The 57,671-nt window shown below is 65.5% G+C and carries 49 protein-coding genes and 1 pseudogene (2 of these 50 only partly in view); 22 read left to right on the top strand and 28 right to left on the bottom strand.

The genetic code is table 11. The annotated features are described in order from the left end of the window. Positions 1-419, top strand: partial view of an HAD-IA family hydrolase gene (locus N2602_RS38245; protein WP_172788878.1) — the 3' portion only. The gene continues 217 nt to the left of window position 1, outside the view; 419 of the gene's 636 nt are visible here — the last part of the coding sequence; its start codon lies beyond the left edge, outside the window; it ends in the stop codon at positions 417-419. Between the two features lie 121 nt (positions 420-540). Here the strand turns inward: N2602_RS38245 and mtnA are convergent, their stop codons facing one another. The 3 genes from mtnA to N2602_RS38260 form a co-directional block, all read right to left on the bottom strand. Continuing rightward, complete coding sequence (gene mtnA / locus N2602_RS38250) at positions 541-1,647, bottom strand: S-methyl-5-thioribose-1-phosphate isomerase (protein ID WP_260381307.1); 1,107 nt, start codon at positions 1,645-1,647, stop codon at positions 541-543. 30 nt (positions 1,648-1,677) lie between these two features. Further along, positions 1,678-2,553 (bottom strand): S-methyl-5'-thioadenosine phosphorylase, encoded by an 876-nt coding sequence (locus tag N2602_RS38255; protein WP_260381308.1) that lies wholly within the window; start codon positions 2,551-2,553, stop codon positions 1,678-1,680. A gap of 256 nt (positions 2,554-2,809) precedes the next feature. Then, positions 2,810-3,082, bottom strand: a complete 273-nt coding sequence (locus N2602_RS38260) for a phosphopantetheine-binding protein (RefSeq protein WP_260381309.1) — start codon at positions 3,080-3,082, stop codon at positions 2,810-2,812. Between the two features lie 360 nt (positions 3,083-3,442). Here N2602_RS38260 and N2602_RS38265 point away from each other — a divergent pair, with 360 nt between their 5' ends. The 7 genes from N2602_RS38265 (at position 3,443) to N2602_RS38295 (ending at position 13,060) form a co-directional block, all read left to right on the top strand. Then, entirely contained in the window at positions 3,443-4,654 is a 1,212-nt protein-coding gene (locus N2602_RS38265; RefSeq protein ID WP_260381310.1) for an acyl-CoA dehydrogenase family protein, read from the top strand. Positions 4,655-4,710: 56 nt separating this feature from the next. Further along, positions 4,711-5,691: an amino acid--[acyl-carrier-protein] ligase gene (locus tag N2602_RS38270; RefSeq protein WP_260381311.1), complete on the top strand. Its 981-nt coding sequence runs from the start codon at positions 4,711-4,713 to the stop codon at positions 5,689-5,691. Positions 5,692-5,732: 41 nt separating this feature from the next. Then, the gene (locus N2602_RS38275; RefSeq protein ID WP_260381312.1) at positions 5,733-6,608 is read left to right on the top strand and encodes an acyl-CoA acyltransferase; all 876 of its coding nucleotides are present in this window, start codon (positions 5,733-5,735) and stop codon (positions 6,606-6,608) included. A gap of 231 nt (positions 6,609-6,839) precedes the next feature. Then, positions 6,840-9,704 (top strand): PAS-domain containing protein, encoded by a 2,865-nt coding sequence (locus N2602_RS38280; RefSeq protein ID WP_260381313.1) that lies wholly within the window; start codon positions 6,840-6,842, stop codon positions 9,702-9,704. Between the two features lie 206 nt (positions 9,705-9,910). After that, a complete protein-coding gene (locus N2602_RS38285) occupies positions 9,911-10,888 on the top strand; it encodes a tripartite tricarboxylate transporter substrate binding protein (protein WP_260381314.1) in 978 nt (325 codons plus the stop codon). A 173-nt stretch (positions 10,889-11,061) separates the two neighbouring features. After that, on the top strand, positions 11,062-11,547 hold the full coding sequence (locus N2602_RS38290; protein WP_260381315.1) for a tripartite tricarboxylate transporter TctB family protein: 486 nt from the start codon (positions 11,062-11,064) through the stop codon (positions 11,545-11,547). A 4-nt stretch (positions 11,548-11,551) separates the two neighbouring features. Beyond that, the gene (locus tag N2602_RS38295) at positions 11,552-13,060 is read left to right on the top strand and encodes a tripartite tricarboxylate transporter permease (RefSeq protein WP_260381316.1); all 1,509 of its coding nucleotides are present in this window, start codon (positions 11,552-11,554) and stop codon (positions 13,058-13,060) included. A 105-nt stretch (positions 13,061-13,165) separates the two neighbouring features. Here N2602_RS38295 and N2602_RS38300 read toward each other — a convergent pair whose 3' ends face one another. Further along, positions 13,166-14,860 (bottom strand): bifunctional diguanylate cyclase/phosphodiesterase, encoded by a 1,695-nt coding sequence (locus N2602_RS38300; RefSeq protein ID WP_172788889.1) that lies wholly within the window; start codon positions 14,858-14,860, stop codon positions 13,166-13,168. A 221-nt stretch (positions 14,861-15,081) separates the two neighbouring features. Here N2602_RS38300 and N2602_RS38305 point away from each other — a divergent pair, with 221 nt between their 5' ends. Beyond that, positions 15,082-15,342, top strand: coding sequence for a hypothetical protein (locus N2602_RS38305; RefSeq protein WP_172788890.1), 261 nt, complete (start codon positions 15,082-15,084; stop codon positions 15,340-15,342). Positions 15,343-15,348: 6 nt separating this feature from the next. Here N2602_RS38305 and N2602_RS38310 read toward each other — a convergent pair whose 3' ends face one another. From N2602_RS38310 to mtgA, 3 genes are all read right to left on the bottom strand, one after another. Then, on the bottom strand, positions 15,349-15,999 hold the full coding sequence (locus tag N2602_RS38310; RefSeq protein ID WP_260381317.1) for a hypothetical protein: 651 nt from the start codon (positions 15,997-15,999) through the stop codon (positions 15,349-15,351). 140 nt (positions 16,000-16,139) lie between these two features. After that, on the bottom strand, positions 16,140-16,322 hold the full coding sequence (gene rpmF / locus N2602_RS38315; protein WP_007598106.1) for a 50S ribosomal protein L32: 183 nt from the start codon (positions 16,320-16,322) through the stop codon (positions 16,140-16,142). Between the two features lie 169 nt (positions 16,323-16,491). Beyond that, positions 16,492-17,166, bottom strand: a complete 675-nt coding sequence (mtgA, locus tag N2602_RS38320; RefSeq protein ID WP_260381318.1) for a monofunctional biosynthetic peptidoglycan transglycosylase — start codon at positions 17,164-17,166, stop codon at positions 16,492-16,494. 161 nt (positions 17,167-17,327) lie between these two features. Here mtgA and N2602_RS38325 point away from each other — a divergent pair, with 161 nt between their 5' ends. Both N2602_RS38325 and N2602_RS38330 read left to right on the top strand, forming a co-directional pair. Beyond that, the gene (locus N2602_RS38325; protein WP_260381319.1) at positions 17,328-18,251 is read left to right on the top strand and encodes a polyprenyl synthetase family protein; all 924 of its coding nucleotides are present in this window, start codon (positions 17,328-17,330) and stop codon (positions 18,249-18,251) included. Between the two features lie 9 nt (positions 18,252-18,260). Then, positions 18,261-18,953 (top strand): DUF1345 domain-containing protein, encoded by a 693-nt coding sequence (locus N2602_RS38330; protein ID WP_172788894.1) that lies wholly within the window; start codon positions 18,261-18,263, stop codon positions 18,951-18,953. Between the two features lie 39 nt (positions 18,954-18,992). Here the strand turns inward: N2602_RS38330 and N2602_RS38335 are convergent, their stop codons facing one another. Next, positions 18,993-20,786, bottom strand: a complete 1,794-nt coding sequence (locus tag N2602_RS38335; RefSeq protein WP_260381320.1) for a caspase family protein — start codon at positions 20,784-20,786, stop codon at positions 18,993-18,995. Positions 20,787-20,968: 182 nt separating this feature from the next. Then, complete coding sequence (locus N2602_RS38340) at positions 20,969-21,397, bottom strand: GFA family protein (protein WP_172788917.1); 429 nt, start codon at positions 21,395-21,397, stop codon at positions 20,969-20,971. A gap of 94 nt (positions 21,398-21,491) precedes the next feature. Between N2602_RS38340 and N2602_RS38345 the strand changes: the two genes are divergently transcribed. The 3 genes from N2602_RS38345 (at position 21,492) to N2602_RS38355 (ending at position 24,564) form a co-directional block, all read left to right on the top strand. Then, complete coding sequence (locus tag N2602_RS38345) at positions 21,492-21,866, top strand: nuclear transport factor 2 family protein (RefSeq protein ID WP_036038516.1); 375 nt, start codon at positions 21,492-21,494, stop codon at positions 21,864-21,866. Positions 21,867-22,051: 185 nt separating this feature from the next. Further along, positions 22,052-22,909 (top strand): class A beta-lactamase, encoded by an 858-nt coding sequence (gene bla, locus N2602_RS38350; protein WP_260383810.1) that lies wholly within the window; start codon positions 22,052-22,054, stop codon positions 22,907-22,909. A 47-nt stretch (positions 22,910-22,956) separates the two neighbouring features. Next, positions 22,957-24,564, top strand: coding sequence for a Na+/H+ antiporter (locus tag N2602_RS38355; RefSeq protein WP_172788897.1), 1,608 nt, complete (start codon positions 22,957-22,959; stop codon positions 24,562-24,564). 145 nt (positions 24,565-24,709) lie between these two features. On the opposite strand, the gene N2602_RS38360 is transcribed toward N2602_RS38355, so the two are convergent. From N2602_RS38360 to N2602_RS38380, 5 genes are all read right to left on the bottom strand, one after another. Continuing rightward, positions 24,710-25,522, bottom strand: a complete 813-nt coding sequence (locus tag N2602_RS38360; RefSeq protein ID WP_260381321.1) for an N-acetylmuramoyl-L-alanine amidase — start codon at positions 25,520-25,522, stop codon at positions 24,710-24,712. Positions 25,523-25,762: 240 nt separating this feature from the next. Beyond that, entirely contained in the window at positions 25,763-26,659 is an 897-nt protein-coding gene (locus tag N2602_RS38365) for a TauD/TfdA family dioxygenase (protein ID WP_260381322.1), read from the bottom strand. A 261-nt stretch (positions 26,660-26,920) separates the two neighbouring features. Beyond that, complete coding sequence (gene ispG, locus N2602_RS38370; RefSeq protein ID WP_212255829.1) at positions 26,921-28,204, bottom strand: flavodoxin-dependent (E)-4-hydroxy-3-methylbut-2-enyl-diphosphate synthase; 1,284 nt, start codon at positions 28,202-28,204, stop codon at positions 26,921-26,923. Between the two features lie 13 nt (positions 28,205-28,217). Then, on the bottom strand, positions 28,218-29,171 hold the full coding sequence (locus N2602_RS38375) for a DMT family transporter (protein ID WP_260381323.1): 954 nt from the start codon (positions 29,169-29,171) through the stop codon (positions 28,218-28,220). Between the two features lie 35 nt (positions 29,172-29,206). After that, on the bottom strand, positions 29,207-29,701 hold the full coding sequence (locus tag N2602_RS38380; RefSeq protein WP_172788902.1) for a Fur family transcriptional regulator: 495 nt from the start codon (positions 29,699-29,701) through the stop codon (positions 29,207-29,209). Between the two features lie 155 nt (positions 29,702-29,856). Between N2602_RS38380 and N2602_RS38385 the strand changes: the two genes are divergently transcribed. Genes N2602_RS38385 through N2602_RS38395 form a run of 3 tightly spaced genes read left to right on the top strand, consistent with a single transcriptional unit; the run spans position 29,857 to position 33,080 of the window. Beyond that, the gene (locus tag N2602_RS38385) at positions 29,857-30,339 is read left to right on the top strand and encodes a MarR family winged helix-turn-helix transcriptional regulator (RefSeq protein ID WP_172788903.1); all 483 of its coding nucleotides are present in this window, start codon (positions 29,857-29,859) and stop codon (positions 30,337-30,339) included. Further along, entirely contained in the window at positions 30,332-31,507 is a 1,176-nt protein-coding gene (locus N2602_RS38390) for an HlyD family secretion protein (RefSeq protein WP_260381324.1), read from the top strand. The genes N2602_RS38385 and N2602_RS38390 overlap by 8 nt, the downstream gene beginning before the upstream one ends. Before the next feature lie 16 nt (positions 31,508-31,523). Further along, a complete protein-coding gene (locus tag N2602_RS38395) occupies positions 31,524-33,080 on the top strand; it encodes an MDR family MFS transporter (RefSeq protein ID WP_172788905.1) in 1,557 nt (518 codons plus the stop codon). Positions 33,081-33,148: 68 nt separating this feature from the next. On the opposite strand, the gene N2602_RS38400 is transcribed toward N2602_RS38395, so the two are convergent. From N2602_RS38400 to pcaF, 6 genes are all read right to left on the bottom strand, one after another. Continuing rightward, positions 33,149-34,210, bottom strand: a complete 1,062-nt coding sequence (locus N2602_RS38400) for a phosphotransferase (protein WP_212255824.1) — start codon at positions 34,208-34,210, stop codon at positions 33,149-33,151. Positions 34,211-34,280: 70 nt separating this feature from the next. Next, the gene (locus tag N2602_RS38405) at positions 34,281-35,969 is read right to left on the bottom strand and encodes a methyl-accepting chemotaxis protein (protein ID WP_172788907.1); all 1,689 of its coding nucleotides are present in this window, start codon (positions 35,967-35,969) and stop codon (positions 34,281-34,283) included. A 243-nt stretch (positions 35,970-36,212) separates the two neighbouring features. Continuing rightward, positions 36,213-36,815, bottom strand: a complete 603-nt coding sequence (gene pcaG, locus N2602_RS38410) for a protocatechuate 3,4-dioxygenase subunit alpha (protein ID WP_260381325.1) — start codon at positions 36,813-36,815, stop codon at positions 36,213-36,215. 1 nt (position 36,816) lies between these two features. Continuing rightward, positions 36,817-37,518 carry a protocatechuate 3,4-dioxygenase subunit beta gene (pcaH, locus tag N2602_RS38415; RefSeq protein WP_260381326.1) on the bottom strand — a complete coding sequence of 234 codons (702 nt, stop codon included), beginning with the start codon at positions 37,516-37,518 and terminating at the stop codon, positions 36,817-36,819. Positions 37,519-37,642: 124 nt separating this feature from the next. After that, entirely contained in the window at positions 37,643-38,536 is an 894-nt protein-coding gene (locus N2602_RS38420; RefSeq protein ID WP_260381327.1) for a dioxygenase, read from the bottom strand. Between the two features lie 208 nt (positions 38,537-38,744). Further along, a complete protein-coding gene (gene pcaF, locus N2602_RS38425) occupies positions 38,745-39,953 on the bottom strand; it encodes a 3-oxoadipyl-CoA thiolase (protein WP_212255815.1) in 1,209 nt (402 codons plus the stop codon). Between the two features lie 340 nt (positions 39,954-40,293). Here pcaF and mutS point away from each other — a divergent pair. Further along, positions 40,294-43,063, top strand: a pseudogene (gene mutS, locus N2602_RS38430) (DNA mismatch repair protein MutS). A gap of 103 nt (positions 43,064-43,166) precedes the next feature. On the opposite strand, the gene N2602_RS38435 reads toward mutS, so the two are convergent. The 6 genes from N2602_RS38435 to N2602_RS38460 all read right to left on the bottom strand — a co-directional run bounded on the left by N2602_RS38435 (position 43,167) and on the right by N2602_RS38460 (position 49,329). Then, the gene (locus N2602_RS38435) at positions 43,167-44,843 is read right to left on the bottom strand and encodes a PAS domain-containing methyl-accepting chemotaxis protein (RefSeq protein ID WP_260381328.1); all 1,677 of its coding nucleotides are present in this window, start codon (positions 44,841-44,843) and stop codon (positions 43,167-43,169) included. A 252-nt stretch (positions 44,844-45,095) separates the two neighbouring features. Then, positions 45,096-45,896 carry a hypothetical protein gene (locus tag N2602_RS38440; protein ID WP_260381329.1) on the bottom strand — a complete coding sequence of 267 codons (801 nt, stop codon included), beginning with the start codon at positions 45,894-45,896 and terminating at the stop codon, positions 45,096-45,098. A gap of 127 nt (positions 45,897-46,023) precedes the next feature. Continuing rightward, on the bottom strand, positions 46,024-46,533 hold the full coding sequence (locus tag N2602_RS38445) for an OsmC family protein (RefSeq protein WP_260381330.1): 510 nt from the start codon (positions 46,531-46,533) through the stop codon (positions 46,024-46,026). A gap of 55 nt (positions 46,534-46,588) precedes the next feature. Then, entirely contained in the window at positions 46,589-47,374 is a 786-nt protein-coding gene (locus tag N2602_RS38450; RefSeq protein WP_260381331.1) for an ABC transporter ATP-binding protein, read from the bottom strand. A 4-nt stretch (positions 47,375-47,378) separates the two neighbouring features. After that, entirely contained in the window at positions 47,379-48,224 is an 846-nt protein-coding gene (locus tag N2602_RS38455) for an ABC transporter permease (RefSeq protein ID WP_260381332.1), read from the bottom strand. A gap of 133 nt (positions 48,225-48,357) precedes the next feature. Next, positions 48,358-49,329 carry an aliphatic sulfonate ABC transporter substrate-binding protein gene (locus tag N2602_RS38460; RefSeq protein WP_172787908.1) on the bottom strand — a complete coding sequence of 324 codons (972 nt, stop codon included), beginning with the start codon at positions 49,327-49,329 and terminating at the stop codon, positions 48,358-48,360. A gap of 187 nt (positions 49,330-49,516) precedes the next feature. Between N2602_RS38460 and N2602_RS38465 the strand changes: the two genes are divergently transcribed. Continuing rightward, complete coding sequence (locus N2602_RS38465; protein ID WP_260381333.1) at positions 49,517-52,303, top strand: [protein-PII] uridylyltransferase; 2,787 nt, start codon at positions 49,517-49,519, stop codon at positions 52,301-52,303. Between the two features lie 159 nt (positions 52,304-52,462). Here N2602_RS38465 and N2602_RS38470 read toward each other — a convergent pair whose 3' ends face one another. After that, a complete protein-coding gene (locus N2602_RS38470) occupies positions 52,463-52,993 on the bottom strand; it encodes a methylated-DNA--[protein]-cysteine S-methyltransferase (protein ID WP_212255793.1) in 531 nt (176 codons plus the stop codon). 98 nt (positions 52,994-53,091) lie between these two features. On the opposite strand from N2602_RS38470, the gene N2602_RS38475 reads away from it, so the two are divergent. Next, positions 53,092-53,448 (top strand): DUF1304 domain-containing protein, encoded by a 357-nt coding sequence (locus N2602_RS38475; protein ID WP_260383811.1) that lies wholly within the window; start codon positions 53,092-53,094, stop codon positions 53,446-53,448. A gap of 134 nt (positions 53,449-53,582) precedes the next feature. Further along, on the top strand, positions 53,583-54,809 hold the full coding sequence (locus N2602_RS38480) for an ABC transporter substrate-binding protein (protein WP_172787912.1): 1,227 nt from the start codon (positions 53,583-53,585) through the stop codon (positions 54,807-54,809). A gap of 139 nt (positions 54,810-54,948) precedes the next feature. Here N2602_RS38480 and N2602_RS38485 read toward each other — a convergent pair whose 3' ends face one another. Further along, entirely contained in the window at positions 54,949-55,374 is a 426-nt protein-coding gene (locus tag N2602_RS38485; RefSeq protein WP_025033272.1) for a DUF1330 domain-containing protein, read from the bottom strand. Positions 55,375-55,544: 170 nt separating this feature from the next. On the opposite strand from N2602_RS38485, the gene N2602_RS38490 reads away from it, so the two are divergent. Next, positions 55,545-57,671 carry the 5' portion of a transglycosylase domain-containing protein gene (locus N2602_RS38490; RefSeq protein ID WP_260381334.1) on the top strand. The gene runs 84 nt beyond the window's last position, so the window shows 2,127 of its 2,211 coding nt (coding positions 1-2,127); its start codon is at positions 55,545-55,547; its stop codon lies off the right edge, out of view.

Genomic DNA, 57,671 nt, shown 5'->3' on the forward strand with positions numbered 1-57,671 from the left:
TCGGCGCGGAGGTGCGCGGCCGCGACGTGCTGCCGCTGCTGCAGGGCGATCTGCGCCCGGAGATGGTCGAGGCCCTGAAGCGCATCAAGGCGCAGTTCAAGACCGGTTGCATCACCAACAATCTGCCGGCCAACGCGATCGGCAGCATGACCGGGCGCTCGCTTTACATTGCCGAAGTCATGGTGCTGTTCGACCATGTCATCGAGTCCGCCAAGATCGGCCTGCGCAAGCCGGATCCGCGCATCTACCAGATGATGGTCGAGACGCTGAAGGTCGATCCGAACAATTGCGTCTATCTCGACGATCTCGGCGTCAATCTGAAGCCGGCGCGCGAGATGGGCATGACCACGATCAAGGTGACGAGCGGGGCGCAGGCGATTGCGGAGCTGGAGAAGGCGACGGGATTGAAGCTGGGGTAGCGCATCATACTCCGTCATTGCGAGCGTAGCGAAGCAATCCAGACTGCCTCCGCGGAAAGACTCTGGATTGCTTCGCTGCGCTCGCAATGACGGCGTGGAGCCATCTCGCCTGGTGAACCGACTACTTCGCCGCGGTGGCGATGCGCTCCGGGAACGCAGTTGCCAGCGCGGCACGATCCGGCTTGAGCACGCCGCGCTCGGTGATGAGACCGGTGACGAGCCGCGCCGGCGTCACGTCGAAGGCGTAGTTCGCGACCGGCGATCCCTCCGGCACGATCCGCACCGTCTCAAGCCGGCCGTCGGCGGTACGGCCGGTCATGTCGGTGACCTCCACGCCGCTGCGCTGCTCGATCGGGATGTCGCGGATGCCGTCATGAACGGCGAAGTCGATCGTGGGGGACGGCAGCGCGACGTAGAACGGCACGCCGTTATCGTGTGCGGCAAGCGCCTTCAGGTAAGTGCCGATCTTGTTGCAGACGTCGCCATTAGCGGCGACGCGGTCGGTGCCGACGATGGCGAGATCGACCATGCCGTGCTGCATCAGGTGCCCGCCGGTATTGTCCGGGATCACCGTGTGCGGCACGCCGTGATGGCCGAGCTCCCAGGCGGTGAGCGAAGCGCCCTGATTCCGTGGCCGGGTCTCGTCGACCCAGACATGGACCTTGATGCCGCGCTCATGCGCGAGATAGATCGGCGCCGTCGCCGTGCCCCAGTCGACGGTGGCAAGCCAGCCGGCGTTGCAATGGGTGAGAACGTTGACCACTTCGCCCGGCTTCTTCGCCGCGATCGCCTCGATCAGCTCAAGGCCGTTGCTGGCAATGCCGCGGTTGATCTCGACGTCCTGCTCGACGATCTCGTCAGCGCGCGCATAGGCCGCTTCCGCCCGTTCCACCGGGTCGATCGGCGCGAGCGCCGCGCGCATCTCGTCCAGCGCCCATTTCAGGTTGATCGCGGTCGGGCGCGCCACGACCAGCGTGTCATAGGCGCGCTTCAGCCCGGCGTCGGAGGCGTCCTCGCGCATCGCGAGCGCCATGCCGTAGGCGGCGGTGGCGCCGATCAGCGGCGCGCCGCGCACCAGCATGTCGCTGATGGCAACGGCCGCATCTTCACACGAGGTTAGCCGCGCAATGACGAATTCGTGCGGCAACCGGCGCTGATCGATCGCGCCGACCGACCAGCCGTCGCGCTCGCGCCAGATGCTGCGGAAATGCTTGCCGTCGACCTTCATGGCATTCTGCCTTTTCGTTCGTCTTGCGTCTCACGGGCGCAGGATGCGCCCGGCCACAGCATCGAGCTTCTTCAGGAGCTCGGGATCGCGCGCCTCGGGCGCCGTGATCAGCGCGGTGTCGAGCGCGCGGTCCGAACCGATCGGGCACGGCTCGTGCTCGCGCGGAAAATCCTTGGCCAGCCGCGCCACCAGTGCTTTCGCCTTGTCGGCATTCGAATTCAGCACGCGGATGATGTCCTGCACGGTGACCGCATCGTGGTCGGGATGCCAGCAATCGAAATCCGTCACCATCGCGACGGTGGCGTAGCAGATCTCCGCCTCACGCGCGAGCTTGGCCTCGGGCATGTTGGTCATGCCGATCACGGAATAGCCTGATGTCTTGTAGGTCATGCTTTCCGCATAGGTGGAGAATTGCGGCCCTTCCATGCAGACATAGGTGCCGCCGCGCGCGATCGCGATGCCCTCCGCTTCGGCGGCTGCCGCCAGATGGATGCGCAGCCGCGGCGAAACCGGGTGCGCCATCGACACGTGTGCGACACAGCCGCGGCCGAAGAACGAGCTCTCGCGCTTGTGGGTGCGGTCGACGAACTGGTCGACGAGAACGAAGGTGCCGGGCGGCAGTTCCTCTTTGAAGGAGCCGCAGGCCGAGAGCGAGATCAGGTCGGTGACGCCGGCGCGCTTTAGCACGTCGATGTTGGCGCGATAGTTGATGTCGGACGGGGACAGCCGGTGCCCCTTGTCATGCCGCGGCAGGAACACGATCGGCAGGCCGGCGATGGAGCCGCGCCGCAAGGGCGCAGACGGCTCGCCCCAGGGGCTCTTGATCACCTCTTCGCGCGCACCCTCGAGGCCGGGCAGGTCATAGATGCCCGAGCCGCCGATGATGCCCAATACCGCCTGCGTCATGCCTGCTCCACCCTGTCCGACAAATGTGACATGGTTAAGCTATGCCAGTTTTCAGGCAATTTTGGAACGGGAGATGGTCTCGATTTACGTCGTTGCGAGGAGCGCAGCGACAAAATTGCGAAGCTATTTTGCGCCGAAGCGACGAAGCAATCCAGACCGCCACCTCAGAGGCAGTCTGGATTGCTTCGCGGAGCCTGTCATCGGGCCGCGCTTCGCGCGGACCCGTTGGCTCGCAATGACGGGTGAGAGGGTCGGCTTAAGCCGCGGTCGCCAGCTGCAGCTGGGTCGCCACCATCCGCTCCAGCGTCTCGACGGACTGGAAATTCTCCGGCGTGATCTCGGACTGCGGGATGGTGAAGTCGAATTCGGCCTCGACCCCGAGCATGAGATTGACCATGTCCATCGAGGTCAGGCCGATATCGACGAGCTTGGCCGAAGGCGTAACGTCTGCGGCGAGCGAATTCTGTTCGAGGATGCCCTTCACCAGGTTGATGATGCGATTGCGCAACTCGGTATCGAAGGCCTGCATCGGTAAAATTCCCATCTGTTGATCGGGGTCGGACCGGACTACCGGCTACGATGGGCGCGGCCTGCCGGTCCTGCAATGGGCGGCACCAATACTTCGCGTTTCTTAGTAAACGATGACTCAGATTGTCCGAAATCCAGGCTTCTTCCAGAGTCCTAACGTGATGCCGGAAAATCCGGTGATGCGAACAACCGGACCTTAACTGTTCGTTCGGAATTGGGTTTTGTTTACCCTCTATTTCATCGACGAATTTGAATTAAATCCGTAGCCTCGTCTCACAAGCAAAGATGGCTGGAGGATCGCTTCAAGCGGCATCGTGAATGGTGCCGGCGATCTCGAACGGCAAACCGGAGGCGGACGAGCATGAACGTGCGTGAAGCAGTCCTCACTGTCGACGAAACGAGCTATCTCGAGCAGGGTCCCTCCCTGATCGAGCGCGCCGTCCGGACCGCCGCCGCGGCCGCGGCCGACGCAGACGGGGTCGATCGCGACGCCCGCTTCCCGCACAAGGCCTTCGACGTCGCGCGTGAGCAGAAGCTGCTCGGCGTGATGATTCCGGTCGAGTTCGGCGGCTTCGGCGCCTCGATTCACGACGTCACCGACATCTGCTACACGCTCGGACGCGCCTGCGCGTCCACGGCGATGATCTACGCGATGCACCAGACCAAGGTCGCCTGCGTCATCAGGCACGGCCATGGCATTCCCTGGATGGAGACCATGATGCGCCGGGTCGCCCGCGACCAGTGGCTGCTCGCCTCCTCCACCACCGAAGGCCAGAACGGCGGCAACATCCGCGCCAGCGCCGCCGCGGTCGACCATGCCGGCGACACCGTCTCGCTGATGCGCGACGCCACCGTGATCTCCTACGGCGCCGAAGCCGATGGCCTCGTCACCATCGCCCGCCGGGCCACCGACGCCGCCGCCTCCGACCAGGTGCTGCTGGCGCTCGCCAAGGACGATTATTCGCTGAAGCGGACGCTGGGTTGGGAAACGCTCGGCATGCGCGGCACCTGCTCGACCGGGTTCGAGCTGAAGGTCGACTGCCCCGCCGACCGCGTCTTCCCGGAATCCTATGACAAGATCCACGCCCAGACCATGACGCCGTTCGCGCATCTGTGCTGGTCGTCGGCCTGGGCCGGCATCGCCGCTGCGGCGGTAACGCGCGCGCAGGCCTTCATCCGCAAGGCGGCGCGCTCGTCCGGCGGACAGATGCCGCCGGCCGCGGCGCACTTCACCGCCGCCAAGATGTCGCTGGCCAAGCTGCGCGCGCTGATCGCCGCCAATATCGACGCTTTCGCCCGCGTCGAGCATGACGAGCGTGCGCTGGCCTCGCTCGACTTCCAGTCCTCGATCACGCTTCTGAAGGTGCAGGCCTCCGAGCTCGCGGTCGAGACCGTGATGCATGCGATGCGTACCGCGGGTCTTGCCGGCTACCGCAACGACGGCGAATTCACCATGGGCCGCCACCTCCGCGACGTGCTGTCATCGCCGATCATGATCAACAACGACCGGATCCTGGCCAACGCCGCGACGTCGACATTGATGAGCGGGGTACCGACGAGCCTTCGCGACTGACGTGCCTCCGCAATCGCTTCAACAAGAACAATTTTGAGATAGCAGGACATCGAACCATGAATATTGCCGTCCTCCCCGACTCGCCCGCCACCGCACCGCAGATGATCGATCCGCTCGATCATCTCGCCGACAAGCTGTTCCACCGCATGGGCGCCGATGGCGTCTATGCCCGCACCGCCCTCTATGAGGGCATCGTCGAGAAGCTCGCCGCGCTGATCACGGGCCATCGCGAGGCCGGCACCGAGGTGATGCGCTTCCCGCCGGTGATGAGCCGGGCGCAGCTGGAGAAGTCCGGCTATCTCAAGAGCTTTCCGAACCTGCTCGGCTGCGTCTGCGGCCTGCACGGCACCGAACGCGAGGTCAACGCCGCGGTGAGCCGCTTCGATGCCGGCGGCGACTGGACCTCTTCGCTGTCGCCGGCCGATCTCGTGCTGTCACCGGCCGCCTGCTATCCGGTCTACCCGATCGCGGCGAGCCGTGGCCAATTGCCGAAGGGCGGCCTGCGCTTCGATGTTGCCGCGGATTGCTTCCGCCGCGAACCGTCGAAGCATCTCGACCGGCTGCAATCGTTCCGCATGCGCGAATATGTCTGCATCGGCAGCCCCGATGACGTCGCCGATTTCCGCGAGCGCTGGATGGTGCGCGCGCAGAAGATCGCGACCGATCTCGGCCTCAGCTTCCGTGTCGACTATGCCAGCGATCCGTTCTTCGGCCGGGTCGGCCAGATGAAGGCGGTGAGCCAGAAGCAGCAGCAGCTCAAGTTCGAGCTGCTCATCCCGCTGCGCTCGGAAGAGCAGCCGACGGCGTGCATGAGCTTCAACTATCACCGCGAGCATTTCGGCACGACCTGGGCAATCCAGGACGCCGACGGCGAGCCGGCCCATACCGGCTGCGTTGCCTTCGGCATGGACCGTCTGGCCGTCGCCATGTTCCACACCCACGGCACCGATCTTTCCGCCTGGCCCGCCAAGGTGCGGGACGTCCTGGGCCTGCAGCCGCCTGTCGCGGCCGAGGCCCATGGCGAAGGCTGGCGCTGACCCAACTCACGAGGCCGGCCATTTCCACGGGCAAGACGAGCGTGATCCATACCAAGGTCCGATGCCGCGAGATCACCGAGTCCGACGTCGATAAGATCGCGGACTTGCTGACGCGCGGCTTCGTCGGCCGTTCACGCGACTACTGGATTCAGGGCCTGCGCCGGCAGGCCTTCCGGACCGTACCGGAGGGCTATCCGCGCTTCGGCTACATGCTCGACGACGACGGCACGCCGGTCGGCGTGCTGCTCTTGATCTACAGCGCACGCAAGGAGGGCGAAGAGACCGCCATCCGGTGCAATTTGTCGAGCTGGTATGTCGATCCGGCCTACCGCAACTACGCTCCGCTGCTGACCAAGATCGCCCAGCGGCACAAGCACGTCACTTATTTCAACATCAGTCCGGCGCCGTGGACCTGGCCGATCATCGAGACGCAGGGCTTTCGCGCCTATTGCCGCGGCATATTCTTCTCCGTCCCTGCGTTGGCGCGCGTCCCGCGCTGGAACAAGATCGAGGTCATTCCGCAGCACGCCAAGGAGATCAAGGGGCTCTCCGAGGCGGAGACCGAGCTTCTGACGCGACATGCGCGCTACAATTGCCTCAGCCTGGTGTGCCGCACGCCGAAGGGAACGTTCCCCTTCGTCCTGCAACCGGTGCGCATCCGCCGCGGTTTCATCGCACCTCCCGCCATGAAGCTGATCTATTGCCGGAGCGCCGCGGAATATGCCGAATGCGCCGGCCGCATCGGACGGCTGCTGCTGCGGCTCGGCAAGATCGCGGTGGCGATCGACGCCAACGGGCCGGTACCCGGCCTCGTCGGCATCTACACCGAGCGGCGCGGCCGGAAATACTTCAGGGGCCCGCATCAGCCACAGCTCGGCGACCTCACCGATACGGAGCTCGTGCTATACGGGCCGTAGAGCAACGCCCGGCTCTGTCGTCTGTGCGAGCGGAGCGGGAATATCGCCGCGCTCATCCGGAGCTAGGGCCTATCGCCTTGGCGGCGGGCCGTTTACGCGTGCGCTCACCATCGCAGGTCACCCTCCGTAAACTACGGCGCTTAAGGGAATTTTCCGGCCTCTTCGTTACCCTCGGCGGCTGAATTAGGTTGCATTAAGTCTATTGCTGGCCGAGGCCCCGCCGACCCCATGATGTCGACCCGCGACACCGAGCTTGGTACAGGCCGTGAGCAGGGCCCAGGCGCCCTGGTCGCGCTGAGCCAGCTTGCGCTCGACCACATGGAGCAAGGCGTCTGCGTTTACGACGCCGACAACCGGATCGTGCTGGCGAACCAGCGCTACCTCACGCTGTTCGACATGTCGGCCGAAATCGTGCGGGTCGGCACCAGCTACCGGGAGGTGCTCGCGCACAGCGCAAGCCGCGGCAACTTTCCGCAGGACCAGCTCGACGCGTTGTATTCGACGCGAATGGCGCAGATCGCCGCGGGCAAGCCGTTCCGCACCGAGCAGTTGCTGGCGAGCGGCCTCGTGATGTCGCTCCAGCTGAAGCCTCTCCCCGGCGGCGGCTGGATGACGATCTGCGATGACGTCACCCGCCTCGCCCGACTCGAAGCGGAACTGCGCGTGCAGACCGAGCGCAGCCAGCACGCGCTCGCCAACATGTCGCACGGACTGATCATGTACGACGTCGACAGCCGCGTCGTCGTCTGCAACGAACGGTTCCTGAAGCTTTACAACCTCGATCCCGAGATCGTGCAGCCGGGCATCGCGCATTCCACCGTGATCGAGCACTGGATGTCGCGCGGCAATCTGCCGGGCATGTCGGGCGACGAATTCTACCAGAGCCGGCTGGACGATGTGCGCAGCAGAAAGCCGAAGACGCTGCTGGTGATGCGCTACGACGGACGGATGGTGCAGGCAGTCTCCCGCTTCCTGCCTGACGGCGGCTGGGTGACGGTGCACGAGGACGTCACGGAGCGGCTGCAATACGAGGAAACGCTGCGGCAGCAGAATTTCATTCTCGATGCGGCGCTGGAGAACATGGCGCACGGGCTCGCCTTCTACGACAGCGAGATGCGGCTTCGGGTCTGTAACACCACGTACCGCAAGATCTACCTGTTGTCACCGGAGGAGACCCGGCCCGGCACCCATCTGGCCGAGCTGATCGAGCGATCGATGGCGAACGGCGCGTTCACCTCGGAATACAGCCCGCAGCAGATCCTCGAAGCCGCCCGCGCCCGGATCGCGAATCGCGATTCCTCGCCGATGCGCCGGCGCATGTCGAACGACACCGTGATCTCGGTGCGCTATTGCGCGCTGGCCGAAGGCGGCTTCGTCGCCACCTACGAGGACATCACCGAGCGCGAGCGCGCGGTCGAGGAGCTGAGCGAGCAGTACCGCCGGTTCGACGCCGCCCTGAACAACATGAGCCAGGGCCTGTGCATGCTCGACGCCAGCCTGCGCGTCATCGTTTGCAACCGCCGCTATATCGAGATGTACGGATTGTCGCCGGAGATCGTGAAGCCAGGCGTCTCGATGCGGGACATCATGGACCACAGCTGCGAGCTCGGCATCCATCCGAACATGACCGGCGCCAAGCTCTATGCCGACTACGTCGAGAGGCTGCGCGAAGGCGAGCACACGCTGCACCGCCATTTGAGCGACGGCCGCATCATCAAACTCAATCACAAGCGGATGGAGCACGGCGGCTGGGTCGTGACCTATGAGGACGTCACCGAGCGCCACAAGGCCCAGGCCCGGGTGGCGCACATGGCGCGGCACGATTCGCTCACCGACCTGCCCAACCGCACGCTGTTCCGCGAGAAAATGGGCGAGGGACTGAACCAGGTCGCAATCGCCGGCGGCGCCATGGCGGTGCTGTGCTTCGACCTCGACAATTTCAAGACCGTCAACGACCGCCTCGGCCACGCCGCGGGCGACCGCCTGCTGCGCTGGGTCGCGGCGCGTCTGAAGGAGAATGTCGGCGAGCATGACACCGTCGCGCGGCTTGGCGGCGACGAGTTCGCCGTGCTCCAGCGCGGGCAGCAGCCGCAATCGGCTGAGGCGCTCGCCCGCCGCCTCGTCGAGATCATCGGTCATCCGCCGCCGCTGGAAAGCCAGTCGATCCACGTCGGCGTCTCCGTCGGCATCGCGATCGCACCCGACCACGGGCTCGATGCCGATGAGCTGATGAAATGCGCCGACCTTGCGCTGTACCAGGCCAAGGCCAAGGGACGCGGCGCCTATCAGCTGTTCGAGCCCGAGATGGAGGAACAGGCGCGCAGCCGGCACGCGCTGGAGCAGGACCTGGTCGGCGCGCTGGAAGGGCGTGAATTCCACCTGGTGTTCCAACCGCAAATGCGGCTCGATTCCTCCGAGCTCACCGGCTTCGAGGCATTGCTGCGCTGGAAGCATCCCTCGCGCGGCTTCGTCTCTCCGGCCGAATTCATCCCGATTGCGGAGGAGAACGGGCTGATCGTTCCGATCGGCGAATGGGTGCTGCGCACGGCCTCCGCGACGGCTGCGTCCTGGCCCGGCGTCACCGTCGCGGTGAACCTGTCTCCGGTGCAGTTCCGCTCCCGCGGGCTGGTGGCGATGGTCACGAGCGCACTTGCGGAAGCCGGCCTGCCGCCGCAACGGCTCGAGCTCGAGGTCACCGAGACGGCGCTGCTCGACGACAGCAAGGCGACCATCGACATCCTGCACCAGCTCCGTGCGCTCGGGGTCCGCGTCAGCCTCGACGATTTCGGCGTCGGCTATTCCTCGCTGAGCTATCTGCGCAAGTTTCCGTTCGACCGAATCAAGATCGACCGCTCCTTCGTCGGTACGCTCGGCGAAAGCCCGGAGAGCGTTGCAATCGTAAGAACGATCGCGAGCCTCGGCTCCGTGCTCGGCGTCGAGACCACGGCGGAGGGCGTGGAAACCGAGGAACAGCTCGACTTCGTCCGCGAATGCGGGTGCACCGCGGTCCAGGGCTATTATTTCGGCAAGCCGTGCCTCGCCTCGGAGGTCAGCCGCACCATCGAGACGCTGAACACGGTCCGGCGCGTGGCCTGACCGCTTCGGCCGCTCAAATTCCGCCGCTCGGCACGCGGCCAAACGACCAATTGTCGCATCTGTCGGCTCTGTCGGCGCTAGCTGACCGACGGCCGCGCAGCGATGCGCGCAATGCGCTTTTCTTCTCCGTCAAATTCAGAAACAATCGCCCTCACAAGAACGAGAGACGGCGGTCCCAAAGAGGCCGCCGCGAGGGAGGCGTTTCGATGTCGAGTTACGGGCTGAAGACGATTGCGTTTGCCGCGGCGCACGCCGTCATGGGCGTATTGCTGTCCACTGCGGTCAATGCGCAGGACTATCCGACGAAGCCGATCACGTTGATCGTGCCGTGGCCGGCCGGCGGATCGACCGATATTTCGATGCGCGCGATTGCCGACAGCGCCTCGAAGGTGCTGGGGCAGCCGATCGTGATCGACAACAAGGCGGGCGGCGGCGGCACGGTCGGACCGGCGACGATGGCGGCCGCGGCGAAGCCGGACGGCTATACCATCTCGCAGATCCCGATCACCGTGTTCCGCCTGCCCTTGATGCAGGAGGTGTCGTGGGATCCGGCAAAGGATTTCACCTATATCGTCCATCTCACCGGCTACACTTTCGGCGTGACCACCAGCGCGGAGTCGCAGTTCAAGAGCTGGAAGGACGTGGTGGAGTTCGCAAAGGCCAATCCGGGCAAGGTGACCTATGCCACGCCCGGCGCCGGCACCTCGCTGCATGTCGGCATGGAGCAGATCGCCGGGATGTCCGGCATCAAGCTGACGCAGGTTCCCTTTAAGGGCGGCGCGGAGACCAACGCCGCCGTGCTGGGGCAGCACACCATGCTGCAAGCGGACTCCACGGGATGGCGGCCGCTGGTCGACGCCGGCAAGCTGCGGCTCTTGATGGTGTGGACCGGCGCACGCTCGCCGAACTATCCCGACGTGCCGACGCTGAAGGAGCTCGGCTATCCCATGGTCTATGATTCCCCGTTCGGCATTGCGGGGCCGAAAGGGATGGATCCCAAGATCGTCGCCAAGCTGCACGATGCCTTCAAGAAGGCGGTCGAGGATCCCGCGGTGATCGCCACGCTCGCCAAATACGACATGGTGCCGAACTACAAGAACACCGAGGACTACAAGAAATTCGTCGTCGAGGTCACGGAGTCCGAACGCAAGGTGATCGAGACGCTCGGGCTTGCGAAGAAGTAGCTGGTCTCCCCACAATGCTGGCGTCATCCTGACGTGCGAGCCGCACTTGCGGCTCGCCTCGAAGGATGGATCGGGGCACCGTCGCCCTTCGAGGGCTACGCTGCGCTCCGCCACCTCAGCGACAACGGCTTCGCCGTTGCGCAGAGGACGATGATGATCTCAAGGCGCTTCACATGAACATCGACACCAACGTCAAGCTCCGCCTCAGCAACTCCGAACTCTGGGGCGGGCTGGTCGGGCTCGCGCTCGGCGGCTTCGTGATCTGGTCGGGCTTGAAGCTCAAGCTCGGCACCATCAACGATCCCGGCTCCGGCTATGTGCTGTTCTACACGGGCATCCTGATGTGCGTGTTCGCAGGCGCCATCATCGTCTCGGCGATCACCGAGGGCGGGCCGACGCTGGCCTCGCGCTGGGAGAACGCGCGCTGGAGCAAGCCGCTTGTCCTCATCGCCTGCCTCACCGCATTCGCCTTCGCACTGGAGCCGCTGGGATTCCTGCTGTCGTCGATCCCGCTGATGCTGCTGCTGTTGCGGCTGATCGATCCGGTGCGCTGGACGCTGGCGATCCCGATCGCCGTGCTGGTGCCATCAGGCATGTGGTGGGTGCTCAAGCGGCTGCTGTTGATCCAGTTGCCGTCCGGCCTGCTCGGAATCGGTTGACCCCATGGATACGCTCGTCAACGTGGCACATGGATTCGGCGTCGCGCTGCTGCCGATCAACCTGCTCTACTGCTTCATCGGCGTCTTCATCGGCACGCTGGTCGGCGTGCTGCCCGGCATCGGCCCGATCTCGGCGATGTCGCTGCTGTTGCCGGTGACGCTGTCGGGCACGCCGGAATCCGGCATCATCATGATGGCCGGCATCTATTACGGCTCGATGTATGGCGGCTCGACCACCTCGATCCTGGTCAACATCCCCGGCGAGGCGGCTTCCGTCGTCACCTGCATCGACGGCCACCAGATGGCGAAGCAGGGCCGCGCCGGCCCCGCGCTCGGCATCGCCGCGTTCGGCTCCTTCGTCGCCGGCACGTTTGCGCTGGTCGCTCTGATGCTGGTGGCGCCGAAGCTTGCCAGCCTCGCCATCGCGTTCGGCCCGGCCGAATATTTCAGCCTGATGGTGCTCGGCCTCGTCGTGCTCACCTTCCTCACCCAGGGCTCGATGCCGAAGGCGCTGCTGATGGCGTGCATCGGCGTCGTACTCGGGCTGATCGGGCTCGACAGCATCACCGCGCAGCCGCGGCTGACCTTCGGCCGCATGGAGCTGATCGACGGCATCGGCCTCGTGCCCGTGGTGATGGGCCTGTTCGGCGTCGCCGAGGTGCTGCTCAATACCGAGCAGGCGATCAAGCGCGACGTCATCAACACCAGGATCACCCATCTCCTGCCCAGCAAAGAGGACTGGAAGGCGAGCGCAGGCCCGGTCGGCCGCGGCACGATCCTCGGCTTCTTTCTCGGCATCCTGCCGGGCGGCGGCGCGGTGGTGGCGTCATTCGCGTCCTACGCGCTGGAGAAGCGGCTGTCGAAGAGGCCTGAAAGGTTCGGCCACGGCGCGATCGAGGGCGTCGCAGGGCCGGAATCGGCGAACAACGCCGCGGCGGGCGGCGCCTTCATTCCGCTGATGACGCTCGGCATTCCCCCGAACGTGGTGATGGCGCTGCTGCTCGGGGCCTTCGTCATTCACGGCCTGCAGCCGGGACCGCTGCTGATCACGCAAAACCCCGGCCTGTTCTGGGGTATCGTCGCCAGCATGTATATCGGCAACGTCATGCTGCTGAGCCTGAACCTGCCGATGATCGGCATGTGGGTGCAGCTGCTCAAGCTGCCCTACAACATCCTGTTCCCCTTGATCATCCTGTTCACGATCCTCGGCGTCTATTGCTCCAGCAACAACGTGTTCGACGTCTATGTGATGATCGCGTTCGGGATCATCGGCTATTTCATGCGCAAGCTCGGCTACGAGCCGGCGCCGCTGGTGCTGGCCTTCGTGCTGGGGCCGATGATGGAGAACAATTTGCGCAAGTCGCTGATCCTGTCGCAGGGCGATCTCTGGACCTTCGTGCAGCGGCCGATCTCGGGCGCGTGTCTCGCGCTTGCCCTGGTGCTGCTGATCGCGCCGCTGCTGCCGTCGCTGCGCAAGAAGCGCGAGCTGGTGGCGCTGGACGAGGGGGCGTGAAGAGATCTCGTAGGGTGGGCAAAGGCGCGCTTGCGCCGTGCCCACCATCTTCCAACGATTCAGCAGGATGGTGGGCACGCTTCGCTTTGCCCACCCTACAGCATCTCAGCTCGCCGCAGGCAGCGCGCTGTCCGACGGCAGGCCCCACGGGCGCTCCACTGCCGCCAGCCCGATCAGGCGGCCCTGGATGTAGTCGCAGCCCCAGTCGCGCAGCATGTTTGCGGCCTCTTCATCCTGCACCCATTCGGCGACGGTCTTGATGTCGAGACGGCGGGCGAGGTCGATCAGGGTCTGCACGAAGGCGCGGTCGTCGGCGGAACGGGTGATGTTCTGCACGAAGGCGCCGTCGATCTTGACGATATCCACGCCGAGCTTGCGCAGATTGCGGAACGAAGTGTATCCGGCGCCGAAATCGTCGATGGCGATGCGGCTGCCGAAATGCTTCAGGCGGCTGACGAAGGCGCGAACCTCGTCGATGTCCTGGATCGCGACCGTCTCGGTAATCTCGATGATCAGCCGCTCGGCGACACCGGGATGAGCCAGCATCAGCGATTCGATTCCCGCCCACCAATCCGGATCCATCGTCGTATCCGGCGAGATGTTGAGGCTGAGACAGATGTCGGGCGCCGCCGCGAGCTCGGCGACGACGAGCTCGAGCACCCGGTGATCGACCAGGCGGATCAGGCCGAGCCGTTCGGCGACCGGCACGATGTCGGGCGCGAGCAGCACCTGGCCGTCGCCCTGGTCCATCCGCACCAGGCATTCATGGAATGCGCGCTCGCGCGAGACGGCCGAGACGACGGGCTCATAGGCGAGCCTGATGCGGCGCTCGTTGAGCGCGGTGACGATCTCGTCGGTGACGCGAATGTTGACGCGGCGCTGCGCGTCGCGCGCGGCATCCGGACGCCAGGCTGCGAAGGAGCCGACGCGGCGGCGCTTGGCGGCATCCAGCGTCTCATGGGCGCGGTTGACGGCCTCGTCGGTGTTGCGCGCATAGCGCGGCAGGCTGACGGCGCCGATCGAGGCGGTGACCGAGACCGGACCGGACCTGGTCGGCACCACCTCGTCGCGGATACCGGCGAGGAAGCGCTCGGCAGCCACGTTCATGTCGTCGACGGTGCAGTTCTTCAGGATCAGGCCGAACTTGTTGCCGGAGAAGCGCCCGAGCACGTCGCCGCCGCGCAGGCGCGCGCGAATGCGCTTGGCGATGTCGAGGATCACGGCATCGGCAACGTCGAAGCCGAAGGCATCGTTGACGCGGGCGAGATGATCGATGCCGACCAGCATGAAGGCGGCGGTCGAGCGAAAGCGGGCCGTCTCCTCGATCGCCTCGGCCAGCGCCGCGATCAGATGCGAGCGGTTGAGCTCGCCGGTCAGCGGATCGAGCCGGGCCAGCCTGCTCAGTTCCTCGTCGCGGGCGTGGCGCTCATTGTTGATGCGGACGGAGCCGATCGCACGCGTGGGACGGCCGTCGGGGCCCGCGAACCAGCGGCCGGTCTCCTCGATCCAGATCACGGGATCGGAGGCGCTCATGCGCACGCCGTACTCGACCCGATAGGGCGTGCCGTCGGCGCCGTGCACCGGGGACGTCAGCGCCAGCGCGGCCGTGCGCAGCGTTTGCGCGGGCTCGATCAGCTTGGCGAACTCGGCGCCGGTCGCGAGCCGCTCGGCGGGAATGCCGGGGAAGACGGTGCTGACCTGCTCACCCCAGACGATGGCATCGCTGGCGATGTCCCAGGCGAACACGGCCTGGCCGAGCGCGGCGAGGATGTCGGAGGCTTGCGGCAATGCAGGGGTCAAAGTCGCCTCGATTCGGGACAGTGGAGAAGTCCTCTGTCGGCACAGAATAGAGCCAGATTCGCCCCCGACCCTAGGCAAAGTTGATAAACAATTTGGAAACCACGTTTCCGAAGGCGTGGGAACCAAACCGGTGCGGGCGGCATAGGCCTTGCGAGTACATGACTCGCACCGGCGCCAGCGTCCCGAAACGCGACAATTTCGCCGGATCAACGGTGATTGCGATGTTGAGTACTGATCGATTGGACGCGGCGGACAACGGCACAGGCACGGCCCTGGTGCCGCTGATGCCGACGTTGCGGTGGGTCCGCAAGGCGTCGCTGCCGCGCCCCGATCCCAGCTTCATCACACAATTGATCGCAAATGCCGAGCAGCTGCCGCAAACGAGCCGGCTCCGCCGCGCCTCCTCCGAGGATGCGCTGATGGCCTATGGCAGCAAGCAACCGCTGCAAAGCGTCAGTGCGCGCACACGGCAGGTGGCTTGAGACCGATCAGCGCGGCGGCGTGTCGGGCGAGCTCGGCGTGCCGTTACCCGGCTGAAGATGCGGCGAGGGAATCTCCGGCGAAGGCGGGCTCTGCGCCGGCTTTGGCGCCGGGTGATCCATCAGCACGGATTCAGCGACGGATTGCGCCGACGGGGCGGGCGGCGCCGCCGGTGCCGGCTGCGGCGCGATCACCGGCTCGAACGTGCGCTCGGACTCCCCATCTTCCGCCGCTTCGGCCCTGCGCTTGGCCTTGCGCGGCGCCGGCACCGTGGTCTCGGCGACATAGGTGACGCGGCGGCGCGTGCGCTGGGCAATGCCGCCGAGGAAATCGGCCATCGCCAGCAGCACCAGGAGGAAATAGGTGGAGTTGCCGAATTTGGGCCACATCACGAATTCGGCGGCGGCCGCGCCGAAGATGAGCAGCGACAGCAAATGGTCCATCAGGAATTTCGAGCCCGGCCGCGCGCCCTTGACCACCTCGAGCAGCAGCAGCACGACACCGAGCGCGAGGAGGAGATCGGCGAGCGTGACCGGCCAGGCCTCGCCCGTGATCATCGGCACCTTGAACAGCACGTCCGAGAAGGACACGCTGGGCATCAGGAAGGCGATGATGTTGTAGACCGCGAGCGGAATCAGGAGCAGCGGGAAACCGACCATCGGCGAGATGCCTTCTCGATCAAGATATCCGGACAGAACAATGCAGCGGCGAAGCATTGGCTCCGCCGCCGTCACCGTCTATCTCATGGGTTGGCCGAAATCGGGCGGGTCCGATCTCCCGCCCGAGAAAGATCCTGGCTTCAGGACTCTTTCTTCTTCAGGACCTGGCGGCCCTTGTACATGCCGGTCTTGAGGTCGAGATGGTGCGGACGACGGAGCTCGCCGGAGTCCTTGTCTTCCACATAGGTCGGCTTCTTGATAGCGTCCGCCGAGCGGCGCATGCCACGGCGCGACGGCGAGGTTTTTCTTCTCGGAACGGCCATTTCATTATCCTCTAGGGATTGGTGTCATCAGGGCATCGTCCGCGAAGGGACGGCTCAGCACCCGCAATACGAGGCGAGCTGAATGCCGATCAAGGCCGCGCTTATAGAGGAAGGCTGGCCGTAAAGCTAGGCTCTTGGGCCGGAAAATGCGCCCGGAACGGGCCAAAAATCAGCGATTTTCGCGCCAGCAGGTCGCAAGCGAGCTCGCCTGCCCCCGCGCCATATAGGTGGCTGCCAGCCGCCGGACGCCCGGGCCTGGGGTCCGGGCGCTGCGTTTTACCGGATTCGGCAGGATCGAGGCCAGAAGTGCCGCCTCGCGGGGCGAGAGGCTTTCGGCCGACTTGCCGAAGGCATAGGCGCTGGCCGCCTCGACCCCGAACTGCCCCTGCGGGCCGAGCTCGGCGATGTTGAGGTAGATTTCGAGAATCCGCTGCTTGGGCAGGACGAGGTCAATCCAAAGCGCCAGCGGGAATTCGAGCGCCTTGCGGACGAAATCGCGCCCCTGCCACAGGAACAGGTTCTTCGCGACCTGCTGGGTGATGGTGGAGGCGCCCCGGAAGGCGGTGCCGTCCTCCCTGGCGTCGTCGATCGCCTCGCGCAGCGCGCCCCAATCGATGCCGTGATGCTTGCAGAAATGGGCATCCTCGGCCGCCACCACCGCGCGCGGCAGAGGGGGCGACATATCGGCGAGATCGATCCACTCCCGCTGCATCGGCGCGCCCCGCAAGCTGCGCCAGGCCATCAGCGTCGAAACAGGGTGGCCGGTGCGGTAGAACGGCGCGATCGCATAAGGCGCGAGGACTACGACCGCGAGCACCACCAGCAGGATTTTGACGATGCGCAAATCGACCTTTCCGGTGCAAACTGAAGAGCGGCCACGGGCTGGAGCATTAAGTCTGTGATAATTCGGGCCTTTTCCAGCACTTTTTAGGCCTTCCAAACGATTGACTGGGGCGGGCGCATAAAGGATTGTCCCGCCGAATTTTAGTTCTGGAGCCCCTCTTGATGACCGGCACGTCCCCGTCCGATTTCGCCAAACGTCTGGACAAGACCGCTGATGACACCGAAGCCCTGCTCGGGCGCCTGCTGTCGGATGACATCCTGCACGACGAAATCGCCCGGCCCAAGCGACTGATGGACGCAATGCGCTATTCGAGCCTGAACGGCGGCAAGCGCCTGCGCCCGTTCCTGGTGGTGGAGAGCGCCGCCGTGTTCGGCGTGCCGCGCGAGGCGGCCCTGCTCGTGGGCGCCGCGCTGGAATGCATCCACTGCTATTCGCTGATCCATGACGACCTGCCGGCAATGGACAATTCGGACCTGCGCCGCGGCCGCCCCACCCTGCACAAGCAGACCGACGACGCCACTGCGATCCTCGCCGGCGACGGCCTTCTGACCCTCGCGTTCGACATCATCACACGCGACGAGGTCCATCGCGACGCCAATGTGAGGCTGCTCTTGACGCGTGCGCTGGCGCGCTGCGCCGGCATCGGCGGCATGGTCGGCGGCCAGATCCTCGATCTCGCCGGCGAAGGCCGGTTTGGCGGCAACGAGCCGATCGACGTCGCCCGTATCCAGCAGATGAAGACCGGCGCACTGCTGCGCTACGGCTGCGTAGCCGGCGCAATTCTCGGCCAGGCCTCGAAGGCGGAATATCAGGCGCTCGACGATTACGGGCGCGCGCTCGGCGAAGCCTTCCAGATCGCCGACGATCTGCTCGACGTCGAGGGCGATGCGGCCGCGCTCGGCAAGCCGGCCGGCGCCGATGCCGCGCTCGGCAAGACCACCTTCGTGACCCAGCTCGGGATCGAAGGCGCCAAGCAGCGCGTGCGTGACCTGCTCGCGCGCGCCGATAGTGCCGTCTCGATCTTCGGCGACCGCGCCGCCGTGCTGCAGGCCGCCGCGCGCTTCGTGGCCGAGCGGAAGAACTGACGCATACCGATGGCGGTCGAGGGCAAAGAAGATCCCGTCCTCGTCCGCTTCCGCCAGATGTCGCGGCCGATGCGGCTGATCTATGCGCGGCCACGGACCTTCATTGCGCTCGCGATCGGCATCCTGGTCTGCCTGCTGCTGCCGGGGACTTATCGGCTGGTGACGCGGCTCGTGCTCGGCTGGGACGCGCTGATCGCCGTCTATCTCGTGCTGGTCTACACGATGATGCTGTGCAACGACCATCAGCACATTCGCCGCGCCGCCGCGATGCAGGACGACGGCCGCTTCGTGATCCTGCTGGTGACGGCGACCGGCGCGTTCGCCAGCATCGCGGCGATCGTAGCCGAACTCGGCACGCCGCATCGCGGCGCGCTGGAGCTGAGCATCGCAGTCACCACGATCACGCTGTCATGGGCTGCCGTGCACACGACCTTCGCGCTGCATTACGCGCATGACTATTATCGACACGGGACCGCAGGCGGCCTGCAATTCCCGAGCGGCGAGAAGGAAGACCACGCCGATTATTGGGATTTCGTCTACTTCTCGTTCGTGATCGGCATGACCGCGCAGGTCTCCGACGTCGGCATCACCGACAAGACCATCCGCCGCACGGCCACCGCACACGGCATCGTCTCGTTCATCTACAACACGGCCTTGCTTGCACTGACGGTCAACATCGCAGCGAGCGCGATCGCGACATGATCCCGGCTTCGCCGGGACGATGTCGCGGAAACAACGCCTTCAGTTGCAGACCTCGTAATTCGCATCATTGTGAGGGCCGCCGCCGCCACGAAAGGCGAGGTGGCAGCCGGGCCTGACCGGCCGGCAGAGCAGATCGTTGCAAAAAATCTGACCGCTGCCGCCCGAGCCACGACCCGTGCGAGCCGCCGCAGCAGCGCCGTAGCCGCCCGCTGCAGCACCGGCCTGCGGCCGCTGCCGTGCAGGACGGTCCTCGCCTTCGTCGCGCCGCGAGGTCGCGGGCTTTGACGCGGGCTTGGCGGCGCGCTTCTTCTCGCATTCATTGTCGTCATTCAGCACATAGCCGTCGCCGCAAACGATCCTGGTGCACTTGTCGCCTTCGGCCTTGAAACCGTGCTCGCAGACCAGCGGGCAGACCCGCGACGGCTTGGCCTTGACTGCATCGAGCGCGTCGGTGCTCGCCACCTTCACGTCGAGCTTGGTGCCGGCATAGCGGTTGAACTGCGACAGCGAGCGCTGCGAGGACGTATTCCAATTGCCGTCGGCCTGCCCGGAGAAGCAGCCGACGCGGCCGAGCTCGGTCTGCACCGAGCGGTTGAGGTCGGCCGGCGCGGTCGCCGGGGTCAGCGCGGCAACGTTGGTGCCGGCGGCGCTCGCGGCCGGCGCAGCGCTCGGCGCCGTCGCCGCGAGATTGACGCGCTGCTGCTCGGCGGCGGCCGCCTGCTGCTGCGCCTGTTCCTTGGCCTTCTGTGCAGCAAGCTGCGCCTGCTCGGCGGCCTTGGCATCGGCCGCGGCCTTGGCTTGCGCATCCTTCTGCGCGCCGAGCGCAGCAAGCCGGTCGCGCTCGGCCTCGGCCTGCTTCGCCTTCTCGATCGCCGCCGCATGCGCCCGCTCGGCGCCGATCTTCTCGAGCTGGAGCTTGGCGAGACTCGCATAGAAACCGTCGGGATGCTGGGCGAGGAAGGCTTCCCACGCCGGCCGGTTGCCGACCTGGAGCGCAAGCTCGTAGTCTCGGCGGATGTCGGCCTGGGGATTGACCACGGGCGCCGCCGGCGCCAGCTTGACCGGCACCAGCGGAACATCCTCGCCGCCGAGCGAACCGTAGACGAACGGCTCCTGCTTGTTGCCGGTCGACTTCAGCACGTCGTCGCGCACGAAGCCGAAGGCGCGGCGCACATCGAGGCCCGGCGTCGTCAGATGCTTCGACAGCGCGATGGTGAACGGGCTGTTCGCACCGTCGCCGTCCTGCGCGGTGAAACCGGCCTTGGCCGAATAGGCGATCAGCGTGTTGGGGCTGGTCGGCTCGACCTGGGCGAGGCCGCGGCCGATGCCGCGCGAGGCAACCGTGCGCTTCATCCTCTTGCTGAACGGATTGTCGCGGCAGGCATCGAGGATCACCAGACGCAACTGCTTGGCAGGCTCGACCGCGACCAGGACACGGTCGAGCGAGAGCGCCTCGTCATAGACGTCGGTGTCGCGCTCGAGCTTGGCATCCACCGGAATCAGATAGTTCGAGCCGTCGACCTCGATGCCGTGGCCGGCGTAGTAGACCACGGCGATATCGGCATCGCGGGTCGCGTCGGCGAAGTCGCGCAGCACGCGCCGCGTGTCCAGCGCCGACAGATCGTGCCGGGAATCGACGACGTCGAAGCCGGCCTCCTTCAGCGTCTTGGCCATCACCGACCCGTCATTGACGGGATTGGAGAGCGAGGCCGCGTGTTGATAGGCCGAATTGGCGAGCACCAGCGCCACGCGCTTTCCGGCAAAAGCAGGCCCGGCGCCGAACATCAGGCCGAGGGCGACGAGAAGCGGACAAAGTCTGAGCAAGCTGCGCATGACACGACTTCCGATAGTTCCGGGCCATCAGGCCCTTTGGGACCGCTTTAGCAACATCCACCGCCGGCGCTTGTGATGGAGGTCACGAACGGGACCCCGACGACAGGCCCGACGCCCTCTTTTGTTTGTCGCGCCAGCGCTGTCGCGGTTCGCCGACGAACGGCGGTGCGGGCCGGGTTCCGTCAGACAACCCCGATGTGCTCCCGATATTGCGGCAGATCGTCCGTAATTTCATGCCAGGGCGCCTTCGAGCCGACGAAAATATGGGCGCTCGGCCGGATCGAGGGGGCATCGACCAGGGTTCCCATGGCGACATGGACCCACTGTCCCTCTCGGACCCGGGAATAGAGCAGCGAGCCGCAGCGGCCACAATGCGCGTCGTGGGTGGTGTCGTCGCCGACAATCAGCCGCAGGTCGCCACCCCTGACAATGCGAAGCCTGTCCTGCCGGATGCCGGCGAACGGCTTGAAGGCGGCACCGGTGGTGCGTCGGCAGTTCGAGCAGTGGCAGTTCATCGCATAGGAAAATGCATCGGCCACCTCGAAGCGCACAGCGCGGCAATAGCATTCGCCGACAAGGATGCGAGCGTTCGAATTTTCTGATTCTGTCATCGTGACGCCTTCGCGCAAATCGCTGACACACCCATAGCGCATTTTGACATGTATGACTAAGTTGGCCCGAAGCCATCATGCAAAGGAACGATCCATGAGCCAGGACCGGTCGAGCGTCGAAGCCGTCGTGCAATCCTATTTTGACGGACTTTACGAGGGCAACGCCGACAAGCTCGGCGCCATCTTCCATCCCTCCGCCGATCTGCGCTGGGTCGAGAAGGGCGAGCTCCAGGTTCTGACCGTGCCGGACTGGCTCGACCGCGTGCGCAAGCGCGCCTCGGCGAAGGCCGAAGGCAAGCCGCGCGAGGACTTCATCGTCACCATCGACCGTTCGGACGACAAGACCGCCTTCATCAAGGTGCGCTGCCAGCTGCCGCCGCGCTACTTCACCGATTATCTGGTGGCGATGAAGCTCGCCGACGGCTGGCAGATCGTGTCGAAGTCGTACAGGTATGACCTGCGGGAGTGAGGGGCAAAGCCTTCCGCTGCCCGAAATCGGACGCACTCGCTATCCAATTCTCCGTCATTGCGAGCGCAACGAAGCAATCCAGAGTCCATCCGCGGAGACAGTCTGGATTGCTTCGCTGCGCTCGCAATGACGACGGGATGCAGCGCCCGCTGCATCTCCCATCCCCGCTCGCCTGGAATATCCTCATGCTGCTCGATCGCCGTTCCCTGCTCGCCTCGCTCTGCTGGATGGCCGCCTCTCCCGTGCTGGCCGCGGAGGCAGTGCCGGAATTCGAAGCCTATGAACGCGAGAGCGGCGGGCGGATCGGCGTCTATGCCGAAAATCTCGCGACCGGCGCAAAGCTCGCCTGGCGCGCCGACGAACGGTTCGTAATGTGCTCGACGTTCAAGGCGTCGCTCGCAGCTAACGTTCTGGCGCGGGTCGATCGCGGCGAGGAGCAGCTCGCAGCCATGATCCCTTATGGCCAGGCGGATCTGCTGGAATACGCACCGGTGGCGCGGGAAAATCTCGCGGCCGGCAAGATGTCGGTCGGTGAGATGTGCAAGGCCATCGTCGAGCTCAGCGACAACACCTGCGCCAATCTGCTGCTGGCGCGGATCGGCGGCCCCGCCGCGCTGACCGCATTCTGGCGGTCGCTCGGCGATGCCACCTCGCGGCTCGACCACAACGAGCCCGAGCTCAACCGCTCGCAGCCCGGCGATCCCCGGGACACCACGACGCCGGCGGCGATGGCGGGAAATTTGCGGCGGCTGGTCACGGGCGAGGCGCTGTCGCCGGCCTCGCGTGCCCTGCTCATCGAATGGATGGTGAACTGCAAGACCGGTGCAAACCGGCTGCGTGGCGGACTCCCCGCAGGCTGGAAGATCGGCGACAAGACCGGCAACAACGGCAAGGATGCCTCGGGCGATATCGCGGTCGCCTGGCCGAAGCAGGACACGCCAATCCTGATCGCGGCCTATACCCAGGGCGGTGCGCCGAGCGCGGCGCAGATCGCGACGGCGTTCGCGCGGATCGGACGGATGGTGACCGAGCGGCTGGCGTGAGCCGCGCATTGACGTAGCCGTCGCTTCCGGGTCAAGACAGACCCATCATGGAAGCGAAGTTTCAAATCTTTCTCATCCTGCTGGCCGTGCTGGCAGGCGTGGCACTGGCCGCACGACGCTTCAACGTCGCCCCTGCCATCCTCCTGATGCTGGCAGGCGTGGGTCTCGCTTTCGTGCCGGGCATGCCGTCGGTGGAGCTGCCGCCGGAGCTGGTGCTGCTGGTGGTGCTGCCACCACTGATCTACTCGGCAAGCGTCGCGATGAGCTGGCGCGAATTCAAGAAGAACCTGCGTCCGATCGTGCTGCTCGCGGTCGGCGCGGTGATCTTCACCACGGCGATGGTGGCGGCCGCCACGCACTACATGATCGGCCTGCCCTGGACCGTCGGCTTCCTGCTCGGGGCCATCGTCGCGCCGCCCGACGTGGTGGCGCCGCTCGCGATCGCGCGCCGGCTGAACATGCCGCGCCGTATCCTGGTCGTGCTCGAAGGCGAAGGTCTCGCCAACGACGCCACCGCGCTGATCCTCTACCGCTTCGCGCTTGCGGCCATCATGGTCGGACATTTCTCGCTGCCGCTCGCGGCCGGCGAGTTCCTCCTCATCGTCGCCGGCGAGATCGCCTTCGGCATCGGCGTCGGCTGGCTGTCCTTGCGCTTCCGCAAATGGTCCGGGGATCCGCAGGTCGAGCTGACGCTGTCGCTGATTACGCCCTATGTCTCGTACTGGCTGCCCGAGCACGTCGGCGGCTCCGGCGTGATCGCAACCGTCGCCTGCGGGCTCTATGTCAGCTGGAACGGCCCGTTGCTGATCTCCTCGGCGACGCGCCTGCAAGGCATCTTCTTCTGGGATCTCGTGATCTACCTGATCGAGGGCATGCTGTTCCTGCTCACCGGCTTCCAGATGCGCGCCCTCTACGAGAAATCGAAGACTTTTCCGCTCGACGACATTCTCATCGCAACCGCCGTGGTCCTTGTGATCGTCGTGATCGCGCGTTTTGCCTGGCTCTATCCCGCGACCTATCTGCCGCGGATGCTGTCCAGGTCGCTCCGCGAGCGCGATCCGTCGCCGCCATGGCAATGGCCGTTCGTGCTCGCTTTCACCGGCGTACGCGGCGCAGTGTCGCTGGCCGCCGCGCTGGCGCTGCCGTTCGCGCTGCCGGATGGCGAAGCGTTTCCGTATCGCGACCTGATCCTGTTCGTCGCCTTCGGTGTCATCTTCGTGACGCTGATCGGCGTCGGCCTGACGCTGCCGCCGATCGTGCGTTGGCTCGGCGTCGCCGAGGCCGGTCGTCACGAGCATGCCGCCGAGCACGAAGCCGAGATCGCCGCGCGCCGTCAGGCGCTGGAGTCCGCGCTGAAATCACTCGACGCGCTCACCGCGGAAAAGGACATTTCCGACGAGGTGATGCGGCTGCTGCGCGCCCGTCACGACATCCGCGTCAACCAGCTCCCGGATTCGCTCGATCCCAACCACCACGACATCTCCGCCGCCGGCACCGCTCTGACCCGCGACCTGATCGCCGCCGAGCGCAAATTCATCCACAATCTGCTGCGCGACGGCCAGATCACCGACGAGACGCGGCGGCGGATCGAGCGCGATCTGGACCTGGAGGAGGCGAGCCTAGCGAACAGGGAATATCGGGGCGGGCCGCTGTAGCCTTTGTCATTGCGAGCGCAGCGAAGCAATCCAGACTGCCTCCGCGGAAAAAGAGTCTGTATTGCTTCGCGGAGCCTGTCATCGGGCCGCGCTCCGCGCGGACCCGGTGGCTCGCAATGACGGGGCGTTGAAGCACCTGAGCCAACTACCGTCTCTCGCAAAACTCCCTCATCGCAGCGGCAACGGCGCCCGCGACGGCCTCCTGCCGCTCCGGCGAGTTCATCTCCATTTCCTCGTCGCGATTGATGATCGAGCCGGCCTCGAGCAGCACGGCGGCGCTGTGCGTGCGCGACAGCACGACGAGCCCGTCATAGCGGTAGACGCCGACATCCTTGTCGAGCAGCTGGCGCCGGTACCGGCCCATCACCGGCAGGGTGTACTGGCTGGCATAGTGCAGGCCCTGCTCCTTCAATTGCCGGCCGATCATCCGGGCCAGCATCAGGCTGGTGGCAAAGTGCGGATTCTGCTGCGACACGAACAGCGAGTGGCCGGAAAACCGATCGCTGAAATAGCTCCTTGCGCCGTCGAATTCCCAGGTCTCGAGCAGCCTGTCCGGCACCGAATCATGATGGACCGACAGGAACAGATCGGCGCGGCCTTCGTTCGCGGCACCGACGCGCTTGAACAAGCTCGGCCGTGCCTTGCCATCCGTGACGAGCAGGCGGGTTGCGGCAAAGCCCTCGGATTTGAGCTTGGCCGTGATCAGCCGTGCGAGGCGGAAGTTGAAGCCGAACTCCGGATCATTGCGGGCACTCAACGCGCCGTAGGAGTCCGGCGTGTGGCCGACGTCCACGACGATCCGGAATTTGGGCGTCTCGCATTTGGCCGGCGGCGACGGCTTCGGCCTGGGTCTTGCAATCTTTCGCGCGGCCGCGGCGTCGCCGGCATCGACAAGGGCGAGCGACGACAGCAGGATCGACGCGACCAGCCCGGCGATGATGCTCCGCAATTGCCCCAAGCGCTGCTCCGCTGCCGTGATCCGCGGGCGATCAACGAGCCCACGATTGTTTTCGGGAAGATTGGCGCGGGAGTGGAAAGACGTCAACGCAAGAACGGCTTCGTAGGGTGGGCAAAGGCGCGCTCTTCGGGCGCCGTGCCCACCATCGTGTTGCGTGCGGCCGAGATGGTGGGCACGCTTCCGCCTTCGCTCTTCGAACTACGGCGGACAGGTCGCTTTGCCCACCCTACGGCACCGTTCCTACACCGGCCGCTCCCCCTTCACCGTCACGCGCGTGCCGGAGCGTGTGTGCGGCCAGTAGTCCCACATCGCGCGGTGCTGGGTGCAGCGGTTGTCCCAGAAGGCGATGGCGTTCTCGGTCCAGCGGAAGCGGCACTGGAACAGCGGGTTTTCGGCGTGCTGGTAGAGATAGGCCAGCATCGCGTCGCTCTCGTCGCGCGGGATGCCGTTGATGTGGCGGGTGAAGCCGCGGTTGACGTAAAGCGCTTTCCTGCCGGTGACCGGATGCGTGCGCACGACGGGATGCTCGGCGTGCGGATAGGAGGGACGGTCGGCGACGCCATAATTGGCATAGAGCCCGCGATAGATCGGCTCGCCATCGTGCAGCGCCGTCAAGCCGTCGAGATAGGTCTTCATGCGCTCCGACAGCGCCTCATAGGCCGCGTACATGTTGGCGAACAGCGTGTCGCCGCCGCGCGGCGGGCATTGCTTGATGTAGAGGATCGAGCCCATCGGCGGCTCGAGATCGCAGGAGACGTCGGAGTGCCAGCCCTCGCCGTTCGCCCGCGGCGAGTTCTTGTCCGCATAGATCTTCATCAAGGCGGGGTCTTCGTCCTCGTGCGGAGCTGCGGGATGAAAATGCAGCTCGCCGAACTTGCGGCCGAACGCGAGATGCTGCTGCGGCGTGATGTGCTGGTCGCGGAAGAAGATGACGAGGTTTTCGGCGAGCGCGCGGTGGATCTCGTCCATCTGTTGATTGGAACGGGCATCGTCCGAGACGAGCTTGCCGATATCGACGCCCGAGATTTCCGCGCCGATGATGGGTGTGAGCTTTTCGACGGCGATGGTCTCGTAGGGCGCGCCGTCTTCGGCCATGTGGCGATAGCGCGGGCCCTGCTTGCCGGCGAGTGAGCTCATGGCGTGTCTCCCGATCATTGTTGATTGAAGACATCGTAACGCGCGGTGACAGATTCGCAATCTGCACCGCAAATGCAGCCGTCGTCCCGGGGGGCGCGGAGCGCGAGCCCGGGACCCATAACCACAGGATTTGGTTTGGCGAAAATTCGTACCAACTAGCTCGCGCCATAACCACTCCCTGTGGTTATGGGTCCCCGCCCCCGTGCGCAATTGCGCACTAGGCGGGGACGACAGCGAGTATGCGGCGCGAGCGGAGTAAAGCTACTCCGCCGCGGGAGCCGGCACCTTGGCGCCCTGGCCGTAGCGCTGGTCGATGTAGTCGATCACCAGCGCCTTGAAGTCGGCGGAGATGGTCGGGCCGCGCAGCGTGCGGAACTTCTTGCCGTCGACGAAGACGGGCGCGGCCGGCGCTTCGCCGGTGCCGGGCAGCGAGATGCCGATATTGGCGTGCTTGGATTCGCCGGGGCCGTTGACGATGCAGCCCATCACCGCGACGTTGAGCTCCTCGACACCAGGGTATTTCGTCTTCCAGGTCGGCATCTCGTCGCGGATGAAATCCTGGATCGAACGGGCCAGCTCCTGGAACGTGGTCGAGGTGGTGCGGCCGCAGCCGGGGCAGGCTGCAACCAGCGGCACGAAGGTGCGGAAGCCCATGGTCTGCAAGAGCTCCTGGCCAACCTGCACCTCGCGGGTACGGTCGCCGCCGGGCTCGGGCGTCAGCGAGATGCGGATGGTGTCGCCGATGCCCTGCTGCAACAGGATGCCGAGCGCGGCCGAGGACGCCACGATGCCCTTCGAGCCCATGCCGGCTTCGGTGAGACCGAGATGGATGGCGTAGTCCGAACGCGCCGCAAGATCCTGGTAAACCGCGATCAGATCCTGCACCGCCGAGACCTTCGCGGAGAGGATGATGCGGTCCTTGGGCATGCCGAGCTCTTCGGCGCGCGCGGCCGAGAGCAGCGCCGACTGCACCATGGCCTCGCGCGTCACCGCGCGCACGTCGCGCGGGTTGGGCGAGGCCGCATTCTCGTCCATCAGCTTGGTCAAAAGCTCCTGGTCGAGCGAGCCCCAATTGGCGCCGATGCGCACCGGCTTGTTGTTCTTGTTCGCGATCTCGATGATGTCGGCGAACTGGGTGTCGCGCTTGTCCTTGAAGCCGACATTGCCGGGATTGATGCGGTATTTAGCCAGCGCCTCGGCACAGGCCGGATAGGCCGCGAGCAGCTTGTGGCCGATATAATGGAAGTCACCGATCAGGGGCGTCGTGATGCCGCGCTTGGCGAGGCCGTCGCGGATGTGCGGAACGGCGGCCGCGGCCTCCTCGCGGTCCACGGTGATGCGGACCATTTCGGAGCCGGCGCGCGCCAGCGCGGCGACCTGGGCGATGGTGCCGTCGATATCGGCGGTGTCGGTGTTGGTCATCGACTGCACGACGATCGGCGCACCGCCGCCGACGGCGACGTTGCCGACCTTGACCTGGGTGGTCCGATGCCGGGGCGCCGGGCCCGCAATGTCTGAATCGAGAGGGTTTTCGAGCTTGTTCATGGCGGTCCAAATATCAGGTTTTGGTGACGTTCAGCAATGCATCGCGCGGCGCCGCAGCTGATGAGCTGGGACGGTTAACCAGAAAAAGCCCAGCAATTACAAGGACCGCTGCGGCCCCGAATGTCAGGCTGAGGGTGTCGTGCATGATGAAATAGCTACCCACCACGCCAAACAAAGGGGTGATGAAGGTAAAAGCGGACAATTTGCTGGCCGAATAGGCCTTCACCAGCGCGAACCAAAGCGTGAACGTGGTTCCCACCACCCAGATCGCCTGGAACGCCATCAGGCCGAGCGAGAGCGGCGACGGAGTGTGCGTGATGGATTCGCCGAACAGCCAGGCCGCCAGCCCCAGGATCGGGATCGAGGTCGCGACCTGATAGCCCAGCGCCTTCTCGGGCGCGGCGAAGCGCAGCCGCGTGCCCTTGGCAACCAGCGTCGTCGCGGCCCACAGCGCGGCGCCCCCGACGATCATGAGGTCGCCGAGCAGAACATGCGAATCGACATTGGGCTGGGGCACGCCGATGGCAAACGCCACGCCGGCAAAGCTGATGGCAAGGCCCAGCCATTGCGAGCCGCCGAGACGCTCGCCGAGCACCTGGTAGGAGCCGAGCGCAACGAAGAACGGCGCCGTGTAGAGGAACACCACCGCGCGCGAGGCGTAGGTGAGACGCAGCCCCTGGAAGATCAGCACGAATTCGATACCGAACATCAGCCCGGCGATCAGGCCCGGCTTCCAGGTGCCATCACGTTCGAAGAAATTGACGCCGCGAAGGGTGCCGATCAGGAACAGCACCGGCAGCGCGCCCATCGAGCGGATGGTGGCCTGGAGCATGGGCGGAATGTCCGGCAGCACCAGCTTCACCGCGATCTGGTTGAATCCCCAGGTCAGGCACAGCATGAGCATCAGGGCGATGGCGCCGGCACTGAGGGGACGGCCGGCGGACGGTATGGCTTGAGGTGCGGACATTTCTTCCCAAAATCCGGCTTTGCGCCGTTGTTGCTTCAAGACATTTTCTGACAATGCGTGCAGACGCCCGTGATCTCCACCACAGACAGCTTTGGTGCGAAGCCTGAGCTGCGCGCGGCGGCGTTGAGGTCCTTGGCGAAGGACGCCGAGGAGATCTCACCGACCAGGCCGCAGCGCTCGCAGATCAGGAACGCCACCGCCGAGGTCGAATCGTGGTCGTGGGCGGCGCAGGCAAGATAGGCGTTGCGGCTCTCGATGCGGTGCACGAGGCCGTTGGCCATCAGGAAATCGAGCGCGCGATAGACCGTGATCGGCGCCGGCCGCGCCATGGACTTGGCGAGCTCGTCGATGATCTCGTAGGCCCCGAGCGGGCGGTGACTGGCGAGCAAAGCACCCAGTACCTGACGGCGGATCGGCGTGAATTTCTGCGCGCGCTGCTCGCAGACCACCTCGGCATGCGCGAGCGCGTCCGCAGTGCAGCGGCCGTGATCATGGTCGGGCGCGGGGAATGCCGGCTTTGCGAGGCTCATGTACCCGTCTTCTAGCATTTTGACGGGGGAACCCAAAGCACGACGAGCCGCCCGGCTGTCAGCCATGCTTCTCCCGCGGGACAGCATCGCGCCACCCTGCCCTGAAATAATCATAAGCTTGCTTATTATATTCAAGCTTATTGGAGACGAAGCTCATGTCCCGCGGGTCGGTCGACCAGAATTTCCTGTTCACGCTCGGTGAGCTCTACCGCCTCTTGCGCGTATATGCCGACAAGGAGGCCTCGCGCTTCGGCATCACCCGGGCGCAATGGGCGGTGCTGGCCAAGGTGGAGCGCAGCGAGGGCATGAAGCAGTCGGAGCTCGCCGAGCTCATGGAGATGCAGCCGATCACGCTGACGCGGCTGATCGACAAGCTCTGCGACAACGACTGGATCGAGCGCCGCAGCGACGCTTCGGACCGCCGGGTCAAGCGCCTGTACCTCAAGAAGGCCGGGCGGCAGTTGCTCGGCCGCATGAGCGGCCTGAAGTCGGAGCTGACGGCAAACGCGCTCGACGGCATCAATCCGGCGGATGCCCACCGCCTCCTCACCCAGCTCGAAACCATCAAGGAAAACGTGCGAACCGCGATCCAGACATCCGGCGCGGAGCAAGCACGCAAGGAGCAGCGCTATGGCTGATCAGGTCATCAAGTTCCAGCCCGAGCAGAAGAGCGACAGCGGCAAGCCGACCAAGAAGGCCGGCACCGATCCGCGCCGCCGCGTGCTGGCGGGCCTGCGCCGCCATCGCCGTTTCCTGCTCCTGGTCGTGCTGCCGGTCATCATCGCCATCGGCGGCGTTACCTTCTATCTGCAAGGGGGCCGCTATGTCGGCACCGACGATGCCTATGTCGGCGCGCAGAAGGTGCTGGTGACGCCCGACATCTCCGGCAAGATCCTGAAGGTCGTCGTGAGAGAAGGTCAGGTCGTCAAGCAGGGCGACGAGCTGTTCGAGATCGACCCGGTTCCGTTCCGCCTCGCGGTGGATGAAGCCAAGGCACAACTCGCCCAGGCACGCACGACGTACGACAACCTCGCTGCCAACATCAAGATCTACGGCGATATGCTCAACCTCGCCCAGCAGGGCGTCGAGCTGAAGCAGCGCGACGTCGAGCGCAAGCAGGCGCTGGTGAAGAACAATTTCGGCTCGCAGCTCGATCTCGACAACGCCGCCAACGCGCTGGTGACGGCCGGCGCACAGACGCAGTTCGTCAAGCAGCAGCTGTCCAACGCCAAGACGCAATTGCTCGGCAACCCCGATCTGCCGCTCGAGCAGTTTCCTCCCTATGTGCAGGCCAAGGCCAAGCTCGACGACGCTCAGCGCAATCTCGACCATACCGTGCTGCGCGCGCCGATGGGCGGCGTGGCGACGCAGGTCGAGCAGATTCAGCTCGGCCGTTACGTCGCCGCGGGCACGCCGGTGTTTTCCATCATCGACGTCGCCCATCCCTGGGTCGACGCCAATCCGAAGGAGAGCGACCTCACCTATGTCACCGAAGGCCAGGCGGTCACGCTCGAGGTCGACGCGTTCCCGAACCATGTCTTCAAGGGCAAGATCGGCTCGCTCTCGCCCGGCACCGGCGCGCAATTCGCAATTCTGCCGCCGCAAAATGCCACCGGCAATTTCGTCAAGGTGGTGCAGCGCGTGCCGATTCGCATCTATTTCGACGAGACCGACAAATACGTGCGGAAGCTGAAAGCCGGCATGAGCGTCTACGCCACCATCGACACCGGCCATCAGCGCTCGCTCGCCGGCCTGCTCGGGCTGTCGGCGACAGCGGGCCAAGACAAAGAACAAGACAAAGAATAAGACAAGGACTGGCGCGATGTCCGGCCCCAATGCCAGCCTGATGGTCCCCGGCCTGCGCCGGAACATGGTGACGATCTGCGCCATGACCGCGACCATCATGCAGGCGCTGGACACCACCATCGCCAACGTCGCTTTGCCCTACATGCAGGGCACGCTGTCGGCCTCGCAGGATCAGATCAACTGGGTGCTGACCTCCTACATCGTCGCCGCCGCGATCATGACGGCGCCGGTGGGGTGGATCGCCAACCGCTTCGGCCGCAAGCGCATCTTCATCATCTGCTCGGCCGGGTTCACGATGGCATCGGTGCTGTGCGGCCTCGCGCAGGACATCAACCAGATGGTGCTGTTCCGCCTGCTGCAAGGCGTGTTCGGCGCCGCGCTGGTGCCGCTGTCGCAATCGGTCATGCTCGACTATTACACGCTCCAGGAGCGCGCCAAGGCGATGTCGATCTGGGGCATGGGCGTGATGATGGGCCCGATCATGGGACCCTCGCTCGGGGCCTGGCTGACCGAGACCTATTCCTGGCACTGGGTCTTCTTCGTCAATCTGCCGTTCGGCGCCATCACCGTGCTCGGGCTGATCGTCTTCATGGACGAGACCGAGAAGAATCTCAGCCTCAAATTCGACTGGTTCGGTTTCGCCGCGCTGGCGGTAGCGATCGGCGCGCTGCAGCTCGCACTCGACCGCGGCGAGCAATTGGGCTGGCTGGAATCGAATGAGATCGTCGCGGAGTTCATCGTGGCGGCCGTCGCGTTCTACTTCTTCCTCGCGCATTCCTTCACGACCTCGACCCCGTTCATCCGCTTCGCCCTGTTCCGGGACCGCAACTTCGTCACCGGCTGCCTGTTCATGATCGTGATGGGACTCGTGCTGTTCTCGACCATGGCGCTGGCCTCGCCCTACATGCAGAACGTGATCGGCTATCCCATCATCACCGCCGGCCTCTTGCTGGCGAGCCGCGGCATCGGCACCTTCTTCGCCATGATGCTGGTCGGCCGCATGATGCGCTACTTCGAGGCGCGCACGCTGATCATCTCCGGCCTGACGCTGACGGCGGGCTCGCTGTTCCAGATGACAGGCTGGACCGATCTGACCCAGGTGCCGGAGATCGTCACCGTCAGCGTGATCCAGGGTTTTGGCTTCGGTCTCGTCTTCGTGCCGCTCTCGACCGTGGCGTTCCTGACGTTGTCGAACGAGCTGCGCACCGACGGCACCGCGATGTTGACCCTGATGCGCAACGTCGCGAGCTCGGTCGGCATTTCCGTCGTCATTGCCGAGCTGACGCAGGGCACGCGGCGGACCTATGCGATCCTCTCCGAGCACGTCAACCCGTTCAACCACGCACTGCAGATGCCCAGCGTCAGCGGCCTGATCAATCTCTCCACCGACGCCGGCCGCGCCATGGCCGACCGGATGGTCAGCGTGCAGGCGCAGATCATCGCCTTCGCACACGACTACCAGCTGGTGATGCTCTTCGTCCTCTGCACCATCCCGCTCGCTCTGCTGATCGGCTCGACCAAGGCCACGCTGCGCAAGCAGGCGGCGGGGCCGGAACATGCGGTGATGGAGTAGCGGGAGATCTCATGCCCCGGCTCAGCAACGCAGCGTTACACGCTGCACCGCGCCCGGACACAACAGCGCTACAACAGCTCCTCACAGCCCAGATCATCCACCGCCGCAAACACCCGCTCCAGATTGTTCCACCAGATCAGCGGCGGGATGTTGATGCTCCATTGCCAGACCGGCCGCGTGATCTGCCAGAGCACCGCCCAGCGGTAGTCGCGATCGAGCGCGCCGCGGGTATAGCCGGTGATGCCGCTCTCGATCAGCGCGTCGTGGTAGAGGTTGAGCAGCAGCCGTTCGAGCGCCTGCCGGCGTTCCGGATACCAATGCATCGCCATCATGTAGGCGAGGTCGTCGGCCGGAACGTCGATGCTCCACAGATCGAAATCGAAGATGCGCACGGTGTCAGCAACGCCCGCGCGCGGCAGCAGGAAATTCCAGACATGGGCATCGCCATGCGTGATGCTGAGGTGGCGGCGTGAATGGTAACGCTGGGACAGCCGCTCCGACTGATCGATGAGCCGACGGTAGATAATCCGCCGCTCCTCGCTGAGGCGATCGCCGAGAAGATCGGCAAAGCGGTCATAATGGCCCGCAAACGTCTCCATGCGTTGCGCGCTGTCCTCCACACTCGGCCAGGTGCCGACGGTGTCGCCGAGGCTCGGATGGTCCCACCAGGCTGCATGCCAGCGGGCCAGCGTGGTGACGATGGCGAACGTCTGCTCGCGCGACGGCGGCACCGGCCAGGTTGTCGCGATCTCGTGGCTGTCGGTGAGATCTTCCAGCAGCAAATGCCAGGCGAGGCTGTCCTCGTCGAAATGCCCGTCAAAGCAGCGCGGCACGAGTCCCGCCGGCATCTGCGGGACCAGCTGCGTGTAATACTCCACCTCGCGCCGGCCGCCATTGGCGAGGCGCTTGGCGAACGCGGCATTGGGAGTCTTGAGGATCAGCGACTGCGGAGCACCGGCGGATTCGCCGACATAGCGCAGGCCGAGCCTGACGATATGTGACACCACGGTGTCGCGCTGATGCAGCACCTTCACTTCGCGCACAGCGCCGGCGTCGAGCACGCCGCCCCTGCGCAGCGCGGCCGTCAGTAGGGCGGGCTCAACGACCGCCGGCAATTGTGGAGATGTCATGAACCACGATGCCCCTGTCCCGCGCCATACTGCACGATCACCCGCCCGGGCACCAGCGGCTCGCGCCGGCTCAGGCTGCCGCGGTCGAGTCGCGCACGGTCCGCACGACGACCGAACGCAGCTGCTCGAGATTGGCCGCCATCCCGGCGATCGCCTGCCTCACATCCGCGGCGCGCGCGTTGACGGAGGCGGCATCGCGGCTGACGTCGCCGATCTTGGCCGAGACCTCCTTCGCCGCCGAGGCCGATTCGGAAATCGACCGCGTGATCTCCCGGGTCGCGGCATCCTGCTCTTCCATCGCGGCGGCGACCGAGGTCGCCACGCCGTCGATCTCGATGATGTGGCCTCCCATGGCCTCGACGGCGTCGACCGCGGCCTGGGTCGAGGCCTGGATCTCGGCAATCAGCCGCCCGATCTCCTCGGTCGACTTGGCAGTCTGGTCTGACAGGGACTTCACCTCGGCGGCAACCACCGCGAAGCCGCGGCCGGCCTCGCCAGCGCGCGCCGCCTCGATCGTCGCGTTGAGCGCGAGCAGGTTGGTCTGGCCCGCAATGCCGCCGATGAGATCGGAGACCTCGGCGATCTTCTTCACCGATCCGGCCAGCGCCTGAATGGTCGAACGCGCCTGCTCGCGGCCGGCGACCGCCGATTTGGTGACGCTGCTGGTCCGCGCCACCTGGCCCGCGATCTCGCGGATCGAGGCGCTCAATTCTTCGGCCGCAGCCGAGACGGCTTGCGAGCTGCCGAGCGCCTGCGTCGAGGCCGCCGCGACCGCCTGCGACTGCGCCGAGAGCGACTTTGCGATCTCCGACAGCCCGGAGGCGGCCTGCTCCACGCCCTGCGTCGCCGCCGTCGCGGTATCGACCGAGCGGCCGGTCTCGCGCTCGACCGTCTCCGCCATCTGGTGCAGGGCGGAGCGCTTGGCGAGCGCCGCCGCCTGCTCCTGCCGCAATTGCTCCTCGCGCAGACGGGAATTCTCGACCGCCGCCTGCTTGAACACCACAAGTGCGCCCGCCATCGAGCCGACCTCGTCCTGGCGCTGCGCGAACGGAATGTCGGCGTCGAGATCGCCGGTCGCGAGCTTCTGCATCGTGTCCGTCATGCGCACGATCGGGCGCACCACGCCGAGGGCAACACCCAGCAGGCCGGCGGTAACGAAGGCGAGGACGGCAACGGAGACGCCGAGTAGGATATAGAGCATCGCGCTGTCGCGGTCCGCGGCCAGCTTCTCCATGGCTGCATTCTGCTTGTTCGCACTGTCGACAATGCTGTCGATGACCGCGCGGTGCGCGGTATAGGCGTCCTTGAGCTGCGCATAGGCGCGCTCGGAGGCTGCAATGTCCTTGGCCTTGAGCGCCGGCAGGAGCTGATCCGACGCCTTCCAGAATTTCTGCACCTCCGCATCGGATTTCGACACCAGCGCGGTCTTGAGGTCGGCCGAGAGGCTGGAGGAGACCCAGAACGCCTTGCGCTCGTCGTATTCCTTGCGGAGCTGGACCAGGCGCTCGCCATGGGCGGCCAGCTGATCCGGCTCGCGCATGGCCAGCGTCGCCTCGAGATAGGCTTCGATGACATATTCGGGCGGCGGCAGGATGTCGGCGATGAGGTCGTTGCCGAGCTTAATGTCGGAATAGAGCGGACCGCCGACCTTGAGCTCTTTCAGGGCGTACAGGCTGGTCGAAACAATGGCGGCAAAACCAACGGCGAGAACGACGCCAAACGCGACGATCGCAGAGGACAAGGACAGACGAAATTTCATGAAACAATCCAGGTCAGCGTCGAAACTGCCGCCACCCTAGACGACTACGGTAAATGCGGGATTGATTCGCGCGAGAATTGTATTTCGCGAGCCCCGCATAAATACGGGAATTGACAGTCAACTCTTCGGTATTGAGTCAGCGAGGCTGACGCACAAACGCGCAAAACAAACGTTTGAGTTCGATCGATGCGCTGAATGAGATGTGCATGCCGGGAGAGCAATCTTCCCCGGCACGCCCTGCCTTCACACGTCGAAGAACACCGTCTCGTTGTCGCCCTGCAGCTGCAGGTCGAGCCGGTAGACAGGCTTGCCGGCCTCGCGGACCGCAGTGAGCGTGGCCCGGCGGTCAGCTGGTACCAGCGCCAGCACGGGATCGGCGGCGTTGCCGGCCTCGTCGCTGAAATAGATGCGGGTGTAGAGATGCCTGAGCATGCCGCGGCCAAACACCGCAAGCAGGATGTGCGGCGCCTGCGGCTTGCCAGCGGGATCGGGCACGACACCCGGCTTGATGGTCTCGAAGGAATAGTTGCCGTCCTTGTCGGTGCCGCAGCGGGCAAAGCCGCGGAAACTCGCATTCGGCAGCGCGCGCTTGTCCTGGGGATCGGCGAAGCGGCCCTGCGCATCCGCCTGCCAGATCTCCAGCATGCAATCCGGCACGGCAACGCCATCACCATCGAAGACACGGCCCTCGATACGAACGCGATCGCCGGTGACATCGGGTGTCAGCGTCGAGTTGGTGAATGCGTCGTTCCACGCGTACTCGCCGGTCGGTGTCAGTCCGTATTTGAAGAACGGACCGACGGTCTGGGATGGGGTGATCCCGTCGGGCTTCACAGAATCCTGCACGTTAGTGGTTCTCCATGGGCGTGGCGTTCTTGCCGCGCAGCGCGATGTCAAAGCGGTAGCACAGCGCCCATTCGGGCTGGGTATTCTCCAGGTCGAACGAGGAAACCATCCGCGCCCGCGCCCTCTCGTCCGGCACCGAGTTGAAGATCGGATCGAACGGAAACAGCGGATCGGCCGGGAAGTACATCTGCGTCACCAGCCGCGTGACGAAGGAATGGCCGAACACCGAGAGATGGATATGCGCGGGACGCCAGGCATTGTGGTGATTGCCCCAGGGATAGGCGCCGGGCTTGATGGTGACGAAGCGATAATAGCCGGACGCATCGCTCACGGTGCGACCCGCGCCGGTGAAATTCGGATCCAGCGGCGCCGGATGCTGATCGCGGACATGGACATAGCGGCCGCAGGAATTGGCCTGCCAGATCTCGACGAGCGAGTTCGGCACGCCGCGGCCGTCCTCGTCGCGCACATGGCCGTGCACGATGATGCGCTCGCCGAGCGGCTCGCCCGCGTGCTGACGGGTGAGATCGTTGTCGCCCTCGCGCACGGTCTCGTGGCCGTAGACCGGCCCGGTCAGCTCCGACAGCGTATGGGGCATCGGGATCAAGGGCTTGTTCGGCGCACGCTTGATCGAGCTTTTGTAGTCGGGCGACAGCGGCAGCGGATGCGCCGCGTTGCTGCCGGTGGGATAGATGAATGTCATTGGCGAACTCCTCCCCGGCCATTTTAGGTCCGGCCGGTCAACGCTTCTGCCAATCATTATAGGATATAACTAATTTGGGAAAGCCGGTTTAGCGGCGTTCCCGCGCATGGCAGCCGGCCGCTCCCTACCTGATCGGCGCACGCGGAAGCACGGCCTCTCCGGCCTCGAGCCGGTAGGTATGGTCGAGCGAATACCAGGGCACGGAGGCGTCCTTCGCGGTCGGATGCGGCGTATCGTGGCGCACGAACTTGCCGATCAGAGCCTGTGTCACACCGAACTGCACGTCGCTGTCGATATGAGGGTCGCTCGGATCATACACCTGCGAGATCAGCACCTTGAATCCTGGCTTGAAGATCAGGGCGTGCAGATGTGCGGGACGATAGGGGTGGCGGCCCTGCGCCTCGAGCAGGCGGCCCACGACACCATCGGTCGGAATGGGATAGCCGACCATCATCACCGAGCGGAAGGAAAAGCGCCCGTCGGAATCGGACATGAACTTGCCGCGCAGGTTCATGTCGGCCTGCTCGGGGTCCTGGTTCTCGTAGAGGCCGACCGGCGAGGCGTGCCAGACATCGATCTCGGCACCCGCGACGGGCCGGCCGTCCCTGTCGACGACGCGGCCGCTGACGAACAGCGTGGCCCCCGGCGTTTCCGAGCGCACGATCGATCCGCCATTCTCGACCCGGGGCGAATTCAACCGCCAGAACGGCCCGAGCAATGATTGATCGGTCTCCGTATTGCCCTGATCGCCGTTGTTGAGCAGGCACACCAGCGAGGAGACGCCGAGCGACCCCGCCATCAGCACGACTTCGTTGTGCGTGTCGGTGGTCAGCTTGCCGAGCTCGGCCACGATCGCCGTGGCATCGCGGAACTCCTTCTCGGTCAGGCGAACGTCGCGCACGAAGGCGTGCAAATGCTTGACCAGGGAGACCATGATCTCGCGCAGCCGCGGATCGGATGTCCGCTCCATCACCGCCAGTGCCGCGGCCGTGACGTCCTTCTCGCGCTCGATGATCATAGCCACCTCCCAACCATCCGGTCGTTCCGGGCGCGAGTGAAAGGAGCGGCCCCGGAATCTTCACCTCTCCCCGCCTGCGGGGAGAGGTCGGATCGCCCTTGCGATCCGGGTGAGGGGGTACAGGTCCCACGGTCATCTCATCCGCGGAGAGAGGCCCCTCACCCCAACCCTCTCCCCGTAAGAACGGGGAGAGGGGGAGGATGGAGTCTTAATTCAGCTTTTCGATCGCCACCGCGACACCCTGGCCGACGCCGACGCACATGGTGGCGAGCGCCAGCTTGCCGCCGCGCTTCTCCATGCCGTGCACGGCGGTGAGTGCGAGACGGGCACCGCTCATGCCGAGCGGATGGCCGAGCGCGATGGCGCCGCCATGCGGATTGACGAAATCGGCGTCATCGGCGACGCCGAGCTGGCGCATGCAGGCGATGCCCTGCGAGGCGAAAGCTTCGTTCAGCTCGATCAGGTCGAAATCGCTGATCTTCTTGCCGAGGCGTTCCATCAGCTTGCGGGTCGCCGGCACCGGGCCGATGCCCATGATCCGCGGCGGCACGCCGGCCGAGGCGAGCCCGAGGATGCGCGCTCGCGGCGTCAGGCCGTGCTTCTTCACCGCGGCTTCCGAGGCCAGGATCATGGCGGCGGCGCCGTCATTGACGCCGGAGGCATTGCCGGCCGTGACGGTGCCCGGATTGCGCACGATCGGCTTCAGCTTGGCCAGACCTTCCAGCGTGGTCTCGGGACGCGGATGCTCGTCCTTGTCGACCGTAACAGGACCGGCCTTGCCGCCAGGAATCGTGATGGGCGTGATTTCTTCCGCGAAATAACCCGCCGCGATCGCTGCGCCCGCACGCTGCTGCGAGCGAATGGCGAAGGCGTCCTGGTCGGCGCGCGAGACCTGGAACTCCTCGGCGACGTTCTCGCCGGTCTCGGGCATCGCATCGACGCCGTACTGTGCCTTCAGCAGTGGATTGATGAAGCGCCAGCCGATGGTGGTGTCGAAGATCTCGGCCGAGCGCGAGAAGGCCTCCTGCGCCTTGCCCATTACGAAGGGCGCGCGGGTCATCGACTCGACGCCGCCGGCAATCGCAAGCTCGATCTCGCCGGAACGGATGGCGCGGCCCGCGGCACCGACCGCATCGAGGCCCGAGGCGCAAAGCCGGTTCAAGGTCTGGCCGGGAACCGAATCCGGTAGGCCTGCGAGCAACAGCGCCATGCGCGCGACGTTGCGATTGTCCTCGCCGGCCTGGTTGGCGCAACCGAAGAAGACCTCGTCCACCTGTGCCCAGTCGAGCTTGGGGTGTTTTGCCATCAGCGCCTTGATCGGGGCGGCGGCGAGATCGTCGGCGCGCACCTTGGCGAGCGAGCCGCCGAAACGGCCGATCGGGGTCCGCACGGCATCACAGATAAAGACGTCACGCATCGTTGTTCTCCCTGAATGCCGCGATCCGGCCAAATTCTTCAATGTCGGCGGAGTTTTAGGAGCGCGCCTGCGGCAGGTCAATTGACGGTTTCGCGGGTGGCATATTCGAGCGATGTCATGAAACTCAGCCGTCATTCCGGGGCGCGACGAAGTCGCGAGCCCGGAATCCATAACCACGAGCCGGGGGTTATGGATTCCGGGCCTGCGCCTATCGGCGCATCCCGGAATGACGACCGAGAGTGTGGCGCACACATCCCGCCATGCGGACAGCGTGGAAAACCCGCCCTCCCCAGCCAAACCGATAGGACGCTCAGGCGAAATTTTGTAGGTTGCGCCGCCCATGACCATGCAACAACCGATACCCGTTCCGCCGCCCGACGACACGCCCACGCCGCAGGCCGAGGCTGCCGCGCGCGTCACGCCGATGATGGAGCAGTATCTGGAGATCAAAGCAGCGCATCAGGGCTTGCTGCTGTTCTACCGGATGGGCGACTTCTACGAATTGTTCTTCGAGGACGCCGAGATCGCTTCAAAGACGCTCGGCATCGTCTTGACCAAGCGCGGCAAGCACCAGGGCGCGGATATCCCGATGTGCGGCGTGCCGGTCGAGCGCGCCGAGGATTACCTGCATCGTCTCATCAGCGCCGGGCATCGGGTTGCGGTGTGCGAGCAGACCGAGGATCCCGCGGCGGCGAAAGCGCGCGGCAACAAGAGCGTGGTGCGCCGCGGCGTGGTGCGGCTGGTCACGCCGGGCACACTGACCGAAGACACGCTGCTGGATGCGCGTGCCAACAATTACCTGCTGGCGATCGCGCGCGCCCGCTCCAGCGCCGGCGGCGACCGCTTCGGCCTCGCCTGGATCGACATCTCGACGGCCGAATTCACGGTCACCGAGGTCTCGGGCGGCGAGCTCGCCGCGACCCTGGCGCGCATCAACCCGAACGAGGCGATCGTCACCGACGCGCTCTATAGCGACAACGAGCTCGGGCAGACCTTGCGCGAGCTGCCGGCGGTGACGCCGCTGACCCGCGACGTGTTCGACGGCGCCACCGCCGAGAAGCGGCTGTGCGACTACTTTGCGGTCGCGACCATGGACGGGCTCGCGCAGCTGACGCGCCTGGAAGCCACCGCCGCGGCCGCCGCCGTCACCTATGTCGACCGCACCCAGGTCGGCAAGCATCCGCCGCTGTCGCCGCCCGCGCGCGAGGCCTCGGGCGCGACCATGGCGATCGACCCGGCCACGCGCGCCAATCTCGAGCTGACGCGGACGCTCGCCGGCGAACGCCGCGGCTCGCTGCTCGACGCCATCGACTGCACCGTGACCTCGGCAGGCTCCCGCCTGCTGGCGCAGCGCCTGGCCGCGCCGCTGACCGATGCGCCGGCGATCGCGCGGCGGTTAGATGCGGTCAGCGCCTTCGTGGCCGATTCCGCCGCGCGCGAGGACATCCGCAGCATTTTGCGCGGCGCGCCCGATATGTCGCGCGCTCTGGCTCGGCTCTCGGTCGGCCGCGGCGGGCCGCGCGACCTCGCCGGCATCCGCGACGGCATCATCGCCGCCGACCAGGTGTTGACGAGGCTCTCCGAGCTGGATCAACCGCCGCAGGAAATCGCTGCAGTGATGGCGGCGCTGCAGCGGCCGTCGCGCGAGCTTGCTGCCGAGTTCGCCAGCGCGCTCGACGAGCAGCTGCCGCTGATCAAGCGCGACGGCGGCTTCGTGCGCCAGGGCTACGAGCCCACGCTGGACGAAGCGCGAAACCTGCGCGACGCCTCGCGCCTCGTGGTCGCCTCGATGCAGGCGCGCTACGCCGACGCGACCTCCGTGAAGGGCCTCAAGATCCGGCACAACAACGTGCTCGGCTATTTCGTCGAGGTCACCGCCCAGCACGGCGACAAGCTGATGTCGCCGCCGCTGAACGCGACCTTCATCCATCGCCAGACGCTGGCGGGACAGGTGCGCTTCACCACCGCCGAGCTCGGCGAGATCGAGGCCAAGATCGCCAATGCCGGCGACCGTGCGCTCGGCCTCGAGCTCGAGATCTTCGAGCGGCTCTGTGGCAAGACGCTCGCGATCAGCGACGATCTGCGCGCCGCGGCGCAAGGCTTCGCGCTGCTCGACGTCGCGACGTCGCTGGCCAAGCTCGCAGTCGACGAGAACTATGTGCGGCCCGAGGTCGACGGCTCGCTCAGCTTTGCGATCGAGGCCGGCCGCCATCCCGTGGTCGAGCAGGCGCTCAAGCGCAACGGCGAGCCGTTCATCGCCAATGCCTGCGACCTGTCGCCGGTACCCCCACCCTACCCTCCCCGCAAGCGGGGAGGGTAGGGTGGGGGCAGGCCAGCTCTGGCTGCTCACCGGTCCCAACATGGCGGGTAAATCGACCTTCCTGCGCCAGAACGCGCTGATTGCCTTGATGGCGCAGATCGGCAGCTTCGTGCCGGCCACGCGTGCGCGGATCGGCATCGTCGACCGCCTGTTCTCGCGCGTCGGCGCCGCCGACGATCTCGCCCGCGGCCGCTCCACCTTCATGGTGGAGATGGTCGAGACCGCGGCGATCCTGAACCAGGCCGGCGAGCGCTCGCTCGTCATCCTCGACGAGATCGGCCGCGGCACCGCGACCTTCGACGGCCTCTCCATCGCCTGGGCCGCGATCGAGCATCTGCACGAGAGCAACCGCTGCCGCACATTGTTCGCGACGCACTATCACGAGCTGACTGCGCTCGCGGCCAAGCTGCCGCGCATGTTCAACGCCACGGTGCGGGTGAAGGAATGGCAGGGCAACGTCGTGTTCCTGCACGAGGTGCTGCCGGGCTCGGCCGACCGCTCCTACGGCATCCAGGTGGCGAAGCTCGCCGGCCTGCCGCCGGCGGTGATCACGCGCGCCAAATCGGTGCTGTCCAAGCTGGAGGCGCAGGACCGCGGCCAGACCGCGCGAGCCTTGGTGGACGATCTGCCGCTGTTCGCGGTGCCCTCACGCGCCGCCACTGAAGCCGCGCCGCCGAGCGACGCGGAGCTGCTGATGGAGGCGGTGAAGGCGCTGCACCCGGACGAGATGTCGCCGCGCGAGGCGCTGGATGCGCTGTATGCGTTGAAGGCCAAGCTGCCGAAGCAGTGATGGCCTGTAGGGTGGGTTAGCGAAGCGTAACCCACCATCTTCATTTCCGAGGAGATAGAAGAGGTGGGTTACGCCTTCGGCTAACCCACCCTACGATGCCCGCCTACCCCCGCGCCGCGATCGCCGCGGCTTCCGCGGCCGCGCGCTGCATGCTGGTCGACATCTCGTTGGTCACCGTGCTCTGCTCCTCGACGGCCGCGGCGGTCGAGGTGACGTATTCGCTGACGTTGTTGATCGCCTGCTTGATCGAGCCGAGTGCGCTAACGACGTCACCCGAGATGCCGTTGAGGCTGCCGATTTCCTGGCCGATCTTGTCAGTGGCCTGCTTGGCCTGGTTGGCAAGGCTCTTCACTTCGGACGCCACCACGGCAAAGCCGCGGCCGGCTTCACCGGCGCGGGCGGATTCGATCGTGGCATTCAGCGCGAGCAGATTGATCTGGCCGGTGATGCTGTTGATCATCTCGACGATGCCGCTCATCGCTTGCGCGGCTTCGGTGAGGCGCTGGGCCTGGGCATCGGCCGCGGCGACCTGGTCGACGGCGCTCATCGCGGTCTCGCGCGACTTGGTCATGGCCTCGGAGATCTCCCGCACCGAAGCGTTGAGCTCCTCCGAGCCGGCGGCGACCGATTCCATCATGCCGCGAACGCGCTCGTTGCCCATGCGGACCAGCACCTGCTTGGTGGTGTCGGTGGCATATTTCACGACTTTGACCGGCTTGCCGTTGAGATCGAAGATAGGGTTGTAGGAGGCTTGGATGTAGACTTCCTTGCCGCCCTTGCCGATGCGCTTGTATTCCCCCGCTTGGTATTGACCGCGACCAAGCGCAGCCCAGAATTCCCGATAGGCGGCGCCGTCGCGCTCACTGGGCTCGACGAACATGCTGTGATGCTTGCCCTTGATCTCGGCCAGCGAATAGCCGAGTGCGCTCAGGAAGTTGGCATTGGCCGTGATGACCGTGCCGTCCATGTTGAACTCGATCACGGCCTGCGCCTTGTCAATTGCCGCGATCTGACCTGCGATATCGGCGGTCTTCAGCTTCTCGGCAGTGACGTCAGTTGCGAACTTGACGACTCCATACGGCTTGCCGCTCTCGTCGAGCAGCGGATTGTAGGAAGCGAGGATCCAGACCTCGCGGCCGCCCTTGCCGATACGCTTGAACTCGCCGGCCTGGTATTCGCCGCGGTTGAGCTTGGCCCAGAATTCGCGATAGGCAGCGCCGTTGCGGTCAGCCTCGGCCACGAACAAGCTGTGATGCTTGCCCTGGATCTCGGCGAGCGAATAGCCGAGCGCCTTGCAGAAATTCTCGTTGGCGGTGACGATGGTACCGTCGAGCTTGAACTCGATGACGGCCTGGGCACGGCTGCTGGCGGCGATCTTCGAGGCGTCCGTCATGCTCCGGATCTTCTTCTCGGTGATGTCGGTCGCGATCTTGGCGACCATCACCGCCTTGCCGTCGCCGTCGAGCACCGGATTGTAGGATGCTTCGATCCAGACCTCGTGGCCGTCCTTCGCGATTCGCTTGAACTCGCGCGCCTGATACTCGCCGCGGTTCAGTGCGGCCCAGAACGCCTTGTACTCGGCGCGGTCGCGCTGGTCGGCCGGCACGAACATCGAATGATGCTTGCCCTGGATCTCCTCGAGCCGATAGCCGAGCGCGTCGAGAAAATTCTTGTTGGCCGTGATGATCGTCCCATCAAGTTTGAATTCGATCATCGCCTGCGAACGGCCGATGGCATCGAGCCGCGCCTGTGCATCAATGTGGGACTTACGGCCGAACATTCAGGTGTCTCCTCGTTGAGAAATCATTATGCGTGGCGCGCGCAGCGTCGCGCTAGCGCTCGACGTTTCGGCTCGTCGTTTACGACTTTGGTACTGATGGAACTTCTGCCCCGTTATCCAACGGGGCCGCCTCGACAGCTGACGAGTAAGCGTAGGGTCAAGACACAAAGATTAAATTAACGACATTATCGGAAACGCGCAGTCAAACACCGCAGAACTACCGGCTGAGCACCGCAAAGGTCCCGTACCAACTTACGTTTCGATGCGCAGCCTTCTGCGTCCACGCCACCACAGCGTCAGATTCCAGGCCACGCAGGTCCCGAGTGCGACGCACAAGCCGACTGCGGAACCGAACCACACGACCGCAACGTGCAGGACGGCGACGGCCATGCCAAATCCGAGCAGGCCCCAGGCGGAGTTGGCGAGCACGGCGGCGGTCGGCGGTCCGCCGATGCGCGGATGCAGGATCACCATCATGCTGGAGAACACCACGGGGAAGAGTGCGATGATGCCGCTGATGCGCGGGCCGACCCAGCTCGAAGTCGACACCACGATGGCGACGAGGGTCGCAACCAGCGCAGCGCGCATCGGCACGTCGTACCAGCGGCGCATCACCAGCGGCATCTTCACATGGCGATAGCGCGCGAGCAGTGGAATGCAGATGCCGAATGCGATCAGATTGGCGGCAAGCCCGGCCGTGAGCGTCCAGTCGAACTGGCGGATGATCGAGGCCATCCCGATCCACACCGCGAAAGCGCTTCCGCAACTCACCACGAGAGTGTGCCGCTGCGACAGCACAACGTAAGTGAGGCACATGAAGATCGTCGCCACATTGACCGGCAGGCTCGCCAGCGCGCCCTGCGCGATGAAAGCGGCGTCGTGGTCGATCGCAAGAAAGACGTAGGACGGCCCCGCCGACACCGGCAGGGTCGCGATCAGCGCGCCGATCACCGGCCCCGAGCGTTCGGTGATGATCGACGCCGTCACCACGAACGCCGCCGCGATCGCCATGCGCAGGAAGAGAAAGAGGAGGACGTGGAGGTCGAGGGACATTTTTTTGTGCCGGGCAAGCGGCGCGCTGATCCGGACAGAAAGCGAAGTTATTCAGTCCGTCATTCCGGGGCGGGCGAAGCGGCGCGCCCCGGGACGACGCCAATTGGTGGGATGACGACCTGCGTCCTCACATCCGCTGCATCGACACCGAAACCTTCGGGCCGTTCTTGATGGTCTGGTAGACCACGCAATAGCGCTCGGTGAGCTTGAGCAAGAGATCGAGCTTGTCCTGCGGCGCTGACGTGTCGACCTCGAAGCGCAGGCGGATCTCGGCGAAGCCGACCGGCGTCTCCTTGTCGACGCCGAGCGTGCCGCGGAAGTCGAGGTCGCCCTCGGCGTAGACGTTGCCGGTCTTCAAGGGCACCTCGATTGCGGTCGCGACCGATTTCAGCGTGACGCCGGCACAGGCAACGAGCGCTTCGAGCAGCATGTCGCCGGAGCAGAGCTCGAGGCCGGAGCCGCCGGTTGCGGGGTGGAGGCCAGCCGTTGCGATGGCGCGGCCGGTCTCGACCTTGCAGGCGATGCCTTCGCTATCGGTGGAGCCCTTGGCTTTCAGCGTGATCAGCGCAGCCTTGGGATCGGTCTTGTAGCGCTCCTTGATCGGGGCCTGCATCTGGCGCAGCTCTGCGGCGTCCATCTTGTTCTCTCCCGGAGTTTGATGCCTGCCGATGTACCGGCTCGCGGCGAGATTGTCACCACCACATGGCCTGACCGGGACCCTGGGTTGCGTCGCGGCCGGGAACGTTGCGGTCGAGCGACCGGTCGAGTGACGTCAGCACACTGCGCTTGAAATTCTCGAACAGCGGGGAATTGCGGTCGCGCGGCCGACCGAGATTGATCTCGATCTGATCGAACAGCCGCCCCGGCCGCGGCCGCATCACCAGCACGCGATCGGCCAGCCCCACGGCCTCGTCGACGTCATGCGTGACGAGGATCAAGGTCGGCCGCGTATCGGCCCAGAGGTCGAGCAGATGGTCCTGCAAATCCCTGCGGGTGAAGGCATCGAGCGCGGAAAACGGCTCGTCGAGCAGCAGCACCTCCGGCTGCGGCACCAGCGCGCGGGCGATCGCGACGCGCTGCGCCTGTCCGCCCGACAGCTCGCGCGGCCAGGCCTGCGCCTTATCAGCGAGGCCGACGCGGGCGAGCACACGCGCGACCATCTCGTGCCGCTCGGCCGCGGGCAGGCCGGCAAGGCCGAAGCCGATATTGTCGGCGACGCTGAGCCAGGGCAGCAGCCGCGGCTCCTGGAAGATGATGCCGATCTTGGCATGCGGCGAGCCGATCGCCTCGTCGTCGAGCGTCACCGTGCCAGAGCTGGCGCGATCGAGGCCGGCGATGGCGCGCAGCAATGTCGATTTGCCGCAGCCGGAGCCGCCGATAATGGCGAGGATCTCGCCTTGCCTGATCTCGGCCGAGAAGCGCGCCAGCGCCTCGACGCCGTTGGGATAGGTCTTGCTGACCCGGTCGAGCGCCAGCATCGCCTCAAGCTCCCTTTGCCCGCCCGAAGGCGTCCTGCCAGCGCAGGAACGGTGCGGCGGCCAGCTCGATCAGCCAGTCGGTGAGCTTGCCGAGGATGGCGAAGATGACGATAGCGGCCAGGATCTGCGCGGGCTTGCCGAGCTGCTGGCCGTCGAGCAGGAGATAGCCGAGGCCTTCGGAGGCGCCGATCAATTCGGCTGCGACCACGAACATCCAGCCGAGGCCAAGACCGACGCGCAAGGACACGACATAGGCCGGCAGCACCGCCGGCAGCAGGATGCGGCGGATCATTGCGGGTCCCGACAGGCGAAAGGTGCGGCCGACCTCGACGATCTTGCGATCGACCGAGAGGATGGCGCCCATGACGCCGAGATAGACCGGGAAGAACACGCCGACCGCGATCAGCGCGATCTTCGAGGTCTCGAAGATGCCGAGCCAAAGGATGAACAGCGGTACCCAGGCGAGCGAGGGAATCGCGCGCAACGCCTGCACCGTCGGATCGAGCAGCCGGCGCGCCAGCGACCAGTAACCGGAGATGGCACCTAACAGCGTGCCCACGACCACGCCGAAGGCGAAGCCGAGCGAGACGCGCCACAGCGTCGCCGTGATGTGGCGGACCAGCTCGCCGGAACGGGCGAGCTCGCTAATGGTAGCAAACACGCGCGAAGGCGGCGGCACCAGGCGCCCGTTGGACCAGCCGAGCCACACCACGAGCTCCCAGCCCAACGCGAGCGTCAGCGGCAGCACCACGCCCAGCAGCGGCCGCGCGTAACGCGACAGCCGTGAGGGCACAGGCGCGCTCTCGGCTGTATCAGGGGTTTGCTGCAGGACTGGCGCGTCGGAGATCATAGCCGGTAGGAAGCGCGTCTGGTTGTGGAATGCAACAGGACTATCGCCGCGCCCTCGCCTGTCGTCCCGGGCTCGCTTCGCGCCCCGGGACGGCGGCGGTCTCTATTGCGCGCGCTTGCCTCTTCCCTGCGAGCTAATTCGTTGGCAGCGGAACCTGGTCGTCGATCAATGCATCCAGCGTCGCCTTGACGTCGACCTTGGCATCGACGACGCCGGCCTGCTGAAGCGCAAGGCCTGCGGCGAGGATCGACTCGCGCTGCGGCGCGCCGATGCGGCTGTGGGTGAGCTCGGTGCGCTCCTTGAGCTGCTTGTCGACGACGGCCTCGGGCAGCTTCGTCACCGCGATGAAGGTCTTCTTCAGCTCGTCGTAATTCGCCAGCGAATATTTGCGCGCCTCCTCGTAAACCGCGAGGACGCGGCGCGCGATGTCGGGTTGATCCTTCAGGAACTGCTCGCGCACATTGAGGATGCCCCAGGTGTTGGCGTCGGCCTTGCGATAGAACAGCTTGGCGCCCTCCTCGACCTCGGCCTGCGCCATCATCGGATCGAGGCCGGCCCAGGCATCGACGTCGCCGCGGATCAGCGCGGTCTTGCCGTCGGCGTGCTGGAGCAGCACCGGCGTGATGTCCTTCTCGGTGAGGCCCGCACCGAGCAGTGCGCGCACCAGGAAGATGTGCGGGTCGGTGCCGCGCGTGACCGCAACGCGCTTGCCCTTGAGGTCGGCAACGCCGGCGATCTTGGACTCCTTGCCGGTCACCAGCGCGGTCCATTCCGGGCGCGAATAGACGTAGATCGACTTGATCGGGTTGCCGTTGATGCGGGCGACCAGCGCCGCCGAGCCCGCGGTCGAGCCGAAATCGATCGAGCCGGCGTTGAGGAATTCGAGCGCCTTGTTGGAGCCGGCCGACTGCACCCAGGTGACGGTGATACCGTCCTTGGCGAACTCCTTCTCCAGGAGCCCCTTCTGCTTCAGCACCAGCGACACCGGATTGTAGGTCGCCCAGTCGATGCGGATCTCCTTGAGCGGGTCCGCCGCCTTCGCCGCTTGGGTCAATGCGAGCGCCAAAGCTCCCGCCAGAACAATAATTCGTGCAATCCCAGCCATGCTCAGCCTCCTGAAAACTTCATTGTTTTTCAATGAGTTATATCTAGAGGTCAACGAGAAAATCCTCACTCCGAAAGCGCGCCGGCCGAGAACAGATTTGCCCGAAGCAGGACCTTTCCAGCATGGAACGGCTATTGGCAGAGAATGGCGGGTGACAGCGCCTGTCACCTCTTATATCCGGTGAGACATGGACAGCGTCGCGACTGAGAAGGCCGAGGTGGACGATCGCTTCGATACCGCGCGGATCACCGCCGCGGTCGATGCGCTCGCCGAGAAGCACGAGGGGCGCGAGGACGCGTTCCGCACGGCGATGGCGCAATTGCTCAAGGCCGAGCTGATCGCGGCGCGCGCCGCCGCGCAGGCGATCCTGCTGAAGGACCGCCACGGCCGCCGCTGCGCCGAGCGGCTGTGCCACGTGCAGGACGAGATCATCCGCATCCTGTATTCGGCCGCGACGCGCCATCTCTACCGCTCGCCGATCCCGAGCGGTGCCGAGCGCATGGCGGTGGTGGCGACCGGCGGCTACGGCCGCGGCCTGATGGCCCCGGAATCGGACATCGATCTGCTCTTCATCCTGCCCTACAAGCAGACCGCCTGGGGCGAGCAGGTCGCCGAAGCCATCCTCTATTGCCTCTGGGACATGGGACTGAAGGTCGGTCACGCCACGCGCTCGGTCGACGAATCGATCCGGCAGGCGCGCGGCGACATGACGATCCGCACCGCGATCCTGGAGACGCGCTTCCTCACCGGCGACAAGCCGCTCTACGACGAGCTGGTCGAGCGCTTCGACAAGGAGGTGGTGCAGGGCACCGCGTCCGAATTCGTCACCGCAAAGCTCGCCGAGCGCGAGGAGCGCCACCGCCGCGGCGGCCAGTCGCGCTATCTGGTCGAGCCCAACGTCAAGGACGGCAAGGGGGCCTTGCGCGACCTGCACACGCTGTTCTGGATCGCCAAATACGTCTACCGCGTGCGCGATACCCACGAGCTGGTCGGGCGCGGCGTGTTCGACGCGCAGGAATATCGCAGCTTCCGCCGCTGCGCCGACTTCCTCTGGTCGGTGCGCTGCAATCTGCACTTCTACTCTGGTCGCGCCGAGGAGCGCCTGTCTTTCGATCTCCAGCGCGAGATCGCGATACGTCTCGGCTACACCTCGCATCCGGGCATGCAGGACGTCGAGCGCTTCATGAAGCACTACTTCCTGGTCGCCAAGGAAGTCGGCAACCTCACCGCCATCCTCTGCGCCAAGCTCGAGGACCAGCAGGCCAAGCCCGCGCCGGTGCTGAGCCGGGTGATGGCGCGGCTGCGACCGACCGCGGTGAAGCGGCGCGTCCCCGACAGCGACGACTTCATCGTCGACAACAACCGCATCAACGTCGCCGCGCCCGACGTGTTCAAGCACGACCCGGTCAATCTGATCCGCATCTTCCGCCTCGCGCAGAAGAACAACCTCGCCTTCCACCCGGACGCGATGCGCGACGTGACGCGCTCGCTCGGCCTGATCAACGCGGGCTTGCGCGAAAATCCCGAGGCCAACCGGCTGTTCATGGAGATCCTGACCTCCGACAATGCCGAGATCGTGCTGCGGCGGATGAACGAGACCGGCGTGCTTGGCCACTTCATTCGCGCCTTCGGCAAGATCGTCTCGATGATGCAGTTCAACATGTATCATCACTACACCGTCGACGAGCACCTGATCCGCTGCATCGGCTTCCTGCAGGACATCGAGCGCGGCGGCATCGAGGAGTTCGCGCTGGCGAGCGACCTGTTCCGCAAGATCCGGCCCGAGCACCGCGCGGTGATCTACATCGCAACGCTGCTGCACGACGTCGCCAAGGGCCGGCCCGAGGACCACTCCATCGCCGGCGCCAAGGTGGCGCGGCGGCTCTGCCCGCGGCTCGGCTTCAGCCCGGCCGACACCGAGCTCGTGGCCTGGCTGATCGAGGAGCACCTGACGATGTCCACGGTCGCGCAGTCGCGCGACCTCTCCGATCGCAAGACCATCGAGAATTTCGCTGCCGTGGTGCAGTCGGTGGAGCAGATGAAGCTCCTGACCATCCTGACCACCGCCGACATCCGCGGCGTTGGCCCGGGCGTGTGGAACGGCTGGAAGGCGCAGCTCCTGCGCTCGCTGTACTACGAGACCGAGCCGGTGCTGACCGGCGGCTTCTCGGAAGTCGACCGCGGCAAGCGCCTCGCCGTTGCGCACACCGAGTTCCGCATGGCCTTCGCCGAATGGCCGAAGGACGAGCTCGATGCCTATATCGGCCGGCACTATCCGGCCTATTGGCTCAAGGTCGAGCTGCCGCGCAAGATCCGGCACGCCCGTTTCGTCCGCTCCAGCGAGCAGGCCGGCCACAAGCTCGCGATCAATGTCGGTTTCGACGAGGTGCGCGGCGTCACCGAGCTGACGATCTTCGCCGCCGACCATCCCTGGCTGCTGTCGATCATCGCGGGCGCCTGCGCTTCGGCCGGCGCCAACATCGTCGACGCCCAGATCTACACCACGACCGACGGCCGTGCGCTCGACACCATCTCGATCTCGCGCGAATACGATCGCGACGAGGACGAGGGACGGCGCGCCACGCGCATCGGCGAGATGATCGAGGACGTGCTGGAGGGCAAGCTGCGCCTGCCCGAAGTGGTGGCGCGGCGCACCGTGCGCAGCAAGGCAAAGCCGTTCGTGATCGAGCCGGAGGTGACCATCAACAACCAATGGTCAGATCGCTACACCGTGATCGAGGTCTCCGGGCTCGACCGGCCCGGCCTGCTCTACGAGCTGACCACAGCGATCTCCAAGCTCAACCTCAACATCGCCTCGGCCCATGTCGCGACCTTCGGCGAGCGCGCGCGCGACGTGTTCTACGTCACCGACCTCCTGGGCGCGCAGATCAACGCGCCGACGCGCCAGGCCGCGATCAAGAGCGCGCTGACCCATGTGATGGCCGGCGACAAGGCGGTGCAGCCCGCGGCGTGACGAGCGATCGGGGGATTCTCTCCACTCGTCATTCCGGGGCGCCGCGCAGCGGCGAACCCGGAATCCATCAGGCAACACCGACAGTGCCGGTGAATGGATTCCGGGTTCGCGCTTCGCGCGCCCCGGAATGACGAGTGGAGGGGTTGGCGCGTTGCGTCTTCAAACCTCCACACCCTCGTGCCGCAGCAGCCAGCGCTTGCGCGCGAGGCCGCCGCCGTACTTCACCAGCGAGCCGTCCGCACCGATCAGGCGGTGACAAGGCAGCACCACGCTGATCGGGTTGGAGCCGTTGGCGTGGCCGACGGCGCGAATCGCGTTGGGCATGCCGATGGTTGCGGCGAGTGCGCCGTAGCTCAGCGTGGTGCCGGCGGGAATTTGCGCCAGCGCGGTCCAGACCTTCTGCTGAAACGGCGTGCCGGCGGTGCGCCAGGCGATGCCGGAGAGCTGGCCGAGCTCGCCTTCGAAATAACGCGAGAGCGCGGTGCGCATCTCTGCCGGCGCCGGCCGATCGCTGAGATCGACCGTCCCGTAATGCAGACGCAACAGCTCGCGCATCCGATGCTCGTAATCATGCCAATCGAGCGCCCGCAGCTTGCCCTCGGCATCGGTGACCAGCAGCGCGGTCCCGATCGGCGTCGCCAGGCGATCGAGGCCGAAGCGTTCAGGGAGCTTGGTTGATCGGATGGGCATGCAGCACCAGGCGGTCGAAACACATCGATCGCACTTGCCATGGCGGCCGTGCTAACGTCCACCCGAAAGCTGACGCTTTGGGGGAGCTCACCTTGATCCTGATCGCCAATGTCCTGGTGGCGCTGGTCGCCGCGCTGCACGTCTTCTTCCTGGCGCTAGAGATGTTTCTCTGGGACAAGCCGCTGGGCCTGAAGGTGTTTCGGAATTCGCCCGAGAAGGCCGAGATCACCAAGGTGCTGGCCGCCAATCAGGGCCTCTATAATGGCTTTCTCGCTGCCGGCCTGATCTGGGGCCTCGTCCACGGCAACCCGGCCTTCGCGTTCCAGATCAAGGTATTTTTCCTGCTCTGCGTGATGGTGGCCGGCGCCTATGGCGCGGCGACCGTCAGCACGCGGATCCTGATCGTGCAGGCGCTGCCGGCGGCCATCGCGCTGATTGCACTGTTTCTCGCCTGAGACGCTACGGCGCAGCGCCGCGATCCTTGCACTGCGGCGAAGCTTCCTCCACAATCTTCAGCAGCGATGGCGACCGTTGCAATCAACGGAGAAAGACCATCGGCCTAAAATTCCGTCAGGAGGAACTAACCAACATGAACAATCGCAGAGCCTTCATAGCGGCCACGGCGGCGTTCGCCGTCGCCGTCTCGACCAGCCAGGCGCTCGCCCAGAAGAAATACGACACCGGCGCTAGCGACACCGAGATCAAGATAGGCCAGACCGTGCCGTTCTCCGGCGCCTATTCCGTCTATGCCAATATCGGCAAGACCCAGGCCGCGTACTTCAAGATGATCAACGATCAGGGCGGCATCAACGGCCGCAAGATCAACCTGATCCAATATGACGATGCCTATTCGCCGCCGAAGACCGTGGAGCAGGTGCGCAAGCTCGTCGAAGGCGACGAGGTGCTCTTCACCTTCCAGCTGATCGGCACAGCCGCGAACGCCGCCGTGCAGAAATACCTCAACGGCAAGAAGGTGCCGCAGCTGCTCGCCTCGACCGGCGCCGCCCGCTTCAACGATCCGCAGAACTATCCCTGGACCATGGCCTACAATCCGAACTACGTGTCCGAGGGGCGGATCTACGCAAAATACATTCTCGCCAATCATCCCAACGCCAAGATCGGCGTGCTCTACCAGAACGACGACATGGGCCGCGACTATCTCGCCGGCCTGAAGAGCGGCCTCGGCGACAAGGCCGCCAGCATGATCGTCGGCGAGGTCTCCTATGAGGTGACCGACCCGACCGTCGACTCGCAGGTGGTCAAGCTGAAGTCGATGGGCGTCGACCTGTTCTATGACGCCTCGACGCCGAAATTCGCGGCGCAGGCGATCAAGAAGCTCGCCGACCTCGGCTGGACACCCGTGCACATCCTCGACATCAACGCGAGCCCGGTGTCGGCGACGCTGAAGCCGGCCGGCCTCGACATCTCCAAGGGCATCATCTCGACCAACTACGGCAAGGATCCGGGCGATCCCCAGTGGAAGGACGATCCGGGCGTGAAGGCCTTCTTCGCCTTCATGGACAAGTATTTCCCGGAAGGCGACAAGCTCAACACCGTCAACACCTACGCCTATTCGGTCGCCGAGCTGCTGGTGCAGGTCTTGAAGCAATGCGGTGACGATCTGACGCGCGAGAACGTCATGAAGCAGGCCGCCAGCATCAAGGGCTTCGTACCGAGCCTGGGGCTGCCCGGCATCAAGATCAACACCGGCGCGAACGACTATCGCGTCAACAAGCAGATGCAGATGATGAAGTTCAACGGCGAACGCTGGGAGCTGTTCGGACCGATCATCGAGGACACGGGCCCGTCCGGCTAGGCGAAGAGACGACGCGCCTACCTCAACGACGTCATGCCCGGGCTTGTCCCGGGCATCCACGTTCTTGGGTCGTCAAGGAAGCCGTGGATGGCCGGGTCAAGCCCGGCCATGACGATCGAGAGAGCTTCCTACTTGGCGTTCAGGTCGGTATCTCCCCAAAATTCTTCCCGACCGGCAGCACGGCGTGCCGGATCAGACGCGAATCCTCGACCGCGGCCTGGCGGTGCTTCACCGCCTCGCGATAGACGGGGTCGCGGATCATCTCGACGAAGGCGGCGACGCTCGGATATTCGGCGATGAAGCAATGGTCCCAGCGTTCCTCCTGCGGGCCGATCAGCATCAGCTCGAATTTGCCCTGCCAGACGATGCGGCCGCCGAGACGTTCGAACACCGGGCCGCTTTCGCGGCCGTAGGCCGCATAGGCTTCCGCGCCGCTGGCCTTGCGTCCGTCAGGATAGGCAGCCTCTTTGCGCAGGCGGACCAGGTTGAGCATGTGGATCGGGCCCGGGCGATCGTTCTCCCGGAATTGCGCGAAGATCTCCTTGGTCGGATCGATATGGCCCATGGCGCTCCCTCTTCTTATTGGAGCCGGCGATCCTAGCCTTGCCGCCCCGAAAGCGGAACTGCGGCCGGCGAATGCCGCATCTCCTAATCGCGCGTTAACGCCGGGGTAACCCGGCCTTAAACAGCGACCGCTAGCGTCTCGGCGGGGCGGGCTGACCGGGCGTTTGGCGTATGGCGTGGGGAAAGAAAAAGGGTGCGCGGAAGGAGCCGCTGTTCGGCTTGCCCGCGGCGCTCGCCGATCTGCGCCTGACCGCCGCGGACCGCGTTCCCGGCGGCGACGACAAGCCGAAGAAATCTGCCAAACCATCCGCCAAGCGCAAGAGCGAGGATGCCGGCGACGAGCCGCCGCGCGAGCGCAAAGCGCCAGCCAGCCGCAGCGGCGCCAAGCGGCGATCAAAGTCGCGCTTCGGTGCCGGCCTCGGCCGCCTGGTCTATTGGGGCGCGGTGCTGAGCCTGTGGGGCGTCATCGCCGTGATCGGCGTTGTCATATATGTCGGCGCGCATCTGCCGCCGATCCAGTCGCTGGAAATCCCCAAGCGCCCGCCGACGATCCAGATCGTCGGCATCGACGGCAGCATGCTGGCGCAGCGCGGCGAGATGGCCGGCGCCAATGTCGCACTGAAGGATCTGCCGCCGTATTTGCCCAAGGCGTTCATCGCCATCGAGGACCGCCGCTTCTATTCGCATTTCGGCATCGACCCGGTCGGCATCCTGCGCGCGCTGGTCACCAACGTCATCCATCGCGGCGTGTCACAGGGCGGCTCGACCTTGACGCAGCAGCTCGCGAAAAACCTGTTCCTGACCCAGGAGCGCACCCTGCAGCGCAAGCTGCAGGAGGTGGAGCTCGCGATCTGGCTGGAGCGCAAGCACTCCAAGGACGAGATCCTGGAGCTCTATCTCAACCGCGTCTATTTCGGCTCCGGCGCCTACGGCGTCGAGGCGGCGGCGCAGAAATATTTCGGCAAGTCGGCGAAGAACGTGACGGTCGCGGAGGCCGCGATGCTGGCCGGCCTCGTCAAGTCGCCCTCGCGCCTTGCCCCGAACCGCAACCCCGAAGGCGCCGAAGCGCGGGCGCAGATCGTGCTCGCGGCGATGGCGGATGCGAAGTTCATCACCGACGCGCAGGCGAAGGCCTCGATCGGCCATCCCTCCTACAACGTGAGGCCGGCGGGCGCCGGCACGGTGAACTACGTCGCGGACTGGATCGGCGAGGTGCTGGACGATCTGGTCGGCCAAATCGACGAGAGCATCAAGGTCGAGACCACGATCGATCCGAAGCTGCAGAGCGTGGCGGAAGCCGCCATCATCGACGAGCTCGCGGCCAAGAGCGTGAAGTTCAACGTCAGCCAGGGCGCGCTGGTGGCGATGACGCCCGATGGCGCCGTGCGCGCCATGGTGGGCGGTCGGAACTATTCCGACAGCCAGTACAACCGCGCGGTCACCGCCAGGCGCCAGCCGGGCTCCTCGTTCAAGCCGTTCGTGTACCTCACCGCGCTCGAGCAGGGGCTGACGCCCGATACGATGCGCCAGGATGCGCCGATCGAGGTCAAGGGCTGGAGACCTGAGAACTACACCCATGAATATTTCGGCGCGGTGACGCTGACGCAGGCGCTGGCGATGTCGCTCAACACGGTCGCCATCCGCCTCGGCCTCGAGGTCGGGCCGAAGAACGTGGTGCGCACCGCGCACCGGCTCGGCATCTCATCAAAGCTCGAGCCCAACGCCTCGATCGCGCTCGGCACGTCGGAGGTCTCAGTCGTCGAGCTGGTCGGCGCCTACGCGCCGTTCGCCAATGGCGGCCTCGCGGTGGCGCCGCATGTCGTCACAAGGATCAGGACGCTGAGCGGCAAGCTGCTCTACATGCGCCAGCCGGAGGAACGTAACCAGGTCATCGACCCCCGCTATGTCGGTATGATGAATGCGATGATGCGCGAGACGCTGATATCGGGCACAGCCAAGAAGGCGGAGATCCCGGGCTGGCCGGCGGCCGGCAAGACCGGCACCAGCCAGGATTACCGCGACGCCTGGTTCATCGGCTACACCGCGAGCCTCGTCACCGGCGTCTGGCTCGGCAACGACGACAACTCGCCGACCAAGAAGGCGACCGGCGGCGGCCTGCCGGTGGAAGTCTGGTCGCGCTTCATGAAGACCGCGCTCGACGGCGTGCCGGTGGCAGCCTTGCCGAGCTCGCCTAGCGGCTGGGGCCTGTCGAACCTCGCGCAGGCGGCCTCGCAGGTGTCGCCGCCGACCCCGGCGCCTCCGCCGCAAGCGAACGCCGGCGGCTATCGCCCGCCGCCT

Origin of the sequence: Bradyrhizobium sp. NC92, assembly GCF_025200865.1 — a bacterium.
GTDB lineage: Bacteria > Pseudomonadota > Alphaproteobacteria > Rhizobiales > Xanthobacteraceae > Bradyrhizobium.

What these genes read in the sequence shown, in the direction of transcription:
- N2602_RS38435 (WP_260381328.1), bottom strand. Translation starts at nt 44,843, where the DNA reads ATGTTCGGCCGTAAGTCCCACATTGATGCACAGGCGCGGCTCGATGCC.
- N2602_RS38480 (WP_172787912.1), top strand. Translation starts at nt 53,583, where the DNA reads ATGAACAATCGCAGAGCCTTCATAGCGGCCACGGCGGCGTTCGCCGTC.
- pcaH (WP_260381326.1), bottom strand. Translation starts at nt 37,518, where the DNA reads ATGACATTCATCTATCCCACCGGCAGCAACGCGGCGCATCCGCTGCCG.
- N2602_RS38405 (WP_172788907.1), bottom strand. Translation starts at nt 35,969, where the DNA reads ATGAAATTTCGTCTGTCCTTGTCCTCTGCGATCGTCGCGTTTGGCGTC.
- N2602_RS38365 (WP_260381322.1), bottom strand. Translation starts at nt 26,659, where the DNA reads ATGAGCTCACTCGCCGGCAAGCAGGGCCCGCGCTATCGCCACATGGCC.
- bla (WP_260383810.1), top strand. Translation starts at nt 22,052, where the DNA reads ATGCTGCTCGATCGCCGTTCCCTGCTCGCCTCGCTCTGCTGGATGGCC.
- rpmF (WP_007598106.1), bottom strand. Translation starts at nt 16,322, where the DNA reads ATGGCCGTTCCGAGAAGAAAAACCTCGCCGTCGCGCCGTGGCATGCGC.
- N2602_RS38445 (WP_260381330.1), bottom strand. Translation starts at nt 46,533, where the DNA reads ATGGACGCCGCAGAGCTGCGCCAGATGCAGGCCCCGATCAAGGAGCGC.
- N2602_RS38325 (WP_260381319.1), top strand. Translation starts at nt 17,328, where the DNA reads ATGACCGGCACGTCCCCGTCCGATTTCGCCAAACGTCTGGACAAGACC.
- N2602_RS38400 (WP_212255824.1), bottom strand. Translation starts at nt 34,210, where the DNA reads ATGACATCTCCACAATTGCCGGCGGTCGTTGAGCCCGCCCTACTGACG.
- N2602_RS38260 (WP_260381309.1), bottom strand. Translation starts at nt 3,082, where the DNA reads ATGCAGGCCTTCGATACCGAGTTGCGCAATCGCATCATCAACCTGGTG.
- N2602_RS38395 (WP_172788905.1), top strand. Translation starts at nt 31,524, where the DNA reads ATGTCCGGCCCCAATGCCAGCCTGATGGTCCCCGGCCTGCGCCGGAAC.
- N2602_RS38290 (WP_260381315.1), top strand. Translation starts at nt 11,062, where the DNA reads ATGAACATCGACACCAACGTCAAGCTCCGCCTCAGCAACTCCGAACTC.
- N2602_RS38390 (WP_260381324.1), top strand. Translation starts at nt 30,332, where the DNA reads ATGGCTGATCAGGTCATCAAGTTCCAGCCCGAGCAGAAGAGCGACAGC.
- N2602_RS38255 (WP_260381308.1), bottom strand. Translation starts at nt 2,553, where the DNA reads ATGACGCAGGCGGTATTGGGCATCATCGGCGGCTCGGGCATCTATGAC.
- N2602_RS38340 (WP_172788917.1), bottom strand. Translation starts at nt 21,397, where the DNA reads ATGACAGAATCAGAAAATTCGAACGCTCGCATCCTTGTCGGCGAATGC.
- N2602_RS38375 (WP_260381323.1), bottom strand. Translation starts at nt 29,171, where the DNA reads ATGTCCGCACCTCAAGCCATACCGTCCGCCGGCCGTCCCCTCAGTGCC.
- N2602_RS38265 (WP_260381310.1), top strand. Translation starts at nt 3,443, where the DNA reads ATGAACGTGCGTGAAGCAGTCCTCACTGTCGACGAAACGAGCTATCTC.
- N2602_RS38385 (WP_172788903.1), top strand. Translation starts at nt 29,857, where the DNA reads ATGTCCCGCGGGTCGGTCGACCAGAATTTCCTGTTCACGCTCGGTGAG.
- N2602_RS38450 (WP_260381331.1), bottom strand. Translation starts at nt 47,374, where the DNA reads ATGCTGGCGCTCGACCGGGTCAGCAAGACCTATCCCAACGGCGTCGAG.
- N2602_RS38485 (WP_025033272.1), bottom strand. Translation starts at nt 55,374, where the DNA reads ATGGGCCATATCGATCCGACCAAGGAGATCTTCGCGCAATTCCGGGAG.
- N2602_RS38355 (WP_172788897.1), top strand. Translation starts at nt 22,957, where the DNA reads ATGGAAGCGAAGTTTCAAATCTTTCTCATCCTGCTGGCCGTGCTGGCA.
- N2602_RS38330 (WP_172788894.1), top strand. Translation starts at nt 18,261, where the DNA reads ATGGCGGTCGAGGGCAAAGAAGATCCCGTCCTCGTCCGCTTCCGCCAG.
- N2602_RS38420 (WP_260381327.1), bottom strand. Translation starts at nt 38,536, where the DNA reads ATGATCATCGAGCGCGAGAAGGACGTCACGGCCGCGGCACTGGCGGTG.
- N2602_RS38280 (WP_260381313.1), top strand. Translation starts at nt 6,840, where the DNA reads ATGTCGACCCGCGACACCGAGCTTGGTACAGGCCGTGAGCAGGGCCCA.
- N2602_RS38470 (WP_212255793.1), bottom strand. Translation starts at nt 52,993, where the DNA reads ATGCCCATCCGATCAACCAAGCTCCCTGAACGCTTCGGCCTCGATCGC.
- ispG (WP_212255829.1), bottom strand. Translation starts at nt 28,204, where the DNA reads ATGAACAAGCTCGAAAACCCTCTCGATTCAGACATTGCGGGCCCGGCG.
- N2602_RS38465 (WP_260381333.1), top strand. Translation starts at nt 49,517, where the DNA reads ATGGACAGCGTCGCGACTGAGAAGGCCGAGGTGGACGATCGCTTCGAT.
- N2602_RS38440 (WP_260381329.1), bottom strand. Translation starts at nt 45,896, where the DNA reads ATGTCCCTCGACCTCCACGTCCTCCTCTTTCTCTTCCTGCGCATGGCG.
- mtnA (WP_260381307.1), bottom strand. Translation starts at nt 1,647, where the DNA reads ATGAAGGTCGACGGCAAGCATTTCCGCAGCATCTGGCGCGAGCGCGAC.
- N2602_RS38295 (WP_260381316.1), top strand. Translation starts at nt 11,552, where the DNA reads ATGGATACGCTCGTCAACGTGGCACATGGATTCGGCGTCGCGCTGCTG.
- N2602_RS38455 (WP_260381332.1), bottom strand. Translation starts at nt 48,224, where the DNA reads ATGATCTCCGACGCGCCAGTCCTGCAGCAAACCCCTGATACAGCCGAG.
- N2602_RS38460 (WP_172787908.1), bottom strand. Translation starts at nt 49,329, where the DNA reads ATGGCTGGGATTGCACGAATTATTGTTCTGGCGGGAGCTTTGGCGCTC.
- N2602_RS38305 (WP_172788890.1), top strand. Translation starts at nt 15,082, where the DNA reads ATGTTGAGTACTGATCGATTGGACGCGGCGGACAACGGCACAGGCACG.
- N2602_RS38285 (WP_260381314.1), top strand. Translation starts at nt 9,911, where the DNA reads ATGTCGAGTTACGGGCTGAAGACGATTGCGTTTGCCGCGGCGCACGCC.
- pcaF (WP_212255815.1), bottom strand. Translation starts at nt 39,953, where the DNA reads ATGCGTGACGTCTTTATCTGTGATGCCGTGCGGACCCCGATCGGCCGT.
- N2602_RS38310 (WP_260381317.1), bottom strand. Translation starts at nt 15,999, where the DNA reads ATGGTCGGTTTCCCGCTGCTCCTGATTCCGCTCGCGGTCTACAACATC.
- N2602_RS38345 (WP_036038516.1), top strand. Translation starts at nt 21,492, where the DNA reads ATGAGCCAGGACCGGTCGAGCGTCGAAGCCGTCGTGCAATCCTATTTT.
- N2602_RS38380 (WP_172788902.1), bottom strand. Translation starts at nt 29,701, where the DNA reads ATGAGCCTCGCAAAGCCGGCATTCCCCGCGCCCGACCATGATCACGGC.
- N2602_RS38335 (WP_260381320.1), bottom strand. Translation starts at nt 20,786, where the DNA reads ATGCGCAGCTTGCTCAGACTTTGTCCGCTTCTCGTCGCCCTCGGCCTG.
- N2602_RS38270 (WP_260381311.1), top strand. Translation starts at nt 4,711, where the DNA reads ATGAATATTGCCGTCCTCCCCGACTCGCCCGCCACCGCACCGCAGATG.